The sequence below is a fragment of the Holdemania filiformis genome (genome assembly GCF_003459085.1).
In the GTDB taxonomy this organism is placed as follows: Bacteria; Bacillota_I; Bacilli_A; order Erysipelotrichales; family Erysipelotrichaceae; genus Holdemania; species Holdemania filiformis.
Genome location: NZ_QRUP01000017.1, coordinates 32,726 through 80,843 on the forward strand (window position 1 = coordinate 32,726; position 48,118 = coordinate 80,843).

48 protein-coding genes and 1 pseudogene are annotated in these 48,118 nt (G+C 48.2%); 33 read left to right on the plus strand and 16 right to left on the minus strand.

Features of this window, described 5'->3' with window-relative positions; translation table 11 throughout:
• From DWY25_RS12825 to DWY25_RS12845, 5 genes and pseudogenes are all read left to right on the plus strand, one after another.
• Positions 1 to 312, plus strand: a pseudogene (locus tag DWY25_RS12825) (hypothetical protein); the annotation flags it as partial.
• A 197-nt stretch (positions 313 to 509) separates the two neighbouring features.
• Entirely contained in the window at positions 510 to 923 is a 414-nt protein-coding gene (locus DWY25_RS12830) for a PTS sugar transporter subunit IIA (protein ID WP_117895557.1), read from the plus strand.
• A 337-nt stretch (positions 924 to 1,260) separates the two neighbouring features.
• A complete protein-coding gene (locus DWY25_RS12835) occupies positions 1,261 to 1,743 on the plus strand; it encodes a PTS sugar transporter subunit IIB (RefSeq protein WP_117895558.1) in 483 nt (160 codons plus the stop codon).
• Positions 1,744 to 1,761: 18 nt separating this feature from the next.
• Positions 1,762 to 2,556, plus strand: a complete 795-nt coding sequence (locus tag DWY25_RS12840; RefSeq protein WP_006057785.1) for a PTS mannose/fructose/sorbose/N-acetylgalactosamine transporter subunit IIC — start codon at positions 1,762 to 1,764, stop codon at positions 2,554 to 2,556.
• Entirely contained in the window at positions 2,549 to 3,373 is an 825-nt protein-coding gene (locus DWY25_RS12845; RefSeq protein ID WP_181981818.1) for a PTS system mannose/fructose/sorbose family transporter subunit IID, read from the plus strand. Before DWY25_RS12840 ends, DWY25_RS12845 begins: the two co-directional genes overlap by 8 nt.
• Before the next feature lie 53 nt (positions 3,374 to 3,426).
• Here DWY25_RS12845 and DWY25_RS12850 read toward each other — a convergent pair whose 3' ends face one another.
• Positions 3,427 to 5,370 (minus strand): BglG family transcription antiterminator, encoded by a 1,944-nt coding sequence (locus DWY25_RS12850; RefSeq protein ID WP_117895560.1) that lies wholly within the window; start codon positions 5,368 to 5,370, stop codon positions 3,427 to 3,429.
• 66 nt (positions 5,371 to 5,436) lie between these two features.
• Between DWY25_RS12850 and DWY25_RS12855 the strand changes: the two genes are divergently transcribed.
• From DWY25_RS12855 to DWY25_RS12890, 8 genes are all read left to right on the plus strand, one after another.
• Positions 5,437 to 6,138, plus strand: a complete 702-nt coding sequence (locus DWY25_RS12855) for a hypothetical protein (protein ID WP_117895561.1) — start codon at positions 5,437 to 5,439, stop codon at positions 6,136 to 6,138.
• Positions 6,139 to 6,435: 297 nt separating this feature from the next.
• Entirely contained in the window at positions 6,436 to 6,924 is a 489-nt protein-coding gene (locus DWY25_RS12860) for a PTS sugar transporter subunit IIB (protein WP_006057815.1), read from the plus strand.
• Between the two features lie 51 nt (positions 6,925 to 6,975).
• Positions 6,976 to 7,764, plus strand: coding sequence for a PTS sugar transporter subunit IIC (locus DWY25_RS12865; RefSeq protein ID WP_117895562.1), 789 nt, complete (start codon positions 6,976 to 6,978; stop codon positions 7,762 to 7,764).
• Positions 7,764 to 8,606, plus strand: a complete 843-nt coding sequence (locus DWY25_RS12870) for a PTS system mannose/fructose/sorbose family transporter subunit IID (RefSeq protein ID WP_117895563.1) — start codon at positions 7,764 to 7,766, stop codon at positions 8,604 to 8,606. Before DWY25_RS12865 ends, DWY25_RS12870 begins: the two co-directional genes overlap by 1 nt.
• 20 nt (positions 8,607 to 8,626) lie before the next feature.
• Positions 8,627 to 9,163, plus strand: a complete 537-nt coding sequence (locus DWY25_RS12875) for a hypothetical protein (protein ID WP_117895564.1) — start codon at positions 8,627 to 8,629, stop codon at positions 9,161 to 9,163.
• 138 nt (positions 9,164 to 9,301) lie between these two features.
• Positions 9,302 to 9,727, plus strand: coding sequence for a PTS sugar transporter subunit IIA (locus tag DWY25_RS12880; RefSeq protein ID WP_117895565.1), 426 nt, complete (start codon positions 9,302 to 9,304; stop codon positions 9,725 to 9,727).
• Positions 9,728 to 9,769: 42 nt separating this feature from the next.
• Positions 9,770 to 11,143 (plus strand): MATE family efflux transporter, encoded by a 1,374-nt coding sequence (locus DWY25_RS12885; protein WP_117895566.1) that lies wholly within the window; start codon positions 9,770 to 9,772, stop codon positions 11,141 to 11,143.
• A gap of 75 nt (positions 11,144 to 11,218) precedes the next feature.
• Positions 11,219 to 12,310: an MBL fold metallo-hydrolase gene (locus DWY25_RS12890; RefSeq protein ID WP_117895567.1), complete on the plus strand. Its 1,092-nt coding sequence runs from the start codon at positions 11,219 to 11,221 to the stop codon at positions 12,308 to 12,310.
• Positions 12,311 to 12,618: 308 nt separating this feature from the next.
• On the opposite strand, the gene DWY25_RS12895 is transcribed toward DWY25_RS12890, so the two are convergent.
• Positions 12,619 to 14,562, minus strand: coding sequence for a BglG family transcription antiterminator (locus DWY25_RS12895; protein ID WP_117895568.1), 1,944 nt, complete (start codon positions 14,560 to 14,562; stop codon positions 12,619 to 12,621).
• A gap of 214 nt (positions 14,563 to 14,776) precedes the next feature.
• Between DWY25_RS12895 and DWY25_RS12900 the strand changes: the two genes are divergently transcribed.
• The 7 genes from DWY25_RS12900 to DWY25_RS12940 all read left to right on the plus strand — a co-directional run bounded on the left by DWY25_RS12900 (position 14,777) and on the right by DWY25_RS12940 (position 19,408).
• Entirely contained in the window at positions 14,777 to 15,397 is a 621-nt protein-coding gene (locus DWY25_RS12900) for an alpha/beta fold hydrolase (RefSeq protein WP_117895569.1), read from the plus strand.
• A gap of 984 nt (positions 15,398 to 16,381) precedes the next feature.
• Positions 16,382 to 16,552 carry a hypothetical protein gene (locus tag DWY25_RS12915; protein WP_006057823.1) on the plus strand — a complete coding sequence of 57 codons (171 nt, stop codon included), beginning with the start codon at positions 16,382 to 16,384 and terminating at the stop codon, positions 16,550 to 16,552.
• Positions 16,553 to 16,629: 77 nt separating this feature from the next.
• On the plus strand, positions 16,630 to 17,109 hold the full coding sequence (locus DWY25_RS12920; protein WP_117895571.1) for an imm68 putative immunity domain-containing protein: 480 nt from the start codon (positions 16,630 to 16,632) through the stop codon (positions 17,107 to 17,109).
• 340 nt (positions 17,110 to 17,449) lie between these two features.
• Positions 17,450 to 17,926, plus strand: coding sequence for a signal peptidase II (locus DWY25_RS12925; RefSeq protein ID WP_261795728.1), 477 nt, complete (start codon positions 17,450 to 17,452; stop codon positions 17,924 to 17,926).
• Positions 17,927 to 18,043: 117 nt separating this feature from the next.
• On the plus strand, positions 18,044 to 18,589 hold the full coding sequence (locus DWY25_RS12930) for a P-loop nucleotide/nucleoside kinase family protein (RefSeq protein ID WP_117895573.1): 546 nt from the start codon (positions 18,044 to 18,046) through the stop codon (positions 18,587 to 18,589).
• Positions 18,590 to 18,745: 156 nt separating this feature from the next.
• The gene (locus DWY25_RS12935) at positions 18,746 to 19,072 is read left to right on the plus strand and encodes a MazG nucleotide pyrophosphohydrolase domain-containing protein (protein ID WP_117895574.1); all 327 of its coding nucleotides are present in this window, start codon (positions 18,746 to 18,748) and stop codon (positions 19,070 to 19,072) included.
• 69 nt (positions 19,073 to 19,141) lie between these two features.
• Positions 19,142 to 19,408, plus strand: coding sequence for a DUF7660 family protein (locus DWY25_RS12940; protein WP_117895575.1), 267 nt, complete (start codon positions 19,142 to 19,144; stop codon positions 19,406 to 19,408).
• A 230-nt stretch (positions 19,409 to 19,638) separates the two neighbouring features.
• On the opposite strand, the gene DWY25_RS12945 is transcribed toward DWY25_RS12940, so the two are convergent.
• From DWY25_RS12945 to DWY25_RS12990, 10 genes are all read right to left on the minus strand, one after another.
• Positions 19,639 to 20,481: a Nif3-like dinuclear metal center hexameric protein gene (locus tag DWY25_RS12945; RefSeq protein WP_117895576.1), complete on the minus strand. Its 843-nt coding sequence runs from the start codon at positions 20,479 to 20,481 to the stop codon at positions 19,639 to 19,641.
• Positions 20,482 to 20,672: 191 nt separating this feature from the next.
• On the minus strand, positions 20,673 to 21,515 hold the full coding sequence (locus DWY25_RS12950; RefSeq protein WP_117895577.1) for an HAD-IIB family hydrolase: 843 nt from the start codon (positions 21,513 to 21,515) through the stop codon (positions 20,673 to 20,675).
• A gap of 118 nt (positions 21,516 to 21,633) precedes the next feature.
• Positions 21,634 to 22,044, minus strand: coding sequence for a PTS sugar transporter subunit IIA (locus DWY25_RS12955; RefSeq protein ID WP_117895578.1), 411 nt, complete (start codon positions 22,042 to 22,044; stop codon positions 21,634 to 21,636).
• 123 nt (positions 22,045 to 22,167) lie between these two features.
• Positions 22,168 to 24,192 carry a BglG family transcription antiterminator gene (locus DWY25_RS12960; RefSeq protein ID WP_117895579.1) on the minus strand — a complete coding sequence of 675 codons (2,025 nt, stop codon included), beginning with the start codon at positions 24,190 to 24,192 and terminating at the stop codon, positions 22,168 to 22,170.
• Positions 24,193 to 24,214: 22 nt separating this feature from the next.
• The gene (locus tag DWY25_RS12965; RefSeq protein WP_117895580.1) at positions 24,215 to 25,261 is read right to left on the minus strand and encodes a hypothetical protein; all 1,047 of its coding nucleotides are present in this window, start codon (positions 25,259 to 25,261) and stop codon (positions 24,215 to 24,217) included.
• Between the two features lie 69 nt (positions 25,262 to 25,330).
• The gene (locus DWY25_RS12970; protein WP_117895581.1) at positions 25,331 to 26,128 is read right to left on the minus strand and encodes a PTS system mannose/fructose/sorbose family transporter subunit IID; all 798 of its coding nucleotides are present in this window, start codon (positions 26,126 to 26,128) and stop codon (positions 25,331 to 25,333) included.
• A complete protein-coding gene (locus tag DWY25_RS12975; RefSeq protein ID WP_181981819.1) occupies positions 26,121 to 26,897 on the minus strand; it encodes a PTS mannose/fructose/sorbose/N-acetylgalactosamine transporter subunit IIC in 777 nt (258 codons plus the stop codon). The genes DWY25_RS12970 and DWY25_RS12975 overlap by 8 nt, the downstream gene beginning before the upstream one ends.
• Before the next feature lie 66 nt (positions 26,898 to 26,963).
• Positions 26,964 to 27,467 (minus strand): PTS sugar transporter subunit IIB, encoded by a 504-nt coding sequence (locus tag DWY25_RS12980; protein WP_117895583.1) that lies wholly within the window; start codon positions 27,465 to 27,467, stop codon positions 26,964 to 26,966.
• 527 nt (positions 27,468 to 27,994) lie between these two features.
• Complete coding sequence (locus DWY25_RS12985) at positions 27,995 to 29,221, minus strand: hypothetical protein (RefSeq protein ID WP_117895584.1); 1,227 nt, start codon at positions 29,219 to 29,221, stop codon at positions 27,995 to 27,997.
• A gap of 221 nt (positions 29,222 to 29,442) precedes the next feature.
• Positions 29,443 to 30,684: a neutral/alkaline non-lysosomal ceramidase N-terminal domain-containing protein gene (locus tag DWY25_RS12990; RefSeq protein ID WP_117895585.1), complete on the minus strand. Its 1,242-nt coding sequence runs from the start codon at positions 30,682 to 30,684 to the stop codon at positions 29,443 to 29,445.
• A gap of 373 nt (positions 30,685 to 31,057) precedes the next feature.
• On the opposite strand from DWY25_RS12990, the gene DWY25_RS12995 reads away from it, so the two are divergent.
• Complete coding sequence (locus DWY25_RS12995) at positions 31,058 to 32,440, plus strand: MATE family efflux transporter (RefSeq protein ID WP_117895586.1); 1,383 nt, start codon at positions 31,058 to 31,060, stop codon at positions 32,438 to 32,440.
• Positions 32,441 to 32,719: 279 nt separating this feature from the next.
• On the opposite strand, the gene DWY25_RS13000 is transcribed toward DWY25_RS12995, so the two are convergent.
• Positions 32,720 to 33,604 (minus strand): LysR family transcriptional regulator, encoded by an 885-nt coding sequence (locus DWY25_RS13000; protein WP_117895587.1) that lies wholly within the window; start codon positions 33,602 to 33,604, stop codon positions 32,720 to 32,722.
• Positions 33,605 to 33,766: 162 nt separating this feature from the next.
• Here DWY25_RS13000 and DWY25_RS13005 point away from each other — a divergent pair, with 162 nt between their 5' ends.
• The 8 genes from DWY25_RS13005 (at position 33,767) to DWY25_RS13040 (ending at position 41,808) form a co-directional block, all read left to right on the plus strand.
• The gene (locus tag DWY25_RS13005; protein WP_117895588.1) at positions 33,767 to 34,717 is read left to right on the plus strand and encodes a hypothetical protein; all 951 of its coding nucleotides are present in this window, start codon (positions 33,767 to 33,769) and stop codon (positions 34,715 to 34,717) included.
• 232 nt (positions 34,718 to 34,949) lie between these two features.
• Positions 34,950 to 35,801 carry an AraC family ligand binding domain-containing protein gene (locus DWY25_RS13010; RefSeq protein ID WP_117895589.1) on the plus strand — a complete coding sequence of 284 codons (852 nt, stop codon included), beginning with the start codon at positions 34,950 to 34,952 and terminating at the stop codon, positions 35,799 to 35,801.
• Complete coding sequence (locus DWY25_RS13015; RefSeq protein ID WP_117895590.1) at positions 35,794 to 36,708, plus strand: DMT family transporter; 915 nt, start codon at positions 35,794 to 35,796, stop codon at positions 36,706 to 36,708. Before DWY25_RS13010 ends, DWY25_RS13015 begins: the two co-directional genes overlap by 8 nt.
• Positions 36,692 to 37,114: a DUF2000 domain-containing protein gene (locus DWY25_RS13020; protein WP_006057845.1), complete on the plus strand. Its 423-nt coding sequence runs from the start codon at positions 36,692 to 36,694 to the stop codon at positions 37,112 to 37,114. The genes DWY25_RS13015 and DWY25_RS13020 overlap by 17 nt, the downstream gene beginning before the upstream one ends.
• Positions 37,115 to 37,151: 37 nt before the next feature.
• Positions 37,152 to 37,646 carry a hypothetical protein gene (locus DWY25_RS13025; protein WP_117895591.1) on the plus strand — a complete coding sequence of 165 codons (495 nt, stop codon included), beginning with the start codon at positions 37,152 to 37,154 and terminating at the stop codon, positions 37,644 to 37,646.
• Between the two features lie 141 nt (positions 37,647 to 37,787).
• Positions 37,788 to 39,362 (plus strand): 2,3-bisphosphoglycerate-independent phosphoglycerate mutase, encoded by a 1,575-nt coding sequence (gene gpmI, locus DWY25_RS13030; RefSeq protein WP_117895592.1) that lies wholly within the window; start codon positions 37,788 to 37,790, stop codon positions 39,360 to 39,362.
• A gap of 260 nt (positions 39,363 to 39,622) precedes the next feature.
• Positions 39,623 to 41,575 carry an aryl-sulfate sulfotransferase gene (locus DWY25_RS13035; RefSeq protein ID WP_117895593.1) on the plus strand — a complete coding sequence of 651 codons (1,953 nt, stop codon included), beginning with the start codon at positions 39,623 to 39,625 and terminating at the stop codon, positions 41,573 to 41,575.
• 2 nt (positions 41,576 to 41,577) lie between these two features.
• Positions 41,578 to 41,808, plus strand: a complete 231-nt coding sequence (locus DWY25_RS13040) for a hypothetical protein (protein WP_117895594.1) — start codon at positions 41,578 to 41,580, stop codon at positions 41,806 to 41,808.
• Positions 41,809 to 41,865: 57 nt separating this feature from the next.
• Here DWY25_RS13040 and DWY25_RS13045 read toward each other — a convergent pair whose 3' ends face one another.
• The 3 genes from DWY25_RS13045 to nagA form a co-directional block, all read right to left on the minus strand.
• Positions 41,866 to 42,594, minus strand: a complete 729-nt coding sequence (locus DWY25_RS13045) for a GntR family transcriptional regulator (protein WP_039863778.1) — start codon at positions 42,592 to 42,594, stop codon at positions 41,866 to 41,868.
• Between the two features lie 72 nt (positions 42,595 to 42,666).
• Positions 42,667 to 43,758 carry an SIS domain-containing protein gene (locus DWY25_RS13050; RefSeq protein WP_117895596.1) on the minus strand — a complete coding sequence of 364 codons (1,092 nt, stop codon included), beginning with the start codon at positions 43,756 to 43,758 and terminating at the stop codon, positions 42,667 to 42,669.
• A complete protein-coding gene (nagA, locus tag DWY25_RS13055; protein ID WP_117895597.1) occupies positions 43,755 to 44,909 on the minus strand; it encodes an N-acetylglucosamine-6-phosphate deacetylase in 1,155 nt (384 codons plus the stop codon). The genes DWY25_RS13050 and nagA overlap by 4 nt, the downstream gene beginning before the upstream one ends.
• Positions 44,910 to 45,209: 300 nt before the next feature.
• On the opposite strand from nagA, the gene DWY25_RS13060 reads away from it, so the two are divergent.
• From DWY25_RS13060 to DWY25_RS13075, 4 genes are all read left to right on the plus strand, one after another.
• Positions 45,210 to 45,971: a PTS mannose/fructose/sorbose/N-acetylgalactosamine transporter subunit IIC gene (locus tag DWY25_RS13060; RefSeq protein WP_117895598.1), complete on the plus strand. Its 762-nt coding sequence runs from the start codon at positions 45,210 to 45,212 to the stop codon at positions 45,969 to 45,971.
• Complete coding sequence (locus DWY25_RS13065; protein WP_117895599.1) at positions 45,964 to 46,767, plus strand: PTS system mannose/fructose/sorbose family transporter subunit IID; 804 nt, start codon at positions 45,964 to 45,966, stop codon at positions 46,765 to 46,767. The genes DWY25_RS13060 and DWY25_RS13065 overlap by 8 nt, the downstream gene beginning before the upstream one ends.
• A 1-nt stretch (position 46,768) precedes the next feature.
• The gene (locus DWY25_RS13070; RefSeq protein ID WP_117895600.1) at positions 46,769 to 47,512 is read left to right on the plus strand and encodes a carbohydrate deacetylase; all 744 of its coding nucleotides are present in this window, start codon (positions 46,769 to 46,771) and stop codon (positions 47,510 to 47,512) included.
• Between the two features lie 271 nt (positions 47,513 to 47,783).
• A partial coding sequence (locus DWY25_RS13075; protein ID WP_147336692.1) for a PD-(D/E)XK nuclease family transposase occupies positions 47,784 to 48,118 on the plus strand: 335 nt, incomplete at its 3' end.

Sequence of the window (48,118 nt, forward strand, 5' to 3'; positions counted from 1 at the left end):
AAAAAAGGGATGCGGAAAGGTGTAAAGAAAGGCATAAAACAAGGGATCGAACAAGGGATAGTTCAAGGGATGGTTCAAGGGATCGTAAAAGGAAAAGTATCCTTGTTGAAGGAGTTACTGCGGCAGAAATGGGAATTAACGGAAAGGGATGAGAAAGACTTGGATAGTTTAAACGAAGAAGAAGTGAATCAGATCGTCCAAGTTTTAAATAGAATAAATACCCCGAAAGATCTTCATGATCAACTGAAAAAGCTTTCTGATTCAAAGCATCAAGCGGAGAGGCATGCCCAGTTTTCATTTTCTCATGACTAATCAAAGGAGAGAAGCCACTGGTTACCGGCAAATAAAGTGTCCTGAACATAAAATTACGTTCAGGATTCAATCTGTGAACCGATCAAATTTTGAAAAGAAGAAAGAGCAGAAACCGTTATAATGATCAATGTGGAAATCTTAATTTTAACGAGGATCTCTGGTTAATCTGGACGGAGGTTCCATGAGAGGAGCAGACCATGAAGGGAATTTTATTGTTAAGCCATGGCGATATGGCGAAAGGCATGCTGCAGTCATCTTCAATTTTTTTCGGTGAGAATCTGCCGCAGGTGCAGGCTTTAGGCTATCAGATGACCGATGACAGCGAGGCATTTGAGGAAAGGATTGGTAAGGCGATCGCGGAACTGGACAGCGGCGACGGCGTGCTGGTGCTGACGGATCTGTTTGCGGGAACACCGGCGCACAAGACGACGCGCTATTTAAAGCCGGGGCAGGTCGATGTGATCTGCGGAGTGAACCTGCCTTTATTTTTAGAACTGCTGGGTTTGCGGGAAGCTGGCGGCCTGGATCTGAGCACGCTGATGCAGACTGGAAAAGATGGAATCCGGCTGTGGGAAGTCGCTCAGCCGCAGAGCGACGACGATTTCTTTTAAAATCGGACGATTACGATAAGACTGAAGATTTATATTTTACAAAAACCCTGGCTGAGGCTGGGTTTTTTGTAGTTTTGGACATTGAAAATCAGGAATCCAGATCAGGTTGAACAGGAAGATCAAAATTTCTCAGCTTCCTTCTTCACCTTGGGGTTGATGTCATAAATCAGAAAGTTTGATTCAAGTCATAACTAAGATTTCAGAATGAAAAGTTCACAAAAAGCGTCCACTAATTATTACTTTTTGAAATTTTAGGTGAAAGCGCTTTAAGTATAATGATGATGTTGAAATCAACGGAGATTACCGCTGATGAAAAAGAGGAGGAAAGGAAGACATTATGATTGTTCAACTTAGAATCGACGAACGTCTGATCCATGGACAGATTACCACTGCCTGGTCACGCTATCTCGATGTCAGCCGGATTGTCGTCGCAAGCGATAAGCTGGCCAAGGATCCGCTGACCACCCAGACGCTGCTGATGTCGGCGCCCGCAGGCAAAAAGGTTGCGGTGAAGACGATTCCCGACGCGATTAAGCTGCTGTCTGACCCGCGCGTGGACACGGTGCGCGTGCTGATCATCGTCGACAATCCGAAAGACGCGGTCGCTTTGGTCAAAGCCCTGCCGATCACGGAGGTCAACGTTGCCAACTACGTCAAGAAAAAATCCGCCAACAAGGTCAATCTGACACGGGGAGTCAATTCCGATCCGGAAGATCTGGTCTATTTCAAAGAACTGGCCCAGATCGGCGGTCATGTATTCTCACAGCTGATTCCGTCCAACCCGGTTGAAAACTTCGCCGAGATCGTTTCCAAACTTTAAAGAAAAAGGGGGTTCCTCATGACCAACGCATTATTGATCGCGTTCGCCTATCTCTTATGGCAGGTTGCTGACAACTGGCTGGGATGGCAAACGTTTACCCGTCCGTTAGTTTTATGTACATTAACCGGTTTAATGTGCGGCGATATCACCACCGGCGTCATCATTGGCGCTGAACTCGAAGCTGTTTACATGGGCGTCTCTGCCATCGGCGGTGAAGCACCGTCCAACTATCAGGCCGCTTCTGTTCTGGCTGTCGGCTTCGTTGTTCTGTCCGGCGCGGATCAGGGCGTCGGCTTGGCGCTGGCCGTCACGGTCGGCACATTGATCAACGCCGTGAAGCCGTTCACGCAGGCCATTGCCTTAGCGCTGCATCCGTGGTTCATGAAAATTGCGGAAACCGGCAATGTTAAGAAATTCCGTATCGCTATGTGGCTGCAGGTCATCTTCGTTTCTCAGCTGCTGAACACGATCGTTGTCTTCTTGGTCGCGTTGGGCGGTGAAGCGGGGTTACAGACGTTTATTTCGATTTGTCCGGCCTTTATTATCAACGGTCTCAACGCTTCCGCGAACATGTTGGTGGTCGTCGGCTTATGCCTGACAACGCAGGCGATCTGGAATGGAACAACGACCGTCATGTATGTCATTCTCGGGTTTGTTGCCGTTAAATATCTGGCGCTGGGCACACTGCCGCTGGCGTTGATCGGCATCGTCATTGCCTTCGCACATTTCCAGAACAGCTATAAATTAGCGCAGAGCCGCTCTGCCGCGGCGATTGGCACGAATGCTCAGGAAGGGGATGATTTCTATGAATAAGGCGCCGAAACTGACTCCGGAAGAACGGAAAATGTTGAATAAATCGTTCTACTTCTCCTTAGGCACCAATATGGCAAGCAGTAAGGTTTCCCAGCAGTCCAAGTGCTTTGCGATGGCGATGGCGCCGGGGCTGGAAATGTTCTATGACGATCCCGAAGACCGCCGCAAGGCTTTCTACCGCCACGCCGGCGAATTCTTCAATACCCATCAGGTATTCTTGGGCTTGTTGGTCGGTATTTCGCTGGCAATGGAAAAGCAGCAGGCTGAACATCCGGAAGACGATATCACGGAAACCATTTCCACGCTGAAAGCGTCCCTGATGGGACCGACCGCCGGCATCGGCGACAGCTTCTTCTTTAACTGCTACCGCGTCATCATCGCTGGTCTGTGTATCGGCTTATCCGCCAACGGCAGCCTGCTGGGCGTCATTCTGTTCGTTCTGTTATACGGCTGCATGCTGCTGGTCTACAAATATATCTTCTTAACGGCCGGGTACCGCTACGGCACCAGCCTGATCACGGAAGCCTTTGAACGCGGTATCGTTCCGTTAATCACGGAAGCGGCGGGCATCCTTGGCGCGATTATGGTCGGGGCATTGATTGCGCAGAACGTTTCGATTAAAATTGCGCTGCAGCCGGTGATCGGCGGCGCGACGATCGACTTCCAGGGGATGCTGGATTCAATTATGCCGGGCCTGCTCTCCCTGTTATTGTGGGGCTGGAGCTTCTCCCGGGTCCAGAAGGGCTGGTCACCGACGAAATTGATCTTTATGATCATGGGCGGCTGCGTCATTCTCGCTTTCTTCGGTATTCTCTAAAAAAACAACGGCTGTCACGCAAAGTTTAACCCTTATGCGCGGCAGCCATTTTCTTAGAGGACATGGAAAATCCCGACGACGTCTTTATAGGAGCGGTCGTACAGAGTGTTGATAAACAGCTCGTTCTGATGGATGAACTGCTTCAGCAGGTAGGAAATGATCTGAACGTTCTCTTTGCTTCCGTTGCCTTGTTGATAAAAGATGTAAACGCTCGCTTTCGCCCGTTCCCACAGCATCGGCTTCTTGTTGACGAACACCTCGAAGACCGGCTGTGCGATCCGCAGCGCCAGCGGCGTGATCAGGATGATATTCTTTTCCTTCTCATAGCTGATGAAGCTGCTGCGCATCTTTAAATCATGGATGAAATGTTCGTGATCGCCGATCTCATTCTGATACAGCTTGTAGATTGCGTCATAGACCTGCATCTGCGAGGTGAAGCTGCATTTGTGGAAGTTCTTTTCCCGGAATAAGGTCCGCGCTTTCGCGTTGAAGCGCTGAATCAGAAACGTGGAAAGAGAATTGAGATCCGACTGGATATGATTGAGATTACTGTCGATCAATGCGCCGGCGTAGGTTTTCGGCAGGATGTTGCGGTTGACGTCCGTGATGATCGCGTCGTAGTGCTCCAAATCGCAGGCGAAGACTTCCGTATATTCCAGAATGTCCAACGTCTGGATGTAGCGTCCATATTGCACCCGCATCCGGTCCGCCAGGTTTTCGCTGTAATACCGGCCATGGCGGGAAACTATCGCCAGGTTCATTTTGTTGTAATAGGCGTTGTTCTTGTATAAGGCTGAATTGAAAATATAGTATGCGTCGACCAGATCTACTTCCCGCAGATACACGCCGTGCTTCACTTTATAAAACAGTGCGAACAGCGAACTGATATCTGCGGATAACAGACCGATTTTTGTCGAACCGGGAAGCTTTTCCGCATCCGAGGAAAAATTGAATTCCGTCTTGAGATGCAAGCCGTAGAGATAACAGGTGAAATCCTGAATGAAATGATCGTCAAAAATACCGGTGACATCGTAATATTTTGCGATAAACGCTGTTATCTCCCTGACTTCCGCTTCGATCGCGGCCCGCTCGTTTTCTGGAATCCGTGACGGATGTTTTACCGTCATGCAGCAGGCGATCAGCGCCGCGAAGGACAGGATATCTGTTTCTGTCAGTCCCTCTTGAAAATAAACGGGCAGTGAGGCGTAAATCGTCTGGGAAGCGGAATAGACCGGAAGACTGTGCAGCTGACGTATCTGATCGGCTGAAAAATGAATCTCTCCGGCATGGGAAGATCGGGTTTTGGCCAATGCGAGATATTGCGCGAGTTTAACAAAATGAATGTTGGGGATTGTGATTTCCCGGTGTTGGCGGAAATAATTGAGCACACATTCGCGCACCACGCCCGGATAGTCGGTATGGTTGAGAAACAGGGCGTTAAAGACGCCGGTGCGGACAAGCTGCGGGTTTTCATGAACGTAAACTTTGTGCATGAAGATCAGACAAATTCGTTTCGATCCTTCGTCACCTTCGATATACAGACCATAGTTCCGTTTGTTCTTTAAATCCAGATGGAACTGATCAAGAATCAGCTGCGTTTGGTCCAGCGTGCGCAGCACTGTGCTTTTAGAACAATACAGACTATTTGTCAGCGCGTCGATTGTCGTATACGATGAGGCCGTTAACAGCCGCATCGCGATCGTATACGCGGTGGAAAATTCCGAATAGTTCAGATAGCGGAACTGCCGGAATTCCTTCAGCATTTTTGCCAGAAACGGCCGTGCCAGCTCAGGTTGGTCCAGCGTCAGAAAATAGCCGGCGGCGATCTTGGTGTCGATAAAGCAGCCGTGTCCGCGGAGATAATCGTTGATCAAATCGATTTCCTTGCGGATGGTGTTGATCGAGACGTTGCAGATTTTGCTGAGTTCCTCACTGCTGATGTAATCATGGCAGGCAGCAATTTGCTGCAAGAGCGTTTTTCCAAGTTCGTTTAGCATCTTTGTTTTCTCCTGAACTCCATTATATCGGATTTTCAGGGTTATTGCATGAAGAGGAGAGAGGTTATGTTGACATATTCTGTAATTTTATTGCTTTTATTGATCCTCGTCGTCTTTCTCGGCTCCGCATTGATGAAGAAGCGGCTGGCCGGACGGCTGGAACAGGCGCTGCGGAAGAAGGATTACGACGCATACCGCAAAGTGATTTATGCCCGGAGCGCGACGGTGTTTCTGAATCCCAATACAATTCTGCTTTTGCGGGCCAGCGATCAAATGGCTTCCGGCAACCGGGATGCGGCGAAAAAGATTCTGCCTGCCATCCGGGTTATGCGGCTGGAGGCGGCGCAGAAGCTCGCTTACCTGCAGCTGTGCAGCTCGGCAGCGGTGGAGACCGGCGATGTTTCTTTGTTTCAGGTTATTCAGAAAGAGCTGGATCAAATTCAGGACCCTTCGCTGCAGGGCTTGATTGCAGACTTACGGGAAGAAAATGAAATCAACCAGAGTTTGTACGGTGAGTATGACCGCCGCGTGATTCCGGTTCTGGAAAGTCAGGTAAGCCGGAATGAAGGTCAGAACCGCGGCCGGCTGATGATGTCGCTGGCCAAAGCCTACTATCTCGACGGTCAGACGGAGAAGGCGAAAACAACATTAACCGCTGCCGGAACGCTGCTGCAGGGAACGTCCCTGGAAAAGGTTATTCATCTGACTTTAAGTGATTTGCGGATTCTCGGCAACGACATCGCCGCAGAAGAAAACGCTGGAATCTGAGTTTCCGGATTCCCGGGAAAGACATCGTTCTTTTCCAGATGGAAGAAGCCGGAAGATTGGACAGCCGGCGGCTGCGGTTGTTCCTAATTCTGTTTTGTTTTGAACTCCTGAGAATTTTAAACAAATTTCCAAGGTTCTGGAAATGGGTTTTTCTGCGCGCTCATCCGTTCAAAATGTAACGGATTAAAGATTAAAAACTGAATTAGAAACCGCTTTCAACTTCGGTACAATAAAAGACGTCAAGGGGAATGTTAAAATTCAGCTTTAAACCAATTCGTAAGAAATGAGGTGTTTTTGATGATTGTATTTATCCGCTGTGACGACCGTTTAATCCACGGTCAATGTCAGACCAAAATTATTCCGCTGAACAAAATCACCCGCGTCATCGGCGTGGATGATGCGACCGCCGCCAATCCGATGTTAAAACGGATCTTTGAAATGGCCGCACCGCAGGGTGTGAAAGTCACCGTACATTCAGTTGCCGACGCGCTGACGCCGATCCGCAAGTGTATGATCAACGACAAACGGACGCTGATTATCACCCGCCGTCCATCGACGTTGTTAAAAATCTACAAGGCGATCCCGGATCTGATGAAGACGATCAACGTTGCGAACATGCCGAAGGAAAAAGACGGCTTCTGGGTTCGCCGCGACATCTGGGTCAATGAGGAGGAACTGGCTGCGTTAAAAGAACTGGATGCGCTGGGAGCGACGATCCAGTTTCAGCAGTTCCCGGGGGACGGTCAGCCGGAGCTGTATTTCAAGGACATTCAGAACCAGCATTAAGCAAGCATTGAGTATTTTATTTCTATAAATGAGAAAGGGGAGAAAAATACGATGCAAATCACAATCCTTCAAGCGATTCTGCTTGGACTCTTCTGCTTCCTGGTTTCGACCGGAATGTTCCCGTTAGGCTGGATGAGTATGAACATCATGAGCAAGCCGCTGATCCACTGTATGATCATCGGTCTGATCATGGGCGACATGAAAAACGCGCTGATCATCGGCTGCGTCATCCAGGCCGCCTACATCGGCCAGATGTCGATCGGCGGGGTCGCGACCCTGCCCAGTATCAACATCGCGCTCTGGTTTGCGCTGCCGCTGACGCTTGTTTCAGGCGGCGACGCAGCGGAATGCCTGACGATCGCGCTGGCATTTGCGGCAATTCAGAACATTCTGAATACCGTCGGCAACCTGGTCAAAGTCGGATTCCTGCACCGTCAGGACGCCTTGATTGAAAAGGGGAAAATCAAGCAGGCCTGGTGGTATCCTGCCTGCGGCCACATCTGGACGTTTGTTTCCTGCATGATTATCGTGCCGGTCTTCTGCCTGGCCGGATCCGCGGTCATCAGCAACATCGTCAACGCACTGCCGCCGCAGATCAATGCGATCACATCGACCTTTACCGGTCTGCTTCCGGCAATCGGCTTCATGATCCTGATGGTCACGCTGATTCACACGCCGTTCCAGTGGATTTATTTCCTGTTCGGCTTTGTTCTGGCCGCCGCTTTGGGCTGGGATACCATTTCCATTACGATTATGGGCTGCGTCATCGCCTATCTGATTTTCCAGTTTACACCGGATAAACAGCTTGCCATGGCGGCCGCTGAGGAGGATGACGACTAATGACGCAGAACATGGAACGCCTGCAGGCGTTAAAGAGCGATAAGAAATTTGTCAACAAAGCCTTCTGGGCTTACAACTGGTCGATTCCAATGAACTTTACGCGGGAACGGATGCTCGGCTGTTCGATGGTTTGTATGCTGGCGCGCGTCGCGGATGAGATTTATCCGGAAGATACCGTGAAGCAGCAGGAATTATGCCGCAACCACGAAGTCTTCTTTAACACTCAGCAGGGACTGGGTGCCGTGATTTACGGGATTGTCTTAGGCATGGAAGTTGAACGGGCGCATGACGATTCGATTACCAACGAGCTGATTCAGTCGATCAAGCAGGCGCTGGCGGGGCCGCTGGCTGGTCTGGGCGATTCCTTGATCCAGGCGCTGATCACGCCGATCCTGATCTCGATTGCGATCGGATTAAGCACCGACGGCTCGATTCTCGGTCCGCTGTTCCTGTTTGCTTCCTATACCGTTATCAACGGCATCCTGTGCTACTCGCTGTTCAAAGCAGGCTATAAAACCGGGATTATCGGTGCGGAAACCCTGGTCAGCTCGAACATGAAGGGCCGCGTGATTCCTGCGTTTGAAGCGCTGGGCATCACGGTTATCGGCGGCGTGCTGGCCGGCATCATGAATGTCAAGACCAACCTGGTCGCGTCCTTCGGCCAGACCAGCGTCAATATCCAGACCGACGTATTGGACGCCTTCTTCCCGAAGATCCTGACGTTAATCATCTGCTTTATCGTCTATTACTTAGTGAAGGAAAAGAAATGGTCGGCGACCAAGATCATGCTGTGGATGATTCCGGTAGCGATCATCGGCTATCTGACCACCATTCTCGCGTAAGCGAAAGAAAGGAAACGGTTATGCGGAAACTGAATTATCAATGGACTCAGGAGGATGCCCTGCATTACTATGAACTGCTTCTGAGCACGGCGCACGAAACACGGCTGACGCGGATGATCTCGATTCTCTGGGGACCGGCGCTGAGCGTGGCGCTGATGATCGGGTTTCAACAAGGAAACTCATTGATCGCCTGGATGTTCGCCGTTTCCTTTTCCCTAATCTGGATCTTTGTCATCGCGCCAAGATTTTACCGCCATCTCTGCAAGAGCGCGGCCAAGCGCAAATTGTCCGCAAATGAGCTGGCCTGGGATTCCATTGAGTTTGAAGAAAAGGCCGGTGACTACAAGGTCAATGGTGTGAAAAAGGAACCGCTGAATTATTATGTCATGCCGGATTTTCTGATCGTCACCTTTACCGATCACACCCAGCTGGTCATACCGGAACGAGCGTTCGAGCAGGATGAGGAACGGATGCGGCAATGGCTGAAGAGACTGGCGCTGACGGTCAAAGATAAACAAAATTCAAATGTTCAGGAAATAAAGGAAATCGCCGTCTGACGATTTCCTTTGTAAAGTGAAGCCAACGGGTAAGCCAACCGGATGAGTCCTTAAGTCAGATCACACTGAAACGATGGGGGATAAGAAAAAGACAGAAGAAATCCGGAAAAAGGAAATGAGAGAAAGGAGATCACAACAATGGTTGGACTTGTTTTAATCAGTCATGGCAAGATGGCTGAGGGAATCGCTGATTCCTTGTCAATGTTATTCGGCGCCGATCTGCCGCAATTTGAAATCTGTGCGCTGCATGAAATGAATTCTCCGCAGGAGTTTCATGATGAATTATGCCGGAAGGTGGCGAAGGTCGACAGCGGGGACGGCGTCTTAATCTTCGCGGATATGCTGGGCGGCACGCCGTGCAATCAGGCGCTGACGCTGGTCAATGAAAAAGTACATCTGATTGTCGGCATGAATCTGCCGATGATTCTGGAATTACTGGGAATGCGTGAAACACAGCCGGCGGAGGTTTCCGCGATTATTGAAAATGGCCGGCAGGCGATTCAGGATGCCGGCGCCTTGTTCTTCGCTCAGGCGGGATCGGAGTCTGATGAGGATGATGATTAACCCCATCGCTTCCTCTTTGAAAAAGAGAGGGGGATCCGCAGCATGACGGTGACCGCAAAACGCAGAGTCGGAACCAATCTGACCGAAGGCGGGATCTTAACCACCTTACTGGTCTTCGCGATCCCGATTGTGCTGACTAACATCGTTCAGCAGCTGTATTCGATGGTCGACTTGTCGGTCATCGGTCAGTTTGTCGGCAATGTCGGAAGCATCGCGGTCAATACCGGCGGAGAAATGGCCGATCTGGTCAGTCCGGTGGCGATGGGCTTTGCGGCGGCGGGCCAGATCTACATCGCGCAGCTGGCCGGTTCGGGACTGGAAGATAAGATGAAGAAAACCGTCGGTACGCTGCTTTCGTTTACGATCCTCTGTTCGATCGTGCTGACCGGCTGCGGCATCGTGTTCTGCCGGCCGATTCTGGAACTGTTGAACTGTCCGGAGGTCGCATTGTCCCAGGCGTCCCAATACATGATCATTACCGCGGTCGGGTATCCGTTTATTTTCGGCTACAATGCCGTCTGCGGCGTATTGCGGGGAATGGGTGAATCGAAGAAACCGCTGTTGTTTATCTTAGTTGCAGCGGCGGTCAACATCGTTCTGGACTTATTGTTAGTCGCGGTGTTCCACATGGGCGCAGCCGGAACAGCGCTGGCCACGGTGGCTTCCCAGCTGGGCTCCTTTTTAGCCGCATTTGCTTATCTGTGGATTCAGCGCGAGCATTTTGATTTTGAACTCAAGCTGCGTTATTTTCAGATTGACTGGCCGATTCTGAAAGTACTGATCAAGCTGGGTATTCCGCAGGTATTCCGTTCCCTGATGGTCCGCACGGGCATGTTATGGGTCAATGCGTCGGCGAACGCTTACGGCGTTGTCGTTTCAACCACCAACGGTGTCGGCAACAAGCTGCAGAAGTTCCTGGAGGTCTTCATCTCCGGCGTCGATACGGCGGCAGCCAGTATGATCGGTCAGAATCTGGGTGCGCACAAAACAGATCGTGCCGGTAAGACCACGCTGGTCACGGCCGGCTGCTGCGTCGTGCTGGCCGGCGTATCTTCGCTCTTGTGCGTTATGATTCCGCATGTCATCTTTGGAATCTTCACCCAGGATGCGGCAGTCATCGAGCTGGGCACCACTTTCCTGCGGATCTTTACGATTCATTTCTTCGCGTCGGCGATCACCGGTTCTTTCCAGGCGATGGTTACCGGCTGCGGATTTGTCGAGCTGGGCTTTCTGTTAGGTCTTCTGGATGGAGTCATCTGCAAGATCGGTTTAAGCTTGTTGTTTATGAATGTTTTCCACATGGGCTATGAAGGCTTATGGTACGGCGTCGCCTGTTCGCGCATCGTCAACGGTCTGATCTGCATCGCTTATTATCTCAGCGGCAAGTGGAAGACCCGCAAATTGCTGAGCGAATAGCGGGATTGATAAGACTGACGCTTGATCTCAACACAACGAAGAATTATAAAAAAAGAAAAGACGGGAGGAATCTTTATGCCGGGAAGCTTTAAGAAAAATACAACCCTGGGCGCGACACCGCGTCCCATCCATTCCGACTTGAAATCCAAAAGAATTGTCTGGGAAACGGAACACCCAGTCCGCTGGTCGTTTATGAAAGTGCTGCGGGAAACCAGCTCGCTGAAACAGTTCTATCCGGACATCAATCCCTACACCGAGGTTTATCAGGTACGCGATCATGTGTACGCCTTCTACAATGACAGCTTTGACGGAGCAGGCGACGTCTGGATGTATCTGATCGACGGTCCGGAAAAAGCGCTGCTTATCGATACTTCGTTCGGCGTCGGCGACCTGAAGGGACTGATCCGTCATCTGATCGGCGATAAGGAAGTGATCGTCTGCAACACGCATGCCCATTATGATCACTGTTACGGCAACGGTCAATTTGAAAGGGTATACTGCCATCGCCATGAAGTGCCGGATTTGATGACAAAAAACAATCCGGATATCTGGGATTATTTGTTCAACAATACGGACAAACCGGTTCAGGTCTGGGATGAACTGATTCCGCCGGGAGATCCAGTCTACACGCATTTTGACAAGCGGGATATCGTCGTCGACCGCGACCATCGGGAAGCGTATGTTCCGTATGAAATCATCGGAATTGAAGATGGTCATGAGTTTGATCTGGGCGGCGGCGTGATTGTGGAAGCGGTGCTGCTTCCGGGACATACGCCGGGGCAGTGCGGTTATTATGACCGGCAGAAGCATCTGTTATTCTGCGGGGATATCACCGGCATCGGAAGCCGTCCTAAGGGAACGCCGTATGGCGAGTTCTGTACCGTGGAAGCGATGAGCGAGGCGCTGAAGAAACTTCAGCCGCGGTTCGCGGAAATCGACGGCGTCTTTCCGGGCCACGGGGCCTGGGATCAGTCGCCGCTGATCCTGCAGTATCTACTGGACACGGTAACGCGGATTCTGGAGAACCCGGAGAACGCTGACGGAAAACGGAGCTTCGAGCGGGATGGAAAAACGCATATTTCTTTAACGAAGAACATTCACCAGTGGACGGCATTGCGGTATAGTCCGGATCGTGTCTATAAGCGGCAGTTTACGGAAGAAGAATAAAGTTTTAAATAAGAAAGAATGCGGCTATCCTAATCCGGTTTCTTTCTTAAAATGATAAAATTAAAAAGGGCAGGACAAAGCTTTAATGAAGCTGAATCCTGCCTGTTTCTTTGTATAGAGGTTCTAACCTAACTTAACCAGAAAAGATTTAATTCATATTCATAAGGAACCTGTAAGGGTGCTTATCGAAAAGACAAAAGCTCTTCGTTCAATTTCTAGCCTGCCGAATCTGATCAGACAAACATAAAAGAAGGGGTTCCAAGGCCTGCGCTATGAATTTTTGTCCTTTGCTGACCAGCTGTTTTGGATTACAGGATATTAAAGCAGCCCACTACCTCATCATAGCTCTGTTCATAAAGCGTATTGAGGAACAGTGCGTTCTGATGAAGAAATTGTTTCAGCAAATAACTGATCCGCTGGACATTTTCCCGACTGCCGTCGCCATACTGATAGAAAATAAAGACGTGAGCTTTATTCTGATTCCAGAAAATCGGTTTGTGATTCACGAACACCTGAAAGACCGGGCGGGAAATCCGCATAGCCAGAGACGTGATCAGCACCAGATCCTGTTTTTTCTCATTGCTGATAAAGCTGTCGCGCATCTGTAAATCACGGAAGAACGCTTCACGATCGCCAAGCTCCGAGGCATAGAATGAGAAAATAGCGTCATAGACGTCTTGTTTCTGTTTAAAATCTGTCTTGTGGAAATTGGCCGGCTGGAATAACGGGAGAGCTTGCTGATTAAAAAACTGAATCAGAAAATCAGAGAGATCCTTGTATTCAGGACTGTCGCGATGATGGTTGAATTCAATATAAGCGCCATGATAATTCTTCGGCAGGGAGGAGAAATAGATGTCCGTGATGATCGCGTCGTAAACATCAAGCTCAGTTTCATAAAGCTCCGTCGCTTCCAGAACTTCAAGGCTTTCAATATAGCGGCTGGAATAAGTCATGAGCCGGGCCGCGATGCTTTCACTGTAATAACGGCCCTGCCGGGAAACAACAGCGATGTTCATTTTGTTGAATGTATAATTTTGTTTGTAGATTGCAGCGTTAAAAATATAGTAAGCTTCTGCCAGATCGGTTTCGTTCAGATGGACGCCGGTCTTATTTTTATAGAACAGAGCGAATAAAGAACACAGATCTGCGGTCCATAAACCAATTTTCGTCGAGGTCGTCAGTTCCTCGGAGTCCGTGCAGAAATTGAACTCTTTTTTCAGGTTCAGGCAGTAAAGGTAACCTGCGAATGCATCGTAAAAGGAAGCGTCCAGGCAGTCTTCCAGCTCGTAGTGCTGACGGATAAAGGCAAGGCTATCCCGGACTTCCTGGAAAATCACGGGCTGATCCTCCAAGGGGATCTGATCGGCGCTTTTCAGCGTCATGCAGCAGGCAATCAGCGCGGCTAACGATAAAATGTCGTTTTCATGGAGATTTTCTTTGAAATAAGCCGGCAGCGAAGCATACAATTCCCGGGCCGCTTTGAAAGCAGAAAGCTGGCGGATATGATTGAGCTGATCCTCGGTGTATTGAATCGCGGAAGCGTAACGGGAACGTGTTTTCGCTAATAAGATGTATTGCGTTAGCTTGATCACATGAATGTTGGGAATCGTTATTTCCCGGTGTCTGCCAAAATATCGCAGAATCTGATCCTGAAGGATTTGCGGATAATCTGTTTGATTTAGAAATAATGCGCCAAAAGCGCCTTCATAAATCTGAGGCTTATTCTCATGAGCGAAAACCTTATGAAGAAAAATCAGACAGATGCGTTTTGACCATTCATCTCCCTGAATGATCAGACCGTAATTTCGCCGAACTTTCATTTCCAGATGAAACGGATTCAAAATCAGCTGCACCTGATCCATGGTGCGCAGGATTGTGCTGCGTGAACAAAACAGACAACCAACCAGCGCTTCAATCGAGGTGTAGGAAGAGGCGATTAACAGCTTCATCAGGATTTGATAGGCCATGGAAAACTCGGAATAGTTCAGATAATCAAAACGCCGGAATTCCTTGAGCGACTGGGTAAGAAACGGGGCTGCGGCCCGCGGATCACGAATGGTCAGCGAATAGCCCACAGCGACCTTGGTCTCGATAAAACAGCCTCTGCCGGTCAGTTCATGATTGATGAGATCGATTTCCTTGCGGATCGTATTGATAGAAACATTGCAGATCTTGCTTAATTCCTCGCCGCTGACATAACTGTCGCAGGATGAGATGTATTGTAAGATTTTCCTTCCTATTGTACTTAACATTGTTTTTCCCCTTTATCTGTTATTATAAAACTTTCTCAATCGTTTGGGCAGAAGAAGGTCAAAAAAACGGAAGATTAAAAAGTACTGGAAATGATAATACGAATCTTACTGTACTATTTAATTCCGGATCTAAATAATGAATAAGGATTGTGGTTCCGGGGTAAAGAAAGATATAATAGTCTTATCAAATAGAATTGACTGAGGTTTAAAAATAATGAAAACAATCTTACTTCATGGTCTAGGACAAACCCCGTCAAGTTGGGATTCTACGATTCAGTTTTTGGAACAGCAATCAGAAATCATCGTTCCTGATTTATTTAGTTTCATCAAAGGAAATCCCGTCAAATATGAAAGTCTTTATTCAGCTTTTGCGGAATATTGTATTCATTTTCATGAGCCGCTCAATCTTTGCGGCTTATCGTTAGGTGGAATTTTAGCGTTGCGATTGGCGATCGAGCATCCCGAAATTGTCCATTCATTGATCTTAATCGGGGCTCGATACAATGTGCCTAAAATCCTGTTTAAAATTCAAAATGGAATTTTTAAGTTGATGCCGGATCAAACCTTTAAGCAAATGGGAATGGCAAAGAGAGATTTCATCTCTCTTTCTGAATCCATGACTGATATTGATTTAGAAAACGGCCTGGGATGTATTCAGTGCCGTACACTTGTGATCTGCGGGGAAAAGGACAAAGCAAACAAAAAAGCGTCGCAGGTCTTGCAAAAGAAAATATCAACGGCGGAGATTTGCCTTGTTGAGAAGGCCGGCCATGAAGTAAATATCGATAACCCTCAAAAGTTAGCGCTTTTAATCAGCGACTTTGTAAAGCAGTGAGAAAACTTCCGGTAAAAGGAAGTGAAAATTGGAATCCGTCAAACGTGAAGGAGGATATCAAGTCATGGTAATCACAAATGAATTTATAATCACCTGTATTTATATTGCGCCAGTTTTATTAATTTCTTCTAATATTTTGTCATTTTTAAAAAAAAGAAATTATATTCTTAAACTGCTGTATTACTTTATTCTATTAGCGCTGATATTGATTATACTGTTTCTGACATGCATATGGATTGTTGCAAGTTTCAAGATATCTACATAATCAAAAAGAGAATGCTCGACTGAAAAGTTAAGTTCCACTTCAGAAAGTGAAAAAAGAAAAGTAGAACTTACTCATACAAATACGATAAAATAAGGAGGAAATGAAAGAGTTACTTCCACTTGATTTTTGATCGTTACAGGCTTCTTGCTGCTTGTATTTATGCTTTGAACATTACTTCAATAAGTGAGGCTTGAGGGTGACTCGATCGTGTGGGATCTCAGTCAATCCATAGCTAAGGAATCGATTAGCCATCTCACTATTAAAGAAGCGGAGGACGCTGAACGATGTTTTGTTGTTCAGCGTCTTTTTGTTATAGGAATTGATATGGGATGAGATGAGATTCGCCTTTTCTTGCGAATCCAAGCTGAGAGTGATGGAGCTTGATCTTTTTCCAATGGTGGATTTATCTTTGCCAAAAACACTGAGCGATAATTTTACGGTCAGTTTCAGAAAGCTGTTTATTCTAGGTTGATGCCCACATCCGGTTCATCTCCAAACAGGAATAAGGAGGCAGGTATTCTGGCACTTTTACTATGACAAAGTGAAAGAGTAAATGCAACTGGAATTTGGTGAAAGACTAAATTCCAGCGGCCTCCTCCTTAAGTGGAATTTACTTTTTCACGTCAGCTTATTTTAAAGCGGTATATAACGATTGTGAAGAGCAGTCAATGAAGTTATAATAATCGTAGAGAGCGGCGTGTGTACGCGAGGGAAAGAGTATGAAAATCACGTGGATATTCTTAATCTTAGCCATAGTCTGTGCTTTGTTTTCAGATAAAATTGATGCGGCTTTTAAAGCGGATCAGAAGCTCAAAAGAATCATTCTGATCTTTAGCGGCGGCATACTGTTGGTTTGTGTAATTGCGGTCATCGCAAGGAATCTAACTTAACAAGACGATCCCTTTGAATACATCGATTAAATATGATCGGGATGCTGGCAACTTAAATAAGAAAAGAGGCAGATAAAATGGTGATTGAAAAATATTGGGGCAACTATATCGGAGGAACAGACGACAGCTTAACCTTATTGGATTATTTAGTCGGAAAGCAGAAAGATGAAATTCCGCTAAGGGAAATTTTTACGGATACGGGTCTGGATAAGCTGAATTGGAACTTCCGGAACACGGAAGTTCCGCTCGAATATAAAGATAAAGAGGGTTGGGAACATGAGTTTGATTTTGCGATCGATCTTGTTACCGATCTGGCCGCGCTTCTGTTAGAATGCCGGGTCAATGGGAAGGTCCCTTTACGGTTAATCCAGAATCCTGCTTCAGATCGGACAATTTGGATAACGACTACTTCAGAGGAGAACGCTTTGATGAATAAAGCGCTGGCTGATTTTACGAAAGATCCGCTTGCCTATGATCTTCATGAAATGGTACCCGATGAAGAAATGAAAGAAATGGCGCAAGAGTGTGAAAATCTCCGTCAGGAATTATTTGAATAAGCAGATTTCATATTGAAGAGAACAAACCGAAGACAGGTGTCGGATTGTCCTGTAGAAAATATCCTGCTTAGAAAGCAAAAGAATTCATTGATGGAAGATATTTGACAGGTTGGGGCGGTACTGCTGTCATGCCCATGGTAAAAGGTCATTATTTTATGAGTATTGCCATCGAAAACGCCAATGCTGCGGGATCATTTCTGTTCATGATCAGGAACATCGTGAACGTCATAATTCGCTGAAATGATAAATTTTCTGTTTCAATAACGGATAGAGTAGAATTTGAAGGGAGGTCAGGTTTATTAAGAAGTTTAAGCTTTTTATCATTCCAATATTATTTTTAATTCTGATAGATCAAACTTTAAAAATAATGATATCAAAAGAATTCATGACGTATGAATTCGATATCCTGTCCGGAATCCTTAGATTTAATCCGGTAATAAATATCCGTTTGTCTTATATTGGAAATTTTTTTGAACCGTTATCAAACCCATTCTTAACAATTCTTCTAAATGTTTTTGCTTTGGGGATCTTGATATCGGGTTATTTATTGTATAAGGTAAAAAGAGAAAACACTAGTTTTCCAGTAAAAATAATAATGATTTTCGGATTAGCGGGATGCTTGTGCAGTCTGATCGATAAGTTGTTTTGGGGTGGAAGTTTAGATTTTCTACAGATTCCCAATTTCTTTATTTTTGATTTGAAAGACTGTTATATAACGATGGCAGGAATTCCATTTGTGATTCTTGGAATTTCGCATAGCCAGGAAATATCAGTGAAAGAGTATCTGCGTTTTTGCTGGAATAAGTTTAAATTGTAAAAATTCAATTTCATGGATGAACTGGGAATGAAGAACGGATCATGAACGATTTCATTTGAAGAATAAGATAATTCCAGCAAAGGATCGATAAATTAGAATTTGGAAGGATAGACATCTATGAATCAAGGAAGAATTATTATAATTACTGGTTCGCCAGGAACGGGAAAAACTACAACATCGGCTATCGTTGCGAAAGAATCCAATATGGAAAAATCTGTGCATATGCATACCGATGATTTTTACCATTATCTTAGCAAGGGAGCAATTCCACCTCATTTGCCAGAATCAAACGGACAAAACTTGATTGTGATTGAGGCATTTATATGCGCTGCGAAGCAATATGTTCGTGGTGGATATGATGTAATTGTGGATGGCATTATTGGCCCGTGGTTTTTAGAACCATGGTTGAACATCGTTAACGAGGGCTATGAAGTACATTATATTATTTTAAGGGCATGTAAAAAAGAAACTATGCAGCGAGCAATTACCCGTTCAAAATTAGATAGAGAAACAAATATTGAATTGGTTGAAGCAATGTGGGCGCAATTCAGCAATCTTGGACTATATGAACAAAATGTCATAGATACAACAGGCTATTCAATCCAAGATACTGTTTCCTCAATAAAAAAGATGATTCTAGATAAAACTGCCTTACTTCGTTAGTAGTGTTTTTCATATATCACAGTAAAATAGGTTATACAAATTCCAGTTTATTAAATGTAATCAGTTTTCGTATCAGAACTTTAATCAGTAAAATCGTGGTAATCATTCTGGAATGAACATTGGTAATCAAAAAACAGAAAAATCGAGGAAAAAATAATGGAAGAATTTACGATCAACGAAATGAAAGAAATGCAGAGAACGCTGCAGGAAAAATATAAAGAACAATGGGAAGGGATCTCCCCGGAGGTCGGAAAAAACAAATTACTCTGGATGATCGGCGAAGTGGGCGAAGTAATCGACATCGTAAAAAAACAGGGTGATCAGAAGGCCTGCCAGAATGAAGCGGTAAGAAAAGAACTGATCGAGGAATTAGCGGATGTTCTGATGTATTACAATGATGTTCTCTTATGTTATGATATCTCGGCAGAGGAATTAAAATCCGCGTATATCGAAAAATTTAAAAAAAATATGAAACGCTGGTGAGGAAGTTCTATTAAAGAGATTCAGGATTCAGGAATCGAGGAACTTCTCAGAAAAGAAGGAATGTATGAAATGAAAACAGAAGAAGAATGCAGTTGGATTGAAAAGATCAACACGATTTCAAAAAAAGAAGAGTTTATCCGTTTTCTTGAAGATTTTTCTTTGGATTATCAACAACATTTTGAGGAATGGGAAAATATAACAATCTCTGACTATTTGTGGCAAATGGCGAGCTGGATAGAAGACGATTCGACCAGTCCGTCCTCGAATATAGTCTGGACAGAGGTTGATTTTCAGGTTCTGGCTAAAATTCTCTATATGGGAAAGCTCTATGAATAGAAGATACATCTCAAAGAAAGTTTCAATCTCACTGATTTTTGAATGCGTTAAAATTTGAAAATTCAATAAGGAAACTGACTTCCCGCAGCGAAAGCTTAACGATCCGCTGCTTTTTTATTGGAAAAAGGACGCGGCGAAGCGCTCAGCGTCCTTTGAAACATAGGAAATTCCAGAGCTTATTTTATAGCATAAGGACTCACAATTAAGACAAAATGATTTTATCTTTCAGTTCAAATCAGAGCCGTTCGATATTGAAATCCATCTCCGGCCTTGATAAAAGTGACTGGCAAAGCTTCGCCCACGACCTCCGGCAGCCAGCGAGCCATCGCCTTCATACCCAGTTCCTCGCAGTTGAAATGACCCATTTCCAAAAGAACTTTGTTCCGGCCTTGAGCCGCGGCGTCGATCACATACTGCGTCAGCGTATAATCGCAGATTTCAAAGGGAATCAATACGTCGGCCTGTTCCGCTTTCCGGATGATCTCGGCATCCTTGGGCGATCCTGTCACATGCTCGCAGAACAGGACAGAGGAAACTTCGCAATCTAAATTGCCGACGATTCGAAGACCGTTTAATTCAAACCGACGGAGGATGAAATCGGCCAATGTCTGCGCGGGAACAGGCGGAATCTGGTAAAGCAGCGGTTTCAGCGGATCATCTGCAACATAATTCTCCCATCCCAGTTCAGACAGGATGCCGGTGAAGATGGAATCCGGATTCACCCGCTGGGGCTGAAAGGGCAGACCGTTGCCATGCAGCCGGTCATGATCACGCCAGACGACCAACCCGTGATCGTCCGCGAACTGCTTTTTTTTCATGGCAACCGCGTTGTTCGCCAGCATTTCTTCGGTGTTGCCGCTGCCAAAGAAGATGGATTCATGGGTGATGATGAAGTTGATGTTCCGGGCCGCCGCTTTTCGCAGAACGTCCATAGTGGCGCAGACGGTCACGGCGATCCCGGTGCATTCCTGATCCGGATCCCCGGTTAAGATCTGATCGCGGGTTCCGCGCGGAGATTCAATGAAGGGTTCGTGCCAGTCCTTGAGCTTGTCGATAATTTCCTGGATTTTCATTTATGAGTTCCTCCTGTCCGGCGTAGTTCCCGGATTCCTTGGGTGTTTCTTCTTTGTCTATTATAGAATCAGAAGCGGGAATCAACATTTCAAAATTTGGCTCATTGAAAATCAGTTTGCGAATGCTGGCCAGAATTGTCAAAGCACAAAAAAGCGCAGCCGCTTATGGACCTGCGCTTTATGGGACGGATTTAGACTTGACGAACGTTATAATCGAGACACCAGTTAATCGCATCCGCTGCGGATTCTACGATGTGTCCAGCTTTGCGCTGCAGCTCGGGACTGCCGCTTTGCATCGCGAAGGTATGATCCGCCCCGGCAAACATTTCCGCGTCGTTGAGCGAGTCGCCGATGACCGCGATCTCGTTTGCCCGCAGCGAATAGGTCTGTTTGAGGTAATCAATAAAAACTCCTTTATGTGCTGAACCGCTTCCGATCTCCAAAAGCCGTTCGCCGCTTTGCGCGATAAAACAGGAATGATCCAACTGTTCGCTCAGCTGCCGGCAAGCCGCAAGACAGGCTTTCTGAGAATCAAAGGTTAAGGAAAGCTTTCCAGCGAGAATACCCTGAGAATCATCGAGATATTGATCCAGCGTGAAATCCATAACCTGTCCAATTCCCAGCTTCGCACATTCTTTCCGAACATGCTCGGCGATGGGATCCTGGAGATTAGCTAAAATCCGCTCAGAATTCAGGCCTTGAACCTGAATCATAACACATTGCGGGAATGCTTTCCGGGTGATCTCGACAATCTGACGGATCTGACGGATTGCCAGCGCATGAGTAACGACGAACTGTCCCTGATCGTAACAGACAGCGCCGTTAAATCCTGCGGTACGGATCTGGGGGAAACCATATTTTTCTAACAGATGAATACCGTAGCCGATCATCCGTCCGCTGGCCGCGCTGAATTCGATTCCCGCATTCTGAACCGCTTGCAGCGCCGCTTCATTGGCCGGACTTAAATCAAAGACCGTTTCTCCATGGCCTTCAAATAATGTGCCGTCAAGATCGCTGACAATCCATTTAATCATAATCGCTCCTTCTCCCCCGGGTTCTTTCCCTTTTGCTTCTTATTTTACTCTGAAATCAGACCTGAACGGAAGTTGAGATTTCCGCTTATCCGCCGGCGTTTCCGCTTCAGTATGCGGCTTATTCATCTTCATCATCATACTGGGGGAACTCGTAATCATTCATGCAGACGACCGCTTCCCTGCCGACGTCGGCCAGCGCTTTGATCTCAGCCTCCGTTGCGTTTTCATCCAGGCAGGTCAGCTGCAGCAGCATCGGAAAATTCATTCCGGTAAACAGATAGGTGTTCGGCCGGGAAAGATAAGGCAGGGCCAGCTGATTGACACTGCCGCCCAGGATGTCGGTGCACAGGACGACCTGATCGTCATCGTTGACACTCGTCCAAAACCGCTCCAGCTCCGCTTTGGGATCGCAGTCGTCAACATAGGCGCTGATCGCTGTGATATGATCGATATTGGCTGTGAAAATACTTAAGGTGTTCAAGAGGCCTTTGGCCATCCCACCGTGACTTAAGAGTACAATTTTACGCATAATTCTCCTACTTTCTTTGCTTTCATTTAGATTTATGAGAACGGAAGTCTTAAATTGCCGCTGTCTTCCGGGGTTCCAATTCAACTCAGGAAAAATCTGAATCCAGGGTGGACGACAGGCAATTTACCGGAAACTGCTTCCCAGCGTCAGCACCGCGAAGTGGTATTCCAGAATCACATCCATCAAATGTTCGTAATCCGGATTCTTGACCAGCTCGTCGATGACCAGCCGGTCGTGGAATACGGTTTCCAACAGATGCGGGACATACTCGTTCTCAAACCGTTCCGCATCCTTCGCTACCTGGCCGCGGTCCCAATACACGATGATCTGCGCTTTAAGCAGACTGTGATTCCAGGGAATCGGCCGTTTCAGGACAAATACGCTGAGGGTGACATTCGCCGTGTGGGAGTGCAAACCACTGAGAATGACGACGTTATCCCGCGGCTGCGATGCCATGATTTCCTCGCAGGTCTGCAAATCCTCTTTCAATGCCTGCGGACTGTCCAGCAGTACAGATTCCAGCGATTCGCCGATCATTTCCAGACAGGCATCCTCGCTGCTGACATCCATTCCGGTAAAGATATGCTGCGGACGCAGATCACTGCGGATTTTAAAGTTGCTTTGATGATTGCCGTTGACGAATAAGGAGCGGATCTTGCGCTTGGTGCTTTCATCAAAGAACAGATCCAGCTGGAAAACGGTCAGCGACTTGGGAAGAAACGTTAATTCTTCAGGGTTGTACGAGGTAAACAACATTTCATACACGCTCAAGTCGGCGTCTTTTAACTCATACAATTCCAGAACGTCGATCTGTTCGATAAATCGCCCGAAATTGCGCATTAAGCGTTCGGCGAGTCCCCGGCCGACACTTTTGTCGATGTTGGACACGCAGCAGGCGCGGATCTTTTTAAACTTCCAGGGAAACCTGCCGAAGACCGGATGAATCACCAGCGCCAGACGCGTGATTTCCTCCGCGCTGATTTCGATTTCATATTTCTCATGCAGATATACCATTGCCTGCATCGCCATTTTCCGCGACATTAACGAGCTTTCCACCTGAACCTCGCTGGCAAACTGCGTTGTCCGCAGATGATAGCGGGAACGGGTAAACAGACCATCGAGGTGCAGCGCGATGTCGTCGACCAGCTTGATATCCTTGTTGATCGAGCTGAACTGGTTGGTCTGCGCCAGATGCTGGACGAGATCGAATGCGATATCCTTGCTTTCCAGAAATCCGTCGCGGAACATTTCATCCGGACTCAGCGCAATGCGAAAGCCAACGAAGCCGATGGCCAGTAAAATGATATCTTCGCGGATAAAGCTGCATTGAAGCAGTTCGGCGCATTGGTTGAGAACCAGCTTGGCGACGTAATACGAGTTCCGATTGGTAAACCGGATAATCGTAGATTCCGGATAGTCCAGCGGATGTCCATTTTGACTGCGGACGGCAGAAATCAGAATCAGCCGGCTTAAGGAAGCCAGGCTGGATACCGACAGGTTGTAGCTGATAAACATTTCCTGCAGCGACCGGATGATCAGCTCGATCCGCTGCTGAACCTGCGGATCAAACCGGTAAAGCCGGCCATATTCTTCAGGCTGGGCCAGCTTCAGCGAGGTTGTGGAATAATTGCCGTATTCATAATTCAGGCACAGCCGGATATCGTGTTCCCGGCCGCTGATTTTCATGCCGTGCCGGCTTTTGGAAACGATCTTTAAATCGAACAGCTTCAGGATTTCCCGAGCCCGATTCAGAATCTGTTTAACGCTGGTCAGGTTCATGAAAAGCAGATCTTCCAGCTCCTCAATGCGGGTGTAATCCTGCCGGCAGAGCAGCGTGCGGATAATGAAATGCGCCCGGTCAACCTGAATAGGATTGAGGATGTGCTGGGCAGGACGAGCGGACGCGTTCTGCATGAACTGTTCAAAGCGTTCCCGGTCTTCAACGATCAGCCAGTAGCCACTGCCCGTTTTGGAGGTGATCACCGCACCCTGATCGCTCAGCGCCAGATTCAGCTGGCTGAGGTTTTTACGGATCGTCTTGCTGGAAACTCCCAGACTGTTGGCAAGAAACTGCGAACTGATGGGTTCTTTAGTCCGGTTCAGCCGGTCAAGCAGCTGTATTTGAATCGGAAGCAGTTTTTCCTTCATCCGCTCACCTCCTGTTATTCAGTCAATTCAGCTCAAGTACTTCCAGCTGGGAAGTTCCCGCAGCCCAGGCCTTTACGGCATCCAGGGCAGCCGGGTCATAGACTAGAAAATCAACATAGCCGTGCGCGTTGCCCAGCGCGGCGTTGATCAACATCCCGCTTTGATCATCGCTTAAAATCCGGCTTACTTCCTTTTCCACAATTTCCCGCTGTGCAATCTTTTCCTTTTTCGGAAGCGTCGGCGCCACGTTGACGGCAACGCTGCAATAGCCGGCTTGACAAGCCCGGATCAGATGAGTTGAGATTTGTTTTTCAGCGGCTTCGCCTTCTTCGTTTAACAAAGGCAGGCAGAAGCTGATGCCTTCAACGATGTCCTGCCGCAGCTGAAGTTTTCTCGTCCTCCGGGTATAGTTTTCCGCGATGAAAACGATGTCTTGCGGATCAATCCAGCCGCGTTTTTCACATTCTTTGTGCAGCACATCTTCCAGTTCCAGCAGCGACACCCGTTTTTTTCCGTGCTGGGTGAGCCGGCCGACGCCATCGAGAAACTGAAGGGAGCCGAGGTAGGCGTCAACCGCAATTTCTCCTAAAGCGTCAGAAAGCATCATATATAATATCATGAAGCAGTCTTCTTCACGGAGGCCTTTAAATTTCGGATGTTTTTCGACTTTGAGGTTCAGCCGGTGACGCTTGTTGTCAAACATCGGAATGACCTGAATTTCTTCCGGTCTCCAAGTCCGGCCATTGTGGGTGAAGCTCCCTTTGAGCGCAGGATGGCTAGCATCGAAGCACCAGCGGGATTTCAGACTGTCAGGCAGGCGGGAACAGAAATAATAGGCTAAGATCCGCCGGGCCGGATCCAGTGTGGTCGTGAGTTCAAGGTGAATTTGCCGGCTGTTTTGCGGCCGGAATAACCGAAACGCAAAACCAGGCAGCGTTCTTTCCATCATTTCCAGCAGTTCCGGATTCACGTCTTCAAAGCGCCCCTGGTCGATCAGCTGCTCAAAACGTACATGCTTCCGGACGAATTCATCCATAAATTGTTCAACGTTTTCTTTTAATCGAATCATTGGGTTCTCCTTTATGAAAGGAAGCACGCAAGAGTCCTGCGTGCTTCCTGTACATCCTGATTTTGCGGCTTAGGCAAGAATCCCAATCGCCGAAAGAACGATGGCGGCGACCAGCACGATGACGATCATCTTGCCGGACGTCATGCTCTTACGGCCTAAACCCCAATAGATCAGGGCGACGGTGACAACGTTGCCGAAATGCGGAATGATCGAATCCAACAGATCGTTGACCGGCTGAACAACTTCGCCGTAGCTCATCGTAATGCCGAATTTGACGTTGACGGTCGAAGCGACCAGCGCGCCGACAACGGACAGACCGAGCACGGAAGCGGCTTCTGTGATGTGCTGCAGCTGCGCGCTGCGGGTGGTAACGAACGTAACGCCTTGGTCATAAGCGACGAAGAACAGCTTGTAGAAAGCAAACCAGATGATCAGCTGAATCACTTCAGCGATGACCCAGCCGACGATACTGCCTTCCAGCGCCATATAAGCGGCGATGGCGCCCAGGATCGTCATAAACATGATCCAGATAATCGCGTCGCCGATCCCGGCCAGCGGACCCATCAAGGCAGTCCGCATTTCAACAGCCTGTTTGGTTGCGTCCGGATCCTTTGTGGATTCGATCGCGATGCACGCGCCGAGGATGATGTTGCCCATCCACGGATGCGTATTATAAAATTTGAAATGATCCTTGTACTTTTCCGCTAACAGATCGGCGTCGCCGTCATAGATTTTTTCCATGGCCGGATGGATGGAGTAGACCCAGCCGCCTGACTGCATCGTTTCATAGTTGAACGGCGACTGACGTGTGAAGATATAGCGGTTTAAGCAGCGCCGGAGATCTTTTTTGGTTAATACGTTACTCATCGTAGTTTCCTCCGTTTCCGGCAGCCGCGGCGGTATTGCCTTTTTCTAAGCCTTTATACACCATATAGGCCGCGACGAACGCGAACATTGAAATCGCGACCATCGACAGTCCCAGATAGGAAGCGGCGGCGAAGCCGAAGATCATAAAGACGCCGTATTCGCGGATCGGCAGATATTTCATCAGGATCGCGAAGCCCACGGCCGGCAGCATTCCGGCGGCCGTATTCAAGCCCTTGGTCAGCCACAGCGGCATGTTCGCCAACAGGGTGGTAATAATACCGGAACCGACGGTCATAACCAACAGAATCGGCAGAGTATACAGAGTAGCGCGGAAGATATTCCAGCCGTGCGCCCAGATCCCCATTTTATCGAACTGGTGTTTTTCAACGCAGTCCATCTGTTTATGAATGAAGAAGGAACCGCACATTTTGGCGAGGATATCAAACTGCGTGCCTAAGGTCGCAACCGGAATCCCCGTGGCCAGACCCGCCTCGACTCCGCCGCCGGTCGCAATCGCGAAGACGGTGCCGACGACCGTGCCCATCGCGTAATCCGGGACGGAGGATCCGCCGTAACCGCCGACCCCCAGACCCATTAAGCATAACGTGCCGCCGACGGTCAGGCCGGTTGCGACATCACCCATGATCAAACCGGTAACGAAGCCATGCAGAACCGCTACGCCGTAGCTGAAAAGTTGAACACTCATTCCGATCACGGTGAATCCCCACATCCACGCGCAGACCAGAATGATTTGAATTGGAGTAAACATTTCTCTCATCCTTTCTTAATCAAGTTCATTGATTGAGTTGTAATAGAACTGAGTCACTTATGAAAATTAAGAATCCAGAACGTCCTTACAAACCTTCACCGGATCGTCGGTACGGAATTGACAGGTAATCTGAATTCCAGCGTCGCGCATTTCGCGGAGCATCGCTTGTTCCTCGGCGTTGACCCGCGCGGTCTTGTCAAGGATCAGGGTTTCCCCGGTGTTTTGCGTAACATTGCCGAGATTGACCCGGGCAAATTGGACGCCGGCCTTATACAAGGCGTAAACATCCTGAATTTCACGGCCGACAATAAAAACACGCTGATCGGCGTAATTTCCGTTTTTGATATTGCCCGCAGCTTTTTCCGGAGCTAAGACCGACAGACTGACGCCGGCCGGCACTGACATTTTTAACGTGCTGCGAATCACCTGGTTGTTGGAAGCATCTTCGTTGACAACCATGATCCGGGTGCAGTGATTCTCTGGAATCCACATGGTAGCAACGATACCGTGAACCATCCGGTCATCGACACGGACGTCTACGATGCCGCTGCTCTGCAGATATTCGTTCATAAATAATCTCCTTTCGTATCAATCAAATATGCATATTTATCTGATATATTCATTATAAACGCTTACATTTTCTAATTATAGGATATCAAGTTCCACTAGAATTTAGCCTTTTCCAAGCTTGTTTCCTGAAGTTTCATGCCAAATTCTGGGAATAGTCTCTTTTCGGTCAGGAAAGTTCCGCACCGTTGTTGTCTTTTAGTGAATACTCCTGGATTCTCTTGAAAAAGAGTTCGTTTCCGCAAGGAAGGAACGAATGGTTTTCCTTCCTTATATAATAGACTGCCGAAAAAGTCTGCGGACAGGCTGTCTGAGTTTCTAATTCGCAAAGGGATAATCAGTATCAAAGAGGAACAACCAGATTGAAAACGGAGTGTACGGGAAGACGCAGCGAGGTGGGAAAACCACGGAAAACAAAAGATCAGCGTCCAAGTTTTGAACGTAATAGCCGCAAGATCAAAAAAGTTCCGGAAGCCTCCCGGCGGACAGGCTTTCAGAACTTTCTTGGATATTCTATTGGAGAAGCGGTATCAGAACAGATTCTGAATCAGCTTGGCGACATATTCTTCGGCCTGTCCGCGCAGAAGCCGGGTGGAGATGCCATCGTGGCCGCCGTTGAACTCGCTCGCTTCAACGACATAGGTGCTGCATCCATTGGCATAACCCCAGACTAAGCAGAGCTTGGCATTGGAGCTGCGCTTGATCTGACGGCCGAAGGCGCTGGCCAGCTCGCAGGGAATGACGACCAGTTCCAGATCGCCTAACCGCAGAATTGTGCTGTTGAGGCAGACGTGGACATGATCCTGAGCCAGCTTGCGCTGATAACCGGAAATTTCCGAAAGCAGCCATTTGCGGGCATCGAATTCCGTGACAATGGAAAGCTGCTGCTCAAGCTTCGCCAAGGCTTCCGCCAAGGCGGTTTTATCGGTGTCATAATCCACTTCAAAACCAACTTCACGGCAGCGGACCGGCGTCAGGCAGAGGGCATTGCCGTCACGGAAGCCGGCGATCTGCGCCGCAATCCCGGAGGTTACGCGCTTTAGTTCGTTAAAATCATTGCCATGGCGGTACAGGCGGTTGGAAAGATCACCCGCATTGCCGTTGCTCATGAGCGGAACGACGCCCAGATATGGCGTTAATTCCCGCCGGACATTCCCCAGCATATCGGCGCTTAAGCGGGTTTCCAGTGGATTCATGATGGTGGAGTGGCAGGACATGTTGACGAAGGCCGCGACAGGCTTGCCGGTTTCATCCCGGAATTCCAGATTCGTGATCACTTCATCGCCCGGCTTGTCCAAGCTATTGCGGTTGCCATAGAATCCTTTCACTTCACCCTGACGCACAATGACGTCGGTAAAGGAAATCCATTGCTTTGTGGCATCCAGCACGGCTTCGATTGTTTTATCCAGCACTTCATCTTCATATTGAGATTCCGCTTCGGTTTTAACTCCCGTCATTGCGGAGAGTCCGAAATAAGGCCCGGTGTGCGTATGCGTGACGCTGAAAACGACCAAGGCCGGATCAATATCCAGTAATTCATGAACGGTTGTTTTTACCCGAAGGACAAAATCAAAGTCCGCGCCGATCACATCGGCGTTGATGAAGCAGCATTTTGTCCCCTCAAGATTAAGGAGAAGAACATGGACCTCTAATTCGTCGTGGACACCGGTTGAACTTTCTGTCCGCATTGCGTGACCGGCGATCGGAACGGAGCCGGAAGGGGTAATGACACGGGAACTTTTTGCGACTTCAAGCATATAATTTTATCCTCCTTGAAACAACGGTTTTACCGTTGCTTTTGCTTATTTAAAATCAGATGAAAGGGTGATTCTGCGCTAAAGGGGAGATTCTCGGAAGTTCGCCGCTTTTGAACAAACTTCCGGAATTCAGATGTTGTTGTTGGATTGAGCTTAGATATTATCCTTGATCTCCCGGATTGCGGTTGGTTTTGAAGAGCAAATGAATCGGAAAATCTTGATTAACGCAGAGCGCGGACAGCGTCAAGAATTTCAGCGACGATCTGTTCGGTCGTGCCTACCGGAATGGAGCCCGCGGCACTTTCAAACGACCGGCCGTATTCTTCCCGGTCGACCAGATAACCGACGGAATAGTTGGAATATCCCCAGATGATCGGACACACCGCGGACATCGCCTGCTTCATTTCCAAACCGAAGCGGGAAAACAGCTCGGCCGGGATCGTCAGGATAAACAAATCGTTCATTTTATATAATGTATATTCCAGATCGAAATCCGTTTCTTCTTCTTCCGACTGAAGGCGAAGCACCGCCAGACTGGAGGTGTAGACTTTCTTTTCATCGAAAGTCTTCGCTTCAGCAATTCTTTTTTCCACTTCCGCGAATAAAGCTTTCTGTTTCTGCGGATCTTTTCTGAACGTGCGTTGGAATCGTCCGGTTCGCATCGTTACCGGGGAGAGCGTCAGCGGTGTTCTTTCTTTCTGCGCATCCCATTGCGCCATGATCACGTCGTTAATCCGCTGCAATTCATGGAAATCGTTGCCCCGGCGGTATAACCGGTTGGACATATCACCGGCCGCGCCCTGCATGACTAAAGGATACACGCCCCACCGCTGCTGCAGGGAACGTGCCAGAGATCCGGCCAAGTCGCCGCTGACGAATAAATTCTGCGGTCCCAGCACTGTCGGATGGCAGGTGAAATGGAGGATTCCGCCGACAATCCGCTCGCCGGACCGGAATTCAATCGTCGTCAGGCTTTTATCCGCCGGTTTGTCCTTACCGTTGCGGTTGCCGTAACACCCTTCGATCTGGAGAGTGCACGCGTAAGCCTGAACTTCCTCAAACCCGTTTTCGAAGCATTTCTCGACAGCTTTCAGAATCTGGGCATGAACGAAATCCATATAACCGGGAACCGCGGCTTTTTCCGTTCCGAAAAACGGGGAGACCGAATCATATTCGGGTCCTGAATGGGTGTGGGTGAAGCTGATTGTGATAGCTTCCTTCGCAACGGAATACCGGTGGGCAAGCTCGCTGCGAAGACGGTCACTTTCCATCTTACTTAAGCCGGCCAGATCGACGGACACCCAGATCAAGGTTGTTTCTTCCACCTTCAAAACAAGCGCGCTGGCCCAGAGATCGTCCGCGACGCCGAGAGCTTTTTCGGTCCGAATCGCGTGGCCGAGAAGGTAACATGGGAAAAATGGACCTTCCGGCGTGATTCGAGTGCGGCTGCTGCTGATCTGCATTTCTTCTCCTCCTTCAATACAGGCGGAACTCCAGAGGTTCCGATTTATGCCTGTTTGTTATCCAAATTATAAGCATTTTAAAAATTGGATGAAATACACTTTACTTCCAGAAGCTTGCGGACCTCGAGTGATGATCTTGATCCGCCGTGAACGAACCGCAGCTGAAAAAGAACTGCCGGTAATTTGTTCCTCAGGTCATAAATTTAGATAAGAAAGAGGAGGAACAGGAACTTAAAGGACAGGATTGCTCCCGGCTCCGCTTTCGGGCGATGCTGAAAATTTCTAATTTCATGGTAATGATGGATTACTTATTGAAATTTTTACCAGGCAGATCCTTGTTAGAATAAGCCTGTTTATGGGAGGTGTTTCATTCGTGACACAAACGATAAAAAAAGGCAAAGTCGGAATGAATCTGACGGAAGGCTCCATTCTGCGCTGCCTGGTGATTTTTGCGATTCCCATTGTGCTGACCAATCTGGTTCAGCAATTATATTCGATGGTCGATCTGGCAGTGATCGGCCAGTATGTCGGCACGCTGGGAACGATCGGCGTCAATACCGGGGGCGAGATCGCTGACCTGGTCGCACCGATTGCGATGGGCTTCTCCACCGCGGGACAGATTTATATTTCCCAGCTGTACGGCGCCCGGGAAGAGGGGAAGATCAAGAAAACGGTCGGCACGTTGCTGAGCTTCATGATTCTCATTTCAATCGTGCTGGCGCTCGCGGCGATTTTCTTTCATACACCGATTCTGAATCTGATCAATTGTCCGAAAGAGGCGATGGATCAGGCGAGTGCCTACATGGTGATCACAGCGATCGGGTTTCCGTTTATCTTCGGTTATTACGCTGTCTGCGGAATCCTGCGGGGAATGGGCGAATCCAAGCGTCCGCTGATCTTTATTCTTGTGGCAGCGGTGATTAACGTCGTATTGGACCTGGTGCTCGTGGCTGGGTTTCACATGGAAGCGGCCGGGACGGCGATCGCCACGGTGCTGGCGCAGATCGGATCGTTCGGCGCGGCGTTTATTTTCATGCTCAGAAACCGTGAAAAGTTTGACTTCGAAGCCAGGCTGTCCTATTTTAAGCTGGACGGCGAAGTCATGAAAATTATTATTAAACTGGGCGTTCCGCAGGTAGTGCGCAGTCTGTTAGTCCGGTTCTCCATGTTGTGGGTCAATTCGACGGCTAATTCCTACGGCGTCATCGTTTCCAGCACCAACTCCATCGGCAACAAGCTGCAGAAGTTCCTGGAAGTCTTCGTTCAGGGCGTCGATACCGCATCCGCTTCCATGGTGGGACAGAATCTGGGGGCGCGGAAGATTGAACGGGCCGGCAAAACAACAATCTATACGCTGGGCTGCACGTTAGTCTGCGCGACGGTGACCAGTCTGTTATGCCTGTTCTGTCCAAAGGTGATCTTCGGTCTGTTTACTAAGGATCCGCTGGTTCTGGATCTCGGCGTTACCTTCTTACGCATCTTCATCCTGCATTTCTTCGTCTCCGCGGTGATCGGCGCTTTCCAGGCCATGGTTACCGGCTGCGGTTTCGTCGAGCTGGGATTTGCGATCGGTATCCTGGACGGCGTTGTCTGCAAGATCGGTCTCAGCCTGATCTTTGTCAATCTCTTCCAGATGGGCTATCAAGGCTTGTGGTGGGGCGTCGCCTGTTCGCGGATACTTCCATGTCTGATCTGTATCGGCTATTACTGCAGCGGGAAGTGGAAAACCCGGAAACTGCTGACATCCGGTTCCTGAAAGGAACGATCAAGCGGTCAACGCGGGATCGGCGAACGAACCTCCCTTTCTAAACCGATCCCGGTTCCGACTGACTTTGTCTGCGCGTCAACATCCAGACGCAAAGCTTTTGGGGAGCTTGCAGGATAGCGCCGTCAGGCATAATGCTTGTTCAAAGCGAAATTCAAAGAGAAAAGAAAAGGTGGAATCAATTACGATTTCACCTTTTTACAGAATTAATTAGTTTAAAATTATTTTATTCATGCCCTGAGAAAGGCATGAAATTTCGGTATGTCTGAATCAGAGCATTACGTTTTTCATTTTTCGCTGACAAAGCTGCATAAAAGTCTTTCCCGGTTCACTCAATTCCCCTTTCCGCCAGGCGAGAACCAATGTAATTTTCCGCTTGCGGTTAAATGGGATAAACAATACGTCATTCTTTTCTCCGGGAATGGTTTTGTAGGGAAAGATTGAAACTCCGACGTTGGCTTTCACAAAACTGATCGCGAAGTTACAGTATTCAATTTCCAGATATTGCACATTTTTAGCGGATTGATTGATTTCCTGAACGATATCCTGTATCCATTGATCATTATGCGTGGTGATGATGATCGTTTTGCCGTCCAGGTCCTCAGGTTCGATTTCATTTTTCTGAGCTAACGGGTCTTCATGATTGACGACGCAGTAAAACTGGGATTGTTTCAGTTCAATATACTCCAGCTCAGGATTGTTTTTAACCCAGCAATCATAAGTAAACATCATATCGACTGTCTTAAACCGCAGGGGATCGCAGCCGCTGCTGATATTGACCGGCACTGAGTCCAGTTGAATCTGTGGACAGCACTTTTGAAATTCCAATAATAAAACGGGATAACAGTTTAAAATCACTTCCGGCGTAAAGCCAACGGTCAGTGCCTGGCTTTCCCGATAGATTAGAGCAGCCCGTTCGATCGCTTCTTGATGCATGTCGTAGATCTTCCGCAGCTCATCAGCATAAGCCGCTCCGGCCGGCGTCAGCGTGACTGAATGTTGATCGCGGAAAAACAGTGGAAAACCGAGTTCTTCTTCAAAATGCCGAAGTTGATAAGAAACAGTGGAAACGGAAAGAAACATTTTTTCAGCAACAGCGGCGAAGCTCTTAGTTTCTGCCAGCTGTAAAAAACAAATGATCTGTCGTGTATTCATTGGCAACCTCCTGGGTTATGAAAGGATAGGATAACTCTCATTTTATCAATGAAATCACAAACCAGCAAGGGCGTTAGAATAATTAAAAAGCTAAATTAAATTTTAAAACACATAAATCAACAAGGTTGTGTATGATTGAACTAGAGAAATGAGGAAGAGAAAATGAAAAAACAGTATTCACGCAGAGAATTTCTGAAGGCTGGTTCCGCGGCAGCGTTGTCAACCGCTGTGCTGGGACTTCTGAGCGGCTGTTCATCGGATCCGCAGTCCGCACCGCAGAAAAGCGAAGGTTATGATCCGAAAGGGCTGATCCAGTATATGAAGGAGAATCCAGCCAGCTGGATGTCCGTGGATAATGGATACTGGTCGGAGAAACCGGAGGATAAACCGACCGTGGAGGAATTGACAAGGATGTGCGACGTCGCGATGATGGCGCAGCTGGCGGTTCAGTTTAGCGAGGTGTTCTGCGTCGTGCTGCAGGATGTTCAGGATCAGTTCGACGTTGTCGGCGACTATTGGGATACGTTGTTTAACGCGAAAGGGCGCAGCGTAACCGAAGGCACAGCGACAATTTTGTTCTATGCCGATAAAATTTTGCCGCAGGAGGAACATGCCACGCCGTATGGCAGTTATGTGGACAGCACAACCGGCAAGGAAAGCGAGGTCGGCAATTTCTACAGTCAGAGTGCGACGAACGCCTATCTGGATACCGGAATTGCGATGGGCTGGATGCAGTTCGCGGCCCATGCGCTGGGGTATAACACCCATATTTTCGGCGGTTTGTATGGGGAAGCAGCCAAGAATGATCCGACCCGGTATATTGACGGAAAAGGCTTAAAACGCGGCTGGGGCTTTGTGCATACCTTTGGCGAGGATATCAAAGATATTCCGGTTGACGGCAATATGAAGCTGGTCGGCGCAATGGTAATCGGCAAGGTTGCCGAAGGGGAAGATGCGATGACGGCGGCTTCCAAACATATGCGGCCGTCAAATTATTCCTTCTATGACGGTGTTCCGGGAGAAAAAACGACGATTCCATCCAGCTCGGATGCGACAACAGCGCCGACTGCCGATGCGACGACAGCGCCAACGTCTACGGGAACGCCAGAATAGAAACTAGAGATTAGATCAACGATAAGAAATTTGTAACGAAAAAGCATTTCAATTTCTAACAAAAACCATCCCTGTCAAGTGAGATGGTTTTTGTTTCTTTCGTTGAAGCAGAATCAAGCTTAACGCTGGAGGAAACTAAATCTAAAGTTTTCCTGTCGGGAGTGTCAGATCCTACAAGAAAATAGGAGGAAAACAGCGTACAATAAAACCAGAAGAAAAAGGGGGGGAGTCCATGCCATCGACACAGGAACAGCGGCATGTTTACTATGACCGCGATTTGGAAATTGAAGCGTACAATCTGGGTGGGATTGTTCAGAAGTTTCCAAACCATTTTCATGAATTTTATGTCCTGGGTTTTATCGAAGGGGGAAAACGGCATCTGTGGTGCCGGGGCGAGGAATATGACGTGAGCGCCGGGGATCTGATTTTATTCAATCCGCGGGATAATCACTATTGCGCGCCGATCAACGGTGAGATTCTGGATTACCGGGCGGTAAATATCAACCCGGATGTTATGCGCAAAGCCGTCAGGGAAATTACCGGGCGGGATCAGCTGCCGCGGTTTACGCAGAACGTCGTGCCGCAAAGCGAAATCGCATCCTTGATCGCAGATGTGTACGACGCGATCTTAAGCGGGGCGCCGAAGCTGAAAAAAGCCGAAGCTTTTTATTTTTTGATCGAACAGGTGCTCCAGGAATATGCGGTAGATTTTGATCAATGTCCCGCTCCGCAGCCCAACCCGCAGATTCAGGCGTTGTGTCAATATATTGAGGACCATTACGCGGAGAATATCACACTCGAAGAGTTGGCCGGGCGGGCCGGGTTTGGCAAGTCATATCTGCTGCGCTGTTTTACCCAGCAGATCGGCGTGTCGCCTTACCGCTATTTACAGACGATCCGGATCGATCGGGCCAAGAAGCTGCTGGAACAGGGAATGGCGCCGATTGAAGCGGCGGCCATGACCGGCTTCGCGGATCAGAGTCATTTCACCAATTACTTTAAAGACTTCATTGGTCTGACGCCGAAGCAGTACCAGCGGATTTTTACTAAGCCGCAGGAAAGCATGGATCCGGATCATGAATAACGACCGGCAGCGAATCGGCCAGGCCGCGGCGCTGGTCACGATTCTGATCTGGGGGACGACGTTCATTTCCACCAAGGTTCTGTTGGATACGCTGTCTCCGGTGGAAATTCTGTTTCTGCGGTTTAGCCTGGGCTATCTGGCTTTGTGGCTGACCGCTCCACGAAGGCTGCGGTTGACCGACCGGCGGCAGGAAGGCTTATTCGCATTGGCCGGACTGTGCGGCGTTACCTTATATTATGGATTTGAAAATTTGGCGCTGAGCGCAACCCGGGCGTCGAACGTCGGGGTAATCATCTCCATCGCCCCTTTCTTTACCGTCCTGTTCAGCGCGGTTTTCCTGAAAGAGAAACGGCCGGGTCTGCGCTTTTTCGCAGGGTTTCTGATCGCTATGGCAGGAATTATGCTGATCAGCTTCAATCAGGAAGCGGTTGAGATTCACCCCGCAGGCGACGGGTTGGCTGTGCTGGCCGCGATGATCTGGGCAGTCTATTGTCTGCTAAGCCGGCGGATTTCCGAGCTGGGCTATAACGTGCTCTTAGCGACGCGGAGAACCTTTTTTTATGGCTTACTCTTCATGCTTCCGCTGACGTTCACGCAATTCTCAGTTTCACTTCCGACGATCCTGCGGCCGGAAATCCTGTTCAATTTAGTCTTTTTAGGACTAGGGGCTTCCGCGCTGTGCTTTGTTACCTGGAATCTGGCTGTCGGGATTTTGGGCTCGGTGAAGACCAGCGTTACCATCTATATCGTCCCTGTGATTACCGCGGTCGCTTCCGCGCTGGTTCTCCATGAACCACTGACGCCGAAGGTGATTCTGGGGCTGGCTTTAACGTTAGGCGGCCTGGTGCTGTCGCAGAATATCAATCAAGAAAAGGAGCAGAAAGAACAATATGGAACACTCGAATGAAAAATGCGTCATGGTGATCAACGCCGAATTGCCCTTGGGCTTAATCGCAAACACCGCCGGAATTTTAGGCGTCACCTTAGGCAAGCTGGCGCCGCAGATCGTCGGCGAGGATGTTGTCGATCAAAGCGGAAATTCCCATCTGGGTGTCGTCGCGATCCCGGTTCCCATTCTCAGCGTATCCAAGGAGAAGCTGAAAACCATTCGGGAACAGTTGTATCAGCCGGAGTTCTCCGACCTGATCGTCGTTGATTTCTCCGACGTCGCGCAAAGCTGCAAGAACTATCCGGAATACATTGAAAAGGCCGCCGCGGTGACCGAAGAAGAAATCACGTACTTTGGCATCGGTATTTATGGGCCGAAGAAGCGGGTAAACAAGCTGACCGGCGATCTGCCGCTGCTGCGCTGATCCGCGCCTGTTACTCTATGATCTGGAAGGAAACCCAATGAAGGTGCTTGAGGGCGCTGTGAATTTTACCGTGGATTACGCCGGCGGAGAAGTGTTCTACCGTTACGTGATCAGAGAGGAAAATCATGCGTTTCAGCTTGAAGCCGATGAACAGGGCGGACTGGTGTTCATCGAGTGGGAAGAAAACGAACAGACCCATACGCTGTCAAGACCCGATGAAACGGAGCGAATTCTGCGGGAAAATCAGGATTCCAGTCTTCTGGGCATCAGCGATGGGGTGACGCCGGTGAAGCTGACGGTCGGCGGTCAGACGCTTGCGGAAGCGCCGGGCCTTTCCTTGATCGAGAAAAATGTGTTCAAGCAGGCGCAGGCTGTGGACAGGCAAAGACTGCAGGCAAAAGAAGTGACGCTGCGGACAAGCGACGGCCGCTGGGAATCGGAAGTCTGCGAAGCGATCGGCTTGTTAAGCGAGAACAAGCTCGCCTTTTGTCAGGATCAGAAATGGGGCTATTGGCAAGGCGCCGGGGAATAACCGGGTCTTACCTTTTTCCTGATCAATTTCTTTTCAGCTGTAACTCGGATCGTTGAAATAATCCAGAGAATCACAAGACATTTTAATGCTTTTAAGCCCGCTTCGTGGTATATTATTGATGTGAAAACAGGAGGATATATCATGAATAGAAAACCTTTAGTTCTTGTTGTCATGGACGGCGTCGGATTAACCGATAAGGACAACGGCAATGCGGTCAAGCATGCCTACACTCCGAATCTGGACGCGTTGATGGCAACCTGCCCAAATACGAAAATCAAAGCGCACGGAACCGCGGTCGGTCTGCCGAGCGACGCCGATATGGGAAACTCCGAAGTCGGTCATAATGCGTTAGGCTGCGGCCAGATTTACAGCCAGGGCGCAAAACTGGTCAACGAGTCGATTGAAACCGGCGCGATCTATACTTCGGATACCTGGAAGGAACTGATCGCCAACGCCAAGGGTCACACGTTGCATTTCTTAGGTCTGTTGTCGGACGGCAACGTGCATTCCCACATCAAGCACCTGGAAGCGATGATCCGCGAAGCGAAAAAGGAAGGCGTGGAACGGGTTCGTCTGCACGTCCTGCTGGACGGCCGCGATGTTCCGGAAACCTCAGCGCTGATCTATGTTGAAGAAATTGAAAATCTGTTGGCCGAGCTGAGCGACAGCACCTTTGATGCGAAGATCGCCAGCGGCGGCGGTCGGATGGTCATTACGATGGACCGTTACGAAGCCAACTGGAATATGGTGGAAAAGGGCTGGCATATCCATGTCCTGGGCGAAGGCCGTCAGTTTGCTTCCACGAAGGAAGCGATTGAAACCTATCGCAACGAGCTGCACTGCTCCGATCAGGATCTGCCGGGCTTTGTCATCGCTGAAAACGGACAGCCGCTGGGAACAATCGAAGACGGCGACAGCGTAATCCTGTTTAACTTCCGCGGCGACCGCGCGATCGAAATCTCCAAGGCGTTTGAAATGGCAAACTTCGACGCGTTTGACCGCGTCCGCTTCCCGAAGGTGGTTTACGCGGGTATGCTTCAGTATGACGGCGACCTGCACATCCCGGAAAAATTCCTGGTGACGCCGCCGCACATCACCAACACGTTATCCGAATATCTGGTGAAGAAGGGTATCCGTTCCTACGCGATCTCGGAAACGCAGAAATTCGGTCATGTCACTTATTTCTGGAACGGCAACCGTTCTGAGAAATTTGATGAAAAGCTGGAAACCTGGGTTGAAATTCCTTCCGACGTCGTTCCTTTCGAACAGCGGCCTTGGATGAAGGGCGCGGAAATCAGTGACGAACTGATCAAAGCGATTGAATCCGGAGACTATGACTTCTACCGCGTCAACTATCCGAATGGCGACATGGTTGGGCATACGGGCAACTATGAAGCGACGATCATCGGTATGGAAACCGTCGATCTGTGCCTGAAACGTCTGATGGATGCCTGCGATAAAGCGGGAGCGATCATGATCGTTACGGCCGACCATGGCAATGCCGACGAGATGGAAGAAAAGAAGAAGAATCCGGAAGACAAGGCGAAACCGAAAACTTCGCATACGCTCAATCCGGTTCCATTCATCATCCGCGGGGCGGACATTGAATTAAAAGACGGTGATTTCGGTTTAAGCAATGTCGCGGCGACTGCCGTCGAGCTGATGGGCCTGGAAGTTCCGGAAGGCTGGAACGAAAGCATGTTGGCAAAGAAGTAAAAAAGTATTCCGAAGAACAAACAATCCCTCTGAGTTGTGGTATCATAAACTCAGAGGTTTTCTTTACCCGCGGCGATGCCGGAAAGCGCGGTATCCTGCAATAAACTGAGTTTAAGAGTTTGCGCGTCGGCCGGAAAGTTTCAGCGCCGGTCCGTACCGTCCGGCAGACGGGAAGGCCGCGGATTCAATTTGAAACTTGATTCGGGTTAAGAAAATCAGATTCCCATTCCCTGAGACATTTATCAAAAAGGAGGAGAATTATGCGAAAAAGATTATTGATCATCCTGGCCTGCGGCCTGTTGGCGAGTGCCGGCTGCACATCCGCGGTTGAACAACGGACATTCAGCGAAGATGGAAAAACAGCCGTCGCTTATCAGGAAACGTTGTTGGAAACGCAGAACAAACAGACTGAACAGATCGCGGCCCAAGCAACGGGCGGAACGCTGGACAATCCCGTCGTGATTGTCAATCCGTATGGGTTAAGTCCGCTGAGCGCTTTGATTCAATTCGACACTGAAACCGCGGAACCGGTCACGGTCATTGTCAAAGGCAAACAGCCGCAGACGGACCTGACCTGGACTTATGAACCGTCAACCTCGCATTGCTTGCCGATCATCGGATTGTATCCGGAACAGAAAACCACGGTTCAGCTGATTGTCGATGATATGGTGAAAGAATTGGAGATTGAAGGTCAGGCTCTGCCGGAAAACGCGTTTATGGCCGAAGTTACAATCGAGCATCAGAATCCGCAGCCGAATCAGCTGATCTTCACAACACCGTCCAGTACCGGCTATGCCACGGGTTATGACAGTCAGGGCGAAATCCGCTGGATTTTGAATGTGATGATGTTATGGGATTTGAATTTGCTGGAAGACGGGCGGATCACGCTGAGTACGAACCGGCTGCTAGACAGTCCCTACTACACGACAGGATTTCTGACGATGGATTTACTGGGGCATATCAACGCGGAATACAGTGTGCCGGGCGGATATCATCACGATCTAGATCAGCTGCCTAACGGCAATTTCCTGATCGCCTCGGATGACTTCAGCGGATCGACCGTGGAGGATGTGATCGTGGAGGTGGACCGGCAAACGGGGGCTGTCGTGAAGTCCTTTGATCTGAAAACGATCCTGCCGCAGGATCAGGGAAAGAGCTTGAACTGGACGGCCAAGGATTGGTTCCACAACAACAGCGTCGATTATAATCCGGCGCAGAACACGCTGACGGTTTCCGGACGGCATCAGGACGCTGTGGCGGTGATCGACTACGATACACAGGAACTGATCGCCATCATTGGTTCGCCGGACGGCTGGCCGGAAGAAATGAAGAAATATTTCCTGACGCCGGAGGGTGAAAATTTCGAATGGCAGTGGGCTCAGCATGCCGCGACCTGGTTGGACGATCGGCATATCATGATGTTTGATAACGGGATGTACCGGTCGAAGACTGAAGAGAACGCCGTAGCGGCAGAAGATAATTATTCCCGCCTGGTTGTTTATGAAGTCGATTTAGAGGCCAGGACAATCCGGCAGGTCAAGGAATATGGCAAAGAACGGGGGTATACTTATTATTCTCCGTATATCAGCGACGTTGATTTCCTGGGAAATGACCAGTGGCTGGTGACTTCAGGAGGAATCTCCTGGCTGGACGGCAAGATTAACAACATGCCGGGATCACTGACGACTTATGATCGGATGGAAGCCTATGTGACCCTGATCGAAGGGAATCAGGAACAGTTTGAGATTAAAATCCCGGCGAATATTTACCGGGCTGAGATGATCGATGTTTCCAAGACGACGATGACACCGTTGGAATCCGGAAGGTTATTGGGGAGTCTGGGCGTTACGGCATATCAAACGGAAGACGATCTGGAGTCCAAACTGAAATTCAGTGAAGCTCAGCCGATCGAGGAGGAACTGGCTGCGAAACTGACGTTAACGCAGGAACAGGACCGCTTGATGGTCACGGCAACGTTAAACAAGCATGATAATCTCGACCTCATTCTGGCGAAGGAGGAGGAAGTGCGGATTTATCCGGTTCAGACGGATACGCAGCCGGGGATGTGCGTGGCGGTTTTTAACCAGCCGAAATCGCCGGACGTCGCAACGTTAATCCAGACGGTCAGCGCGGAAGGGCTGGACGGAACATGGCATGTGTACTACCAGTTCAATAAGCAGCTGATCGACGCGCGTCAGATTTATCGGAACTGACGATGGGACAGAAAGAAAAACAGAAACAGGCAGCCTGGACAGAAGCTAAACGCCGCTGCCGGTTAAGTGTAAAAGAGATTGAGATGGCTAAACAATTGGGGATGACGCCGAAAAGCTTAATCAAAAATATTCCTGCGCCGTCACAATCCTGGAAGCTTCCAGTGAAGGATTGGATCCGGTCGTTGTACTTTGAAAAATTCGGCGTGGATGAGGAAGATGGACTTCCTTTCTGAATTGCACGCTTTTCATTGATGGCATAAAAAATCGGGAATGAAGAAGTTCCCGATTTTTTATTTCTCCTGACGATAACATTGGTAACGGAATGAATATTGATCTGCGTGGTAATAAGTTTCGGTGTATTCAAACGGCGTATTGTCAGTGAGATACGAAATATGCGTACTGAGGACGACGTCCCGTTTCTCGCTCATCTCTAATGCCTTTTGGATTTCCTTGCTCGGCATGACGACGCTGATGGTCGTATCATTGTAAGCCAGCTGTAAATTCAATTTTTCTTCTAAATACTGATACAGTGACTTTTCCAGATAAGTAATGTCTAAATATGGCACTTTGACTACAGAAATGTAATTATAACTGACGGCCATCGGCTTTCCATCACCTAAGCGCAGTCTGATAAAATAATGGATAAAATCATTCTCTTTGAGCCCGAGCTTCTCCATGATTTCCGGAACTTCTTTCGCGCAGATGACGGAATACTGAAGCAGTTTAGCTTCTGTTTTAATTCCAGCGCGCCGGTGTTCTTCGGAAAAGGAAAGCATTTCCGGTATTTTCCGTTCGATTCTCGGCCCGCGTACAAAGCTGCCCTTGCCTGGAATCCGTTCGATGTATTCCTGATCAGAAAGATGAGTCAGCGCTTTATTCACAGTCATTCGGCTGACGTTAAACTGCGCGCACAGCTCGTTTTCAGAAGGAAGCTTATCTCCGCGATGAACTTTTCCGTGTTTGATTTGTTTAATGATATACTCTTCAATCTTCTGATATTGAAGCTGTTTCTTTGCCATGGTGTTCCTCAACTCTCTATCTGAAATCATTTTACCATAAATATCCAGGAATTCGTATTTCTTCAGATGGAATTACGAAGTAACTAGTTTGCTTCCCGCTTTTTTATGGAACTGCGGATCCGCGGCAAGGAAAGGATTGATGCCCAGCTTGTAGGGAATCCGCGATGAAATGATCTGCAGCGGCAGAATGTACTCTAAAACATGGAAGTCCGGATCGTCAGTCATCGGTAATAAACAATCTTTGCTTGTCGCAATTGAAGGCGGAAGCTTCCCGCCGATGATATATTGATGATTGGTCGTTTCCTTGATCACAGAATGGATTTTGATCAGTCGGTCTTTTTCATAGGGATCCGGACTAGCAAGATAAATGAGTCGGGTATCATTTTGAATCGAATTGTAGATACCGTGACAGAATTCTTCCAGCTCATAACCGACGATACCGAAACGGAGAGTTTCCAACATTTTCAGCGAGCCTTCCAGCACATTGGCATAGTTATTGCCATAGCCTAACACCAGGATTCTCCGGCCTTCGATTAATTCTTCCTGCATTGCGTCCACCCAGCGAGTCGCCGCAGGGATGATCGCGTCATAATTAGTAATTACAGTGTTCAGCCGTTGAATCAGCTCCTCAGCTTCTGAATCGCTGATTCGTTTTAAACACAAAGCACTTTCAATTCCGAGCAGCCACAAAATGAGGACGGTGGCGGTGTATCCCTTGGTTTTGGCAATGCTCAGTTCCGCGCCGCATTCCATAAGCAGATGAACGTCGGATAATCGGAAAATCAAGCTTTTTGAATTTTCACTTAAACCGGCGGTCATGCATTGATGCGTCTTCGCTTTTTCCAGGGCATCCGCGGTAGAGTAACTGTTTCCACCTTGGGAAATTCCCAGTACTAACGTATTTTTTGAATAGATTTTCTGTTGGGTTGTGAATAAAGAAGGCAATTCAGCGCGAACTCGGATTTGAAGCAGATTTTCCATAATTCGCCGGGCTGCCAACGCCGCATGATAAGAGGTTCCTGATCCGCACAGAACAAGTTCATCAACATTCTTTTCCTGGAGCAGAGTACAGAATGGACGGGTGATCGTTTTTCGTTTCTGAAGAATATTCAATAATACATCTTTTTCTTCCAGAATATAATCATACATCGTGATCTCAGTCATTGTGTTTTCTCCTGTTTCAACATCGGGATACCGGAAACAAACGTTTGAAGAATCTGATAGTCATCATTATAAATCGTAAGATCTGCCTGATATCCAGTTTCAATCAAACCTAAATGATCGTCCAGCTTCAACATGCGCGCCAGATTGATCGTCGCTGCGTTGATGGCACAGACTTCGTCGAGGCGTCCTAAGGTTTGAAGATTACGGACAGACTGGATCATCGTTATACAGGATCCCGCCAGCCGGCCGTCAGGGAGCCGGCCGACTCCATCTTCGCCAATTGTCACCTTGCGGTCGACCGATTCATAATAGCCGGGTTTTAATCCTTTATAACGGGAGGAATCGGTAATGACAACCAGACGATCTTTGCCTTTGCACTTGCCGATAATATTGATAACGGAAGGATGAACGTGAATGCCGTCGGCGATAACCTCAGAGTACAGATCGTTACAGGATAACGCGGCTCCCGGCAGTCCTGGCTTTCGGTGATGAAGTGGATTCATACTGTTGAAACAATGAACGACAGAGGTTGCGCCATCCTCAACCGCCTGCATCATTTCCTCATAACTGACGCCGGAGAAGCCCACCGCAACTTCCAATCCGGAAGCGGCGCAGTACTTTAAAAGCTGATGCTGATCATCTTTTTCCACAGCGATGCCAACGCGGATGATATGCCCGCCGGAAGCTTCCATGAAACGGTCAAATTGCGCGATATCTGGCTTTTGAATTAAATACTTATCATAAGCGCCGGGATATTCGTGAGAAGTGTAGGGACCTTGCAGGAAAATTCCAGGAATATGAGCGCCATTCTCATTTTTTTCTTCCATGACGGAGCGGATAGCCTGAAGCGCCTGAAGAATCCGGGGTTCCGAACGCGTCACGGTGCCCGGTAAAAAAGAAGTAACACCTTCCTGCGGTAAATACTTTTGCCAGATCCGAATGGTTTCCGGATCTCCGTCGGAGGCGTCGCCGCCCGCATAGCCATGGGTATGCACGTCGATCAAGCCTGGGATAATCCGGGCGTGTCCATAGGATTGGGAATTCTTCAGGATACTTTTGTGAATTTCGGTAATTTTCCCATTTTCCAGTTTTAAGGTAGCGGGAATAAATTGTTCGTGGATCCAGACACGTTGACTGCTGATAAAGACCATTAGCGATTCTCCTTTCCGCTGATTCGTGATCAGCACCTGACTACTTTGTTGTTGGTTAAATTATATACCACGATTGTTTAAATTGGAATAAAAATATATACAAGTTTAAAAATATGTATTGCATAACTGTGAATTTTATTTATAATGAAATCATAACAACCCGATGAAGTAAGGAAAGGTAATCATTTCTGAATGAATAACACTTCATCATACAAGTCGGTTATCAGAATGTAGAAAGGAGGACCGCGGCAGTTCAGTATTTCGACAAGATACTTTCCACATAATGAAAGGGGTAGACTTATGACAATCTTACAGATTTTGTTACTCACTCTGTGGGCAGGCTTCTCTCAGGTCGATCAGATGACGTTCAACCTGCTGCCCAGCGGCATTATCCCGACGGCAATTTTTACAGGGCTTGTGGTTGGAAAACCAGAATTGGGATTACTTGTCGGAGGCACGCTTCAATCTTATGCCTTAGGTTTAGGAATGTTTGGCGGAGCTTCGATTCCTAACTATCCGGTTACAGCGATTATCGTTGTCGCCTTGTCCGCATCCGCTGCGGATGTACCGGCAACGATTGCCTTGATTGGTATTCCGGTAGCAACGCTGACAGTTCAGATTGATGTTTTCGGCCGCTTCTTAAATACTTTCTTCCAGCACCGTGCGGATAAATACGCGGCTCAGGGTAATTCCCGGCAAGTCGCTTTCAGCAATCATTTGGGTGTTTTAAGCTGGTCCTTATCGCGGATGATCCCTGTCTTTGTTGCTTTATGCTTAGGGCCAACCTTTGTCGATACCCTGAATACGATTATGCCGCCGTGGCTCAGTTCCGGTTTGTCCATCGCCGCGGGGATGTTCCCGGCTGTCGGTTTTGCGATCTTATTAAAATATTTGCCAATCCGCTCCAATCTCCATTTTCTAATCCTGGGTTTTGCGTTAACGGCATGGGCGGGAATGCCGACCTTGGCTGTGGCGACGTTCGGCGCGGCCGCCGCAATTGCCGTTTATTACCAGGCGGGGAAGACCGGGAAATCCAATACTGGAGGTGAAATTGATGAGTAAGCAGTTTACAAAAAAAGATATCCGCAGATTATCCTATCGCTGGTCATGGAATCGGTCGTTAGCCTGGAATTATGAGAAAATGATGACGGCCGGCTACATGACGACGATGCTTCCGGTTATTGACAAGCTCTATCAAGATGATCCGGAAGGGCGGAAGAAAGCCTTTGAAACGCACAGCGTGTTCTTCAACTGCGAACCGAACCTGACCAATATTATTCTGGGGATGGACATCGCGATTGAGGAAGAAATGGGGGCTGAAGGTCTTGAGACTGTCGCGGGGATTAAAGCCAGTTTAATGGGACCGTTTGCAGGTATCGGAGATACGTTGTTTACCAGCGTCTTAGCGACAATCTTTGGCTCTATTGCAGTGACGACCGCTTTGGAAGGCAGCTATTTTGGAATTATATTATGGGAAATCTGGCTGTTCTTCGTGATGTTTGGATTGCGTCCTTATTTGATGCAGTTAGGTTATACCCAGGGCATTAAGCTGGTTACAACTCTGAGTGGAAAACTAAATCAGATTACGCAGGCTGCCAGTGTTTTGGGGATTATGGTTGTCGGCTCCATGGTCGCTTCTTTGGTAAAGGTGAATTTTGGGACGCTGACTATCATGGGTACAGAATTTGATCTGCAGACGAAATTATTTGATGCGATTATGCCGAAGTTCGGCGCGGTTCTGGTAGTCGCTTTATGCTATTGGGTTTTAGGTAAAATCGGCATGAAATCTTCGCGTCTGATCCTGATGATTATGGCGCTGGCAATTCTCTGTTCCTTCCTTGGCGTTTTGGTGCCATAAGATGAAAATCATTGTCAACGCTGACGATATGGGATATACACGAGGTGTCAGTGAAGGAATTATCGAGGGTTATGAAAAGGGAATCGTTACATCAACCACCGTGATGTGCAATATGGATCAAGCTGCTCAAGCCGCTCAACGGCTTCGATCGGTTCCGGGACTCGGAACTGGGGTTCATTTAACGTTGACCTGCGGAAGGCCGTTGACAAAAGCGAAAACGTTAGTGGATCAGCATGGTGATTTCCTGAAAAACATACAGTTTTATAAAGTGTACGTTGATCCCGCTGAGGTGGAAGCTGAATTCCGTGCCCAAATTGAAAAATTTATCGAATTGTTCGGCCGCCGACCGACTCACTTGGATTGCCATCAGGGTTGTTACGACGGACAGACATTGACAATGACGCGCGTTGGCGGAATTGGCGAGGAACATAATACCGAGGAAATTTTGGCTGTAACGTTGGCTTTGGCGAAAGAGTATCAGCTTCCGATGCGGCGTCATTGCGAATACTTATGGCTGAGCTCCTATCATGGTGAACAAGCGACGCCTGAGCATTTTGTGGAAATGTTAGAGGAACATGCCGACGCAGAAAAATTGGAGTTTATGGTTCATCCAGGCTGGTGCGATTTAGAACTATATCAAAAAAGTTCTTATAGTTTAGAGCGGGTTCAGGAACTGGCCGGACTTTGCGATCCTACACTGAAAGAAGAGTTGAAGTTACGGAATATTGAACTAGTTCATTTCTAATACTGAGGAGCAGTCGTCTGTGATTATGACACAACGACTGCTTTTTTTGATATAGGAATTAGGCTTAGCCTGAATAGCGAGAGTTTTTTTCGTTTACGAATTTTCAAATTTGATTCAGCCGAGTCATAACCATTTCAGATTGATTGGAGAATTCTTTTGAGTTATAATGATGATGTAAAATTAACTCAAGAAAGTATTTTTTAGTTTTTTTAATTATTTTAGGGGGCTTTTTTCGATTTTCCGCAATATTAATGATAGGAGGTATCCTATTATGCAGAGAATCGACCGGCTCAGAACTTTAACCAGACAGGAAATTCAAAAAGTCAGATTTGTGTTCGCTCCTACGCATCCCGTCTTAGCGGCTTTGGATTATCGGAGTAACGATCTCTTTCGTTACACATTCGGTTCAGAGGATCAATTGTCCAACAAAATCCTGATTGCGTTTTTATCGGACTTGCTCGGCATTCGGATTGTCCGGCTGCAGATCCGGGAGAGTGAACCGGTGAAAACGAACGAAGACGAAAAAGGGATTCGTTTTGATCTGTTAGTAGAAATCTTTGATGATCAGGGAAGGGAGATGGTGGTTAATTTAGAAATGCAGAATTA

What these genes read in the sequence shown, in the direction of transcription:
- nagA (WP_117895597.1), bottom strand. Translation starts at nt 44,909, where the DNA reads ATGGTCTTTATCAGCAGTCAACGTGTCTGGATCCACGAACAATTTATT.
- DWY25_RS13020 (WP_006057845.1), top strand. Translation starts at nt 36,692, where the DNA reads ATGGAACACTCGAATGAAAAATGCGTCATGGTGATCAACGCCGAATTG.
- DWY25_RS12950 (WP_117895577.1), bottom strand. Translation starts at nt 21,515, where the DNA reads ATGATTAAATGGATTGTCAGCGATCTTGACGGCACATTATTTGAAGGC.
- DWY25_RS12960 (WP_117895579.1), bottom strand. Translation starts at nt 24,192, where the DNA reads ATGAAGGAAAAACTGCTTCCGATTCAAATACAGCTGCTTGACCGGCTG.
- DWY25_RS12830 (WP_117895557.1), top strand. Translation starts at nt 510, where the DNA reads ATGAAGGGAATTTTATTGTTAAGCCATGGCGATATGGCGAAAGGCATG.
- DWY25_RS13065 (WP_117895599.1), top strand. Translation starts at nt 45,964, where the DNA reads ATGAGTAAGCAGTTTACAAAAAAAGATATCCGCAGATTATCCTATCGC.
- DWY25_RS12990 (WP_117895585.1), bottom strand. Translation starts at nt 30,684, where the DNA reads ATGCAGATCAGCAGCAGCCGCACTCGAATCACGCCGGAAGGTCCATTT.
- DWY25_RS12855 (WP_117895561.1), top strand. Translation starts at nt 5,437, where the DNA reads ATGTTGACATATTCTGTAATTTTATTGCTTTTATTGATCCTCGTCGTC.
- DWY25_RS12985 (WP_117895584.1), bottom strand. Translation starts at nt 29,221, where the DNA reads ATGCTTGAAGTCGCAAAAAGTTCCCGTGTCATTACCCCTTCCGGCTCC.
- DWY25_RS12845 (WP_181981818.1), top strand. Translation starts at nt 2,549, where the DNA reads ATGAATAAGGCGCCGAAACTGACTCCGGAAGAACGGAAAATGTTGAAT.
- DWY25_RS12915 (WP_006057823.1), top strand. Translation starts at nt 16,382, where the DNA reads ATGAAAATCACGTGGATATTCTTAATCTTAGCCATAGTCTGTGCTTTG.
- DWY25_RS12895 (WP_117895568.1), bottom strand. Translation starts at nt 14,562, where the DNA reads ATGTTAAGTACAATAGGAAGGAAAATCTTACAATACATCTCATCCTGC.
- DWY25_RS12870 (WP_117895563.1), top strand. Translation starts at nt 7,764, where the DNA reads ATGACGCAGAACATGGAACGCCTGCAGGCGTTAAAGAGCGATAAGAAA.
- DWY25_RS13045 (WP_039863778.1), bottom strand. Translation starts at nt 42,594, where the DNA reads ATGGCAAAGAAACAGCTTCAATATCAGAAGATTGAAGAGTATATCATT.
- DWY25_RS12885 (WP_117895566.1), top strand. Translation starts at nt 9,770, where the DNA reads ATGACGGTGACCGCAAAACGCAGAGTCGGAACCAATCTGACCGAAGGC.
- DWY25_RS12970 (WP_117895581.1), bottom strand. Translation starts at nt 26,128, where the DNA reads ATGAGTAACGTATTAACCAAAAAAGATCTCCGGCGCTGCTTAAACCGC.
- DWY25_RS12875 (WP_117895564.1), top strand. Translation starts at nt 8,627, where the DNA reads ATGCGGAAACTGAATTATCAATGGACTCAGGAGGATGCCCTGCATTAC.
- DWY25_RS13050 (WP_117895596.1), bottom strand. Translation starts at nt 43,758, where the DNA reads ATGACTGAGATCACGATGTATGATTATATTCTGGAAGAAAAAGATGTA.
- DWY25_RS12935 (WP_117895574.1), top strand. Translation starts at nt 18,746, where the DNA reads ATGGAAGAATTTACGATCAACGAAATGAAAGAAATGCAGAGAACGCTG.
- DWY25_RS12975 (WP_181981819.1), bottom strand. Translation starts at nt 26,897, where the DNA reads ATGTTTACTCCAATTCAAATCATTCTGGTCTGCGCGTGGATGTGGGGA.
- DWY25_RS12955 (WP_117895578.1), bottom strand. Translation starts at nt 22,044, where the DNA reads ATGCGTAAAATTGTACTCTTAAGTCACGGTGGGATGGCCAAAGGCCTC.
- DWY25_RS12945 (WP_117895576.1), bottom strand. Translation starts at nt 20,481, where the DNA reads ATGAAAATCCAGGAAATTATCGACAAGCTCAAGGACTGGCACGAACCC.
- DWY25_RS12860 (WP_006057815.1), top strand. Translation starts at nt 6,436, where the DNA reads ATGATTGTATTTATCCGCTGTGACGACCGTTTAATCCACGGTCAATGT.
- DWY25_RS12890 (WP_117895567.1), top strand. Translation starts at nt 11,219, where the DNA reads ATGCCGGGAAGCTTTAAGAAAAATACAACCCTGGGCGCGACACCGCGT.
- DWY25_RS13000 (WP_117895587.1), bottom strand. Translation starts at nt 33,604, where the DNA reads ATGAATACACGACAGATCATTTGTTTTTTACAGCTGGCAGAAACTAAG.
- DWY25_RS12920 (WP_117895571.1), top strand. Translation starts at nt 16,630, where the DNA reads ATGGTGATTGAAAAATATTGGGGCAACTATATCGGAGGAACAGACGAC.
- DWY25_RS12930 (WP_117895573.1), top strand. Translation starts at nt 18,044, where the DNA reads ATGAATCAAGGAAGAATTATTATAATTACTGGTTCGCCAGGAACGGGA.
- DWY25_RS12840 (WP_006057785.1), top strand. Translation starts at nt 1,762, where the DNA reads ATGACCAACGCATTATTGATCGCGTTCGCCTATCTCTTATGGCAGGTT.
- DWY25_RS12865 (WP_117895562.1), top strand. Translation starts at nt 6,976, where the DNA reads ATGCAAATCACAATCCTTCAAGCGATTCTGCTTGGACTCTTCTGCTTC.
- DWY25_RS12835 (WP_117895558.1), top strand. Translation starts at nt 1,261, where the DNA reads ATGATTGTTCAACTTAGAATCGACGAACGTCTGATCCATGGACAGATT.
- DWY25_RS13005 (WP_117895588.1), top strand. Translation starts at nt 33,767, where the DNA reads ATGAAAAAACAGTATTCACGCAGAGAATTTCTGAAGGCTGGTTCCGCG.
- DWY25_RS13025 (WP_117895591.1), top strand. Translation starts at nt 37,152, where the DNA reads ATGAAGGTGCTTGAGGGCGCTGTGAATTTTACCGTGGATTACGCCGGC.
- gpmI (WP_117895592.1), top strand. Translation starts at nt 37,788, where the DNA reads ATGAATAGAAAACCTTTAGTTCTTGTTGTCATGGACGGCGTCGGATTA.
- DWY25_RS12940 (WP_117895575.1), top strand. Translation starts at nt 19,142, where the DNA reads ATGAAAACAGAAGAAGAATGCAGTTGGATTGAAAAGATCAACACGATT.
- DWY25_RS13015 (WP_117895590.1), top strand. Translation starts at nt 35,794, where the DNA reads ATGAATAACGACCGGCAGCGAATCGGCCAGGCCGCGGCGCTGGTCACG.
- DWY25_RS12850 (WP_117895560.1), bottom strand. Translation starts at nt 5,370, where the DNA reads ATGCTAAACGAACTTGGAAAAACGCTCTTGCAGCAAATTGCTGCCTGC.
- DWY25_RS12965 (WP_117895580.1), bottom strand. Translation starts at nt 25,261, where the DNA reads ATGATTCGATTAAAAGAAAACGTTGAACAATTTATGGATGAATTCGTC.
- DWY25_RS13070 (WP_117895600.1), top strand. Translation starts at nt 46,769, where the DNA reads ATGAAAATCATTGTCAACGCTGACGATATGGGATATACACGAGGTGTC.
- DWY25_RS13010 (WP_117895589.1), top strand. Translation starts at nt 34,950, where the DNA reads ATGCCATCGACACAGGAACAGCGGCATGTTTACTATGACCGCGATTTG.
- DWY25_RS12880 (WP_117895565.1), top strand. Translation starts at nt 9,302, where the DNA reads ATGGTTGGACTTGTTTTAATCAGTCATGGCAAGATGGCTGAGGGAATC.
- DWY25_RS13060 (WP_117895598.1), top strand. Translation starts at nt 45,210, where the DNA reads ATGACAATCTTACAGATTTTGTTACTCACTCTGTGGGCAGGCTTCTCT.
- DWY25_RS12900 (WP_117895569.1), top strand. Translation starts at nt 14,777, where the DNA reads ATGAAAACAATCTTACTTCATGGTCTAGGACAAACCCCGTCAAGTTGG.
- DWY25_RS13040 (WP_117895594.1), top strand. Translation starts at nt 41,578, where the DNA reads ATGGGACAGAAAGAAAAACAGAAACAGGCAGCCTGGACAGAAGCTAAA.
- DWY25_RS12980 (WP_117895583.1), bottom strand. Translation starts at nt 27,467, where the DNA reads ATGAACGAATATCTGCAGAGCAGCGGCATCGTAGACGTCCGTGTCGAT.
- DWY25_RS13035 (WP_117895593.1), top strand. Translation starts at nt 39,623, where the DNA reads ATGCGAAAAAGATTATTGATCATCCTGGCCTGCGGCCTGTTGGCGAGT.